Source organism: Dyella sp. (assembly GCF_036384435.1).
Taxonomy (GTDB): Bacteria; Pseudomonadota; Gammaproteobacteria; order Xanthomonadales; family Rhodanobacteraceae; genus GSA-30.
In genome coordinates, this window is the sequence record NZ_DASVMI010000158.1 from 55,202 (window position 1) to 112,872 (window position 57,671).

43 protein-coding genes and 1 pseudogene (2 of these 44 running past the window's edge) are annotated in these 57,671 nt (G+C 61.1%); 13 read left to right on the top strand and 31 right to left on the bottom strand.

The annotated features are described in order from the left end of the window. The 10 genes from VF436_RS15940 to VF436_RS15985 all read right to left on the bottom strand — a co-directional run. Positions 1-168 carry the beginning of a hypothetical protein gene (locus VF436_RS15940; protein ID WP_330905014.1) on the bottom strand. It extends 354 nt beyond the left edge of the window, so 168 of the gene's 522 nt are visible here — the first part of the coding sequence; its start codon is at positions 166-168; the stop codon falls past the left edge of the window. Positions 169-265: 97 nt separating this feature from the next. Then, complete coding sequence (locus tag VF436_RS15945; RefSeq protein WP_330905015.1) at positions 266-2,425, bottom strand: hypothetical protein; 2,160 nt, start codon at positions 2,423-2,425, stop codon at positions 266-268. Next, positions 2,422-3,534, bottom strand: a complete 1,113-nt coding sequence (locus VF436_RS15950; RefSeq protein WP_330905016.1) for a VWA domain-containing protein — start codon at positions 3,532-3,534, stop codon at positions 2,422-2,424. Before VF436_RS15950 ends, VF436_RS15945 begins: the two co-directional genes overlap by 4 nt. Further along, positions 3,531-6,017 carry a DUF5682 family protein gene (locus VF436_RS15955; RefSeq protein WP_330905017.1) on the bottom strand — a complete coding sequence of 829 codons (2,487 nt, stop codon included), beginning with the start codon at positions 6,015-6,017 and terminating at the stop codon, positions 3,531-3,533. Before VF436_RS15955 ends, VF436_RS15950 begins: the two co-directional genes overlap by 4 nt. Next, a complete protein-coding gene (locus tag VF436_RS15960; protein ID WP_330905018.1) occupies positions 5,992-7,092 on the bottom strand; it encodes an AAA family ATPase in 1,101 nt (366 codons plus the stop codon). The genes VF436_RS15955 and VF436_RS15960 overlap by 26 nt, the downstream gene beginning before the upstream one ends. Positions 7,093-7,104: 12 nt before the next feature. Next, on the bottom strand, positions 7,105-10,827 hold the full coding sequence (locus tag VF436_RS15965) for a DUF4132 domain-containing protein (protein ID WP_330905019.1): 3,723 nt from the start codon (positions 10,825-10,827) through the stop codon (positions 7,105-7,107). Between the two features lie 282 nt (positions 10,828-11,109). Beyond that, entirely contained in the window at positions 11,110-11,871 is a 762-nt protein-coding gene (locus VF436_RS15970; protein WP_330905020.1) for a hypothetical protein, read from the bottom strand. Positions 11,872-11,897: 26 nt separating this feature from the next. Continuing rightward, entirely contained in the window at positions 11,898-12,989 is a 1,092-nt protein-coding gene (locus VF436_RS15975) for a dipeptide epimerase (RefSeq protein ID WP_330905021.1), read from the bottom strand. Beyond that, on the bottom strand, positions 12,986-14,386 hold the full coding sequence (locus VF436_RS15980) for an SH3 domain-containing protein (protein WP_330905022.1): 1,401 nt from the start codon (positions 14,384-14,386) through the stop codon (positions 12,986-12,988). The genes VF436_RS15975 and VF436_RS15980 overlap by 4 nt, the downstream gene beginning before the upstream one ends. Then, positions 14,383-15,534, bottom strand: coding sequence for a DUF819 domain-containing protein (locus tag VF436_RS15985; RefSeq protein ID WP_330905023.1), 1,152 nt, complete (start codon positions 15,532-15,534; stop codon positions 14,383-14,385). The genes VF436_RS15980 and VF436_RS15985 overlap by 4 nt, the downstream gene beginning before the upstream one ends. 169 nt (positions 15,535-15,703) lie before the next feature. Here VF436_RS15985 and VF436_RS15990 point away from each other — a divergent pair, with 169 nt between their 5' ends. The 4 genes from VF436_RS15990 (at position 15,704) to VF436_RS16005 (ending at position 19,727) form a co-directional block, all read left to right on the top strand. After that, positions 15,704-16,729, top strand: coding sequence for an alpha/beta hydrolase (locus VF436_RS15990; protein ID WP_330905024.1), 1,026 nt, complete (start codon positions 15,704-15,706; stop codon positions 16,727-16,729). Between the two features lie 294 nt (positions 16,730-17,023). Further along, positions 17,024-17,644 (top strand): hypothetical protein, encoded by a 621-nt coding sequence (locus tag VF436_RS15995; RefSeq protein WP_330905025.1) that lies wholly within the window; start codon positions 17,024-17,026, stop codon positions 17,642-17,644. Between the two features lie 18 nt (positions 17,645-17,662). Continuing rightward, entirely contained in the window at positions 17,663-19,132 is a 1,470-nt protein-coding gene (locus VF436_RS16000; RefSeq protein WP_330905026.1) for a phospholipase effector Tle1 domain-containing protein, read from the top strand. Positions 19,133-19,157: 25 nt separating this feature from the next. Next, entirely contained in the window at positions 19,158-19,727 is a 570-nt protein-coding gene (locus VF436_RS16005; RefSeq protein WP_330905027.1) for a hypothetical protein, read from the top strand. Between the two features lie 294 nt (positions 19,728-20,021). Here the strand turns inward: VF436_RS16005 and VF436_RS16010 are convergent, their stop codons facing one another. The 6 genes from VF436_RS16010 to pdsR all read right to left on the bottom strand — a co-directional run bounded on the left by VF436_RS16010 (position 20,022) and on the right by pdsR (position 26,411). Continuing rightward, entirely contained in the window at positions 20,022-20,726 is a 705-nt protein-coding gene (locus tag VF436_RS16010; RefSeq protein WP_330905028.1) for a hypothetical protein, read from the bottom strand. A gap of 31 nt (positions 20,727-20,757) precedes the next feature. After that, the gene (trpE, locus tag VF436_RS16015) at positions 20,758-22,233 is read right to left on the bottom strand and encodes an anthranilate synthase component I (RefSeq protein ID WP_330905029.1); all 1,476 of its coding nucleotides are present in this window, start codon (positions 22,231-22,233) and stop codon (positions 20,758-20,760) included. A 92-nt stretch (positions 22,234-22,325) separates the two neighbouring features. Beyond that, the gene (locus VF436_RS16020) at positions 22,326-24,344 is read right to left on the bottom strand and encodes an ATP-binding protein (RefSeq protein ID WP_330905030.1); all 2,019 of its coding nucleotides are present in this window, start codon (positions 24,342-24,344) and stop codon (positions 22,326-22,328) included. Positions 24,345-24,395: 51 nt separating this feature from the next. Then, positions 24,396-24,935 (bottom strand): hypothetical protein, encoded by a 540-nt coding sequence (locus VF436_RS16025; RefSeq protein ID WP_330905031.1) that lies wholly within the window; start codon positions 24,933-24,935, stop codon positions 24,396-24,398. Between the two features lie 166 nt (positions 24,936-25,101). Further along, the gene (locus VF436_RS16030; RefSeq protein ID WP_330905079.1) at positions 25,102-25,722 is read right to left on the bottom strand and encodes a hypothetical protein; all 621 of its coding nucleotides are present in this window, start codon (positions 25,720-25,722) and stop codon (positions 25,102-25,104) included. Further along, the gene (pdsR, locus tag VF436_RS16035) at positions 25,722-26,411 is read right to left on the bottom strand and encodes a proteobacterial dedicated sortase system response regulator (RefSeq protein ID WP_330905032.1); all 690 of its coding nucleotides are present in this window, start codon (positions 26,409-26,411) and stop codon (positions 25,722-25,724) included. Before pdsR ends, VF436_RS16030 begins: the two co-directional genes overlap by 1 nt. 186 nt (positions 26,412-26,597) lie before the next feature. Here pdsR and VF436_RS16040 point away from each other — a divergent pair, with 186 nt between their 5' ends. After that, positions 26,598-26,720 (top strand): hypothetical protein, encoded by a 123-nt coding sequence (locus VF436_RS16040; protein ID WP_330905033.1) that lies wholly within the window; start codon positions 26,598-26,600, stop codon positions 26,718-26,720. Positions 26,721-27,200: 480 nt separating this feature from the next. On the opposite strand, the gene VF436_RS16045 is transcribed toward VF436_RS16040, so the two are convergent. The 3 genes and pseudogenes from VF436_RS16045 to VF436_RS21740 all read right to left on the bottom strand — a co-directional run. After that, positions 27,201-29,081 carry a S8 family peptidase gene (locus VF436_RS16045; protein WP_330905034.1) on the bottom strand — a complete coding sequence of 627 codons (1,881 nt, stop codon included), beginning with the start codon at positions 29,079-29,081 and terminating at the stop codon, positions 27,201-27,203. Positions 29,082-29,357: 276 nt separating this feature from the next. Continuing rightward, positions 29,358-32,864, bottom strand: a complete 3,507-nt coding sequence (locus VF436_RS16050) for a YadA-like family protein (protein WP_330905035.1) — start codon at positions 32,862-32,864, stop codon at positions 29,358-29,360. Between the two features lie 42 nt (positions 32,865-32,906). After that, positions 32,907-33,035: pseudogene (locus VF436_RS21740) on the bottom strand (ESPR domain-containing protein); the annotation flags it as partial. A 299-nt stretch (positions 33,036-33,334) separates the two neighbouring features. Between VF436_RS21740 and VF436_RS16055 the strand changes: the two are divergent. Continuing rightward, positions 33,335-34,672: a sensor histidine kinase gene (locus VF436_RS16055; protein WP_330905036.1), complete on the top strand. Its 1,338-nt coding sequence runs from the start codon at positions 33,335-33,337 to the stop codon at positions 34,670-34,672. 13 nt (positions 34,673-34,685) lie between these two features. Here the strand turns inward: VF436_RS16055 and VF436_RS16060 are convergent, their stop codons facing one another. From VF436_RS16060 to VF436_RS16070, 3 genes are all read right to left on the bottom strand, one after another. After that, a complete protein-coding gene (locus VF436_RS16060) occupies positions 34,686-35,480 on the bottom strand; it encodes a response regulator transcription factor (protein WP_330905037.1) in 795 nt (264 codons plus the stop codon). 113 nt (positions 35,481-35,593) lie between these two features. Further along, on the bottom strand, positions 35,594-37,999 hold the full coding sequence (locus tag VF436_RS16065; RefSeq protein WP_330905038.1) for an ATP-binding protein: 2,406 nt from the start codon (positions 37,997-37,999) through the stop codon (positions 35,594-35,596). After that, on the bottom strand, positions 37,996-38,670 hold the full coding sequence (locus tag VF436_RS16070) for a response regulator transcription factor (protein ID WP_330905039.1): 675 nt from the start codon (positions 38,668-38,670) through the stop codon (positions 37,996-37,998). The genes VF436_RS16065 and VF436_RS16070 overlap by 4 nt, the downstream gene beginning before the upstream one ends. 505 nt (positions 38,671-39,175) lie before the next feature. Between VF436_RS16070 and VF436_RS16075 the strand changes: the two genes are divergently transcribed. After that, the gene (locus VF436_RS16075) at positions 39,176-41,332 is read left to right on the top strand and encodes an ATP-binding protein (RefSeq protein ID WP_330905080.1); all 2,157 of its coding nucleotides are present in this window, start codon (positions 39,176-39,178) and stop codon (positions 41,330-41,332) included. A 25-nt stretch (positions 41,333-41,357) separates the two neighbouring features. Here VF436_RS16075 and VF436_RS16080 read toward each other — a convergent pair whose 3' ends face one another. Continuing rightward, on the bottom strand, positions 41,358-41,732 hold the full coding sequence (locus tag VF436_RS16080; RefSeq protein WP_330905040.1) for a YciI family protein: 375 nt from the start codon (positions 41,730-41,732) through the stop codon (positions 41,358-41,360). A gap of 167 nt (positions 41,733-41,899) precedes the next feature. Between VF436_RS16080 and VF436_RS16085 the strand changes: the two genes are divergently transcribed. Continuing rightward, positions 41,900-42,280 carry a hypothetical protein gene (locus VF436_RS16085; protein ID WP_330905041.1) on the top strand — a complete coding sequence of 127 codons (381 nt, stop codon included), beginning with the start codon at positions 41,900-41,902 and terminating at the stop codon, positions 42,278-42,280. Positions 42,281-42,662: 382 nt separating this feature from the next. On the opposite strand, the gene VF436_RS16090 is transcribed toward VF436_RS16085, so the two are convergent. From VF436_RS16090 to VF436_RS16100, 4 genes are all read right to left on the bottom strand, one after another. Beyond that, positions 42,663-43,037: a VOC family protein gene (locus VF436_RS16090; RefSeq protein ID WP_330905042.1), complete on the bottom strand. Its 375-nt coding sequence runs from the start codon at positions 43,035-43,037 to the stop codon at positions 42,663-42,665. A gap of 110 nt (positions 43,038-43,147) precedes the next feature. After that, positions 43,148-43,489 (bottom strand): RHS repeat-associated core domain-containing protein, encoded by a 342-nt coding sequence (locus VF436_RS21745; protein WP_414649873.1) that lies wholly within the window; start codon positions 43,487-43,489, stop codon positions 43,148-43,150. Positions 43,490-43,654: 165 nt separating this feature from the next. Next, complete coding sequence (locus VF436_RS16095) at positions 43,655-44,038, bottom strand: hypothetical protein (RefSeq protein ID WP_330905043.1); 384 nt, start codon at positions 44,036-44,038, stop codon at positions 43,655-43,657. Next, positions 44,035-47,337: a winged helix-turn-helix domain-containing protein gene (locus VF436_RS16100; protein ID WP_330905044.1), complete on the bottom strand. Its 3,303-nt coding sequence runs from the start codon at positions 47,335-47,337 to the stop codon at positions 44,035-44,037. Before VF436_RS16100 ends, VF436_RS16095 begins: the two co-directional genes overlap by 4 nt. A gap of 225 nt (positions 47,338-47,562) precedes the next feature. Between VF436_RS16100 and VF436_RS16105 the strand changes: the two genes are divergently transcribed. Both VF436_RS16105 and VF436_RS16110 read left to right on the top strand, forming a co-directional pair. Further along, on the top strand, positions 47,563-48,261 hold the full coding sequence (locus tag VF436_RS16105) for a sensor histidine kinase (RefSeq protein ID WP_330905045.1): 699 nt from the start codon (positions 47,563-47,565) through the stop codon (positions 48,259-48,261). Next, positions 48,258-48,902, top strand: coding sequence for a response regulator transcription factor (locus tag VF436_RS16110; RefSeq protein ID WP_330905046.1), 645 nt, complete (start codon positions 48,258-48,260; stop codon positions 48,900-48,902). Before VF436_RS16105 ends, VF436_RS16110 begins: the two co-directional genes overlap by 4 nt. Here the strand turns inward: VF436_RS16110 and VF436_RS16115 are convergent. Then, positions 48,888-49,409 (bottom strand): hypothetical protein, encoded by a 522-nt coding sequence (locus VF436_RS16115; RefSeq protein ID WP_330905047.1) that lies wholly within the window; start codon positions 49,407-49,409, stop codon positions 48,888-48,890. The two genes, VF436_RS16110 and VF436_RS16115, sit on opposite strands and share 15 nt — an antisense overlap. A gap of 49 nt (positions 49,410-49,458) precedes the next feature. On the opposite strand from VF436_RS16115, the gene VF436_RS16120 reads away from it, so the two are divergent. After that, complete coding sequence (locus tag VF436_RS16120) at positions 49,459-53,943, top strand: TcdA/TcdB catalytic glycosyltransferase domain-containing protein (protein ID WP_330905048.1); 4,485 nt, start codon at positions 49,459-49,461, stop codon at positions 53,941-53,943. A 411-nt stretch (positions 53,944-54,354) separates the two neighbouring features. Continuing rightward, the gene (locus VF436_RS16125) at positions 54,355-54,780 is read left to right on the top strand and encodes a hypothetical protein (protein ID WP_330905049.1); all 426 of its coding nucleotides are present in this window, start codon (positions 54,355-54,357) and stop codon (positions 54,778-54,780) included. A 233-nt stretch (positions 54,781-55,013) separates the two neighbouring features. Here VF436_RS16125 and VF436_RS16130 read toward each other — a convergent pair whose 3' ends face one another. The 3 genes from VF436_RS16130 to VF436_RS16140 all read right to left on the bottom strand — a co-directional run bounded on the left by VF436_RS16130 (position 55,014) and on the right by VF436_RS16140 (position 56,774). Beyond that, a complete protein-coding gene (locus VF436_RS16130) occupies positions 55,014-55,622 on the bottom strand; it encodes a DNA-3-methyladenine glycosylase (RefSeq protein WP_330905050.1) in 609 nt (202 codons plus the stop codon). Positions 55,623-55,916: 294 nt separating this feature from the next. After that, a complete protein-coding gene (locus tag VF436_RS16135; protein ID WP_330905051.1) occupies positions 55,917-56,171 on the bottom strand; it encodes a DUF2164 domain-containing protein in 255 nt (84 codons plus the stop codon). A gap of 105 nt (positions 56,172-56,276) precedes the next feature. Further along, positions 56,277-56,774, bottom strand: coding sequence for a hypothetical protein (locus VF436_RS16140; RefSeq protein WP_330905052.1), 498 nt, complete (start codon positions 56,772-56,774; stop codon positions 56,277-56,279). 245 nt (positions 56,775-57,019) lie between these two features. On the opposite strand from VF436_RS16140, the gene VF436_RS16145 reads away from it, so the two are divergent. Continuing rightward, a protein-coding gene (locus VF436_RS16145) for a PAS domain S-box protein (protein WP_330905053.1) crosses the window boundary here: on the top strand, positions 57,020-57,671 show its 5' portion. Its footprint extends 1,532 nt past the window's final position; only the first 652 of its 2,184 coding nucleotides appear in the window; its start codon is at positions 57,020-57,022; its stop codon lies off the right edge, out of view.

Sequence of the window (57,671 nt, forward strand, 5' to 3'; positions counted from 1 at the left end):
CACCGATTCGCAGGCGAACGCCATGCGCCCGACGTAGAAATTGAGCGTGCCGGCATATCCGGCTGCCGCGTTGTTGGCTTCGGTCATGGGCAACTTCGGCGCGTCGGCGGCATGCGCCATCGACACGGCCAGCAAACCACACAGCGACCAGGACAGGATACGGCGCATCAAGACTCTCCCTTTTATTGACGGATGCCGCGGCTCATGCCCGGCGAATGACTAGCCCGGCGCCAGGATGGCACCTCGTCGAAACGATAGCGCATCGTCATGCGCCGATGACCTCGTCGGTGCCTGCGCTGAGCATCCGCTCACATTGCATGGCAACGTAATTAGCCGCCAGCAAGCGTGCGGCCATATGCTGCACGTTCAGCCCCCCGAATACCGAGAAGCCTGCGCGGACGAGCTTTTCCTGCCACGCGTCGTACTCCTGGCCGATGCGAATCCTCGCATCGTCGCCGATGCCGCGCTCAGCCTGATGGCGCAACCATTGACGAAAGCCGCGCAAGCGTGCGGGAAACACCCCGATGGGCTCTGGCTCATTCACGACGGTATCGTCTACCGGCGCGTTGCGCAGTTTCTTCAACCAGGCCTCCAACTTGCCGGGCGCCGCGCCCGCGTCGAAATGCAAGGCATCGACAGGCGTGGCATCACCCACGGCGTGAGCCATCACCACGCTGAGCGGCTCGCCCGTCAGGCCCGATGCGCCATCACGCAAGCGCGCGACCAGGTAATCGCCAGGGTGCCAGGAGCCGTCAGCAAGTTGCTCGATACGAGCGATGGCATGCTCGTTGTACGTCGAATACGGCAGGGCGATGACCAGGACATCGCCCGCTTCGTCGAACACCGGCCAGGTCAGCTGCTGCCGTGTGGTATCGAAATGGGCAGCCCCTGCCCGCGCCGGTTGCAACACGGCCCAGTCATCCATCGGGCGCGCCTCGGCCAGCAGACTGCGGCGTCGCGACTGGCGCGCTTCACGCAGGGCGGCCCAATGCGTCCACGGTTGCAACTGGGCACGGAAATCCGTGGTGCTCATGGCTTTTACTACGGCGTGGGTGCTCTCGGCTGCCGAGACACGGCCGCCTGCATTGAGTTGCGCATGCGTCAGCAGGACTTGCCGCCCGGTCGCCTGCGCCGGCGCGCCCAGCCCGCTCCATGGTCCCACAGCCTTGTAGCGTGCGACGGGATTGAAGCCGCCCTGCGATTCCGGTCGCGCATCGCTACAGGAAACAAAACAACGATCGGCGGGCGACCAGAACAGCATGGTCAGGCCGACGTAACCCGACGCCGAACGCCATGCGCTCGCGCCCAGGCCCAGCAACTCCAGCGCGCCGGCCGATTCGTAGCGTGTGCGTGCGCGTCCCACCAGATGGCTGGGCGCACCACCGGGCCCCGCCGCGGCAAGTGCCTGCACCAGGCCATAGGTGAGACTGATCTCATCGAGCAGTACGTGTTCGTCGGCCTGGCCAGCACGTTCGAGCAGCAATTCCACGTGATCGGCCAGGCGCCGCAGCAGCAGCGCGAGACGATAGTACTCCGCACCCTGTGCCCACACCGCCAGCGTGGCGTAACGCTGCTGCATCGCTTCGGACAGGTGGGAAAGTCCAAGCGTGAGGCTCTCCTGCAACAACTGGCTAACCGCAGCGCGCAGGCGTTCACGCGAATCGGCAAGCGCCAGCGCACCGACGGTCGCGACGGCGTGATCCTTGCCCAGGTCCAGCGTTCCGGGGGCAGTTCGTCCCGGCGCATCAGGCTCGCGAATGGCCACCCCATGAGCGCGCTGGAACACCAGCACGGCGGCTACCTGGTACTTGGCCGCCTGCGCGGTCTGGGTATCCAGTACGAGGCTTTCCAGCGGCCCGCCCATGTATCGCAAGCTCATGCGCGGACGCAGTATGTCGATCACGACGTTGCGCTCACCACCCAGCCGTACATCACGTTCGCCGTCGAGGTCCTGCACGAACTGCCAGGCCCATCGATAGCCTGTCTTGCCCGCATGCTTGACCAGCTGCGCATGCGAGAACGCGAGCAAGGCATCGCGCAAGCCATCGACAGGCGATGCAGCCTCTCGCGCCGTTGAGCCATCGGCCGGCACCTCGTTCTCGCCCTGGTCCGACGCGCTGGCTGATGCAGCACCGTCGGCCTGCAGCAACTGGCGCAAGCCGATCGCCGCACCCAACAAGTGCTGGCATACACCGCTGGCCGGGCAGCCGCATTGCGCCTGCGCCGGGCCGCGCGCGTCGAAACGGATCTGCTGGCCGGCGAAGGCGACGGTCAAGACGTCCGCCGTTTCGTCGGCAATTTGCGGCGCGTGGGTTTCCAGGTCCTTGTAGGCGCGACGCAGCAAGCCGCGATTGGCGAGCGCTGCGAACGCGTCGTCGTCGAAGCGCGCCAACTGTGTCAACAAGGTGTCTCGCAGCACCGTCATGAAACCACCTTCACCAGCCACTGGGCCAGGCGCTGGGGCGTCAAGGCGGCGATCTCCATGCCACACGTGGCCAGGCGCTCGGCCATCTGGCGGTCATAGACCGGTGCGGCCTGTCCATCGAGCGACGCCAGGCCGATCAACTTCACGCGCGCCTCGGCTAGTTGCTTGACCGCACGCAGCAGTTCGCCAGGTGGAGCACCCTCACAGAAATCGGTAATCAATACCAGCACCGTGCGATGCGGGTTTTCCACTAGTTGCGCGCAATAACGCACGGCCTGGGCAATGTCGGTGCCCCCGCCAAGTTGCACGCGCATCAGCGTCTCCACCGGATCGTCGGCAAAGCCGGAGAGATCGACCACGTTGGTGTCGAAGACCACCAGCTTGACGCGAAATGCCGGCAATCCAGCCAGGATGCCGGCCATGACCGCGCTATGGATGACCGAGTCGGCCATGCTGCCGCTCTGGTCCACGCACAGGATGATGTCCCACGGCAGGCGACGGGTATTGCGTTCGAAGAACCGTACCTGCTCGATCACCAGCTTGCCGCGCTCGACATCGTAATGCTTGAGATTGCGCCGCACGGTGCCTATGGCATCGAAGTTCTTGGCCACCGCCATGGGCGAATGCCGAAAGCGGTTGAGCCGCCCCGACAATGTCTGGCGCACCTGGGATTCGAGCTTGCGCTTGAGTTCCTCGACCACGGTACGAATGATGCGCCTGGCCACCTCAAGCACTTCGCCCTTGAGATGGCTGCGCAACGACAACAGGCTGCGTAGAAGCTCCTGGTTGGGTTCGAGTCGCTCCAGCGTGCGCGGATCGGTAATCAGCTCGGTCATGCCGTAGCGATCGAGCGCATGCTTCTCGATGGTTTCCACGGTGTCCTGTGGAAACAGCTCACGCACCTCATTGAGCCAGGTGACCAGGGTCAACTGCGAGGCATCGAGCGAGCCCGGTGCTGGTCCGTCCTGACGCAATCCTCGGCCCTTGTATTCACGACCGTAGAGATAATCGAGCGCGCGATCCATGCGGGCGCCGTCACCGCCGCCTTGGGGCAATCGCTTGTCGGCGTATTTGCCCAGCACCAGGCGCCAGCGTTCCAAGGGAGTCATGGGCTCCACCATGTGTCGAGCCCATCGGCGGCCAGGACCTCGCGCAGCGTGGCTGACAATCGAAGATGGGCTTGCACCTGGGCTTCGTCCTGCGAGTGGTCGACCAATGATCCCAGGTCCTGCGCGCCATGCATGGCTGCAACGGTACCAGCAATGCGATCGGTTTCCTTGGGCGTCATGCTGGAAAAGGCCAATCGAAGCTCGGGCAGGTTGGTCACGAAGGCCGCCTCGTCCCAGCCATGCAACAGGCTGTCGAGCGAGGCCAGCACCGCAGGCTGCTGCCAGGCTGCCTCGCGCGCGGTACCCAGCATGCCGCGCAGATAACCCACGGCATCTTTCGGATCACGCAGTCCGCCCAGATGACCGGCGAGCGTGCGGCCAAGTGCGTCTTCATCCAGGCGGCCGGAAAGATAGAGCAGGCCCGCGCAGGCGCCGCGAATCACTGCTGCCGGATGCTCGCCATGCAGTTGCTCGATCATCTGCCAATAGAGCGAGGCGTCGAGTGCTTGACCGGCGTTGCTGACCAGCAGTTCGCGCAATTGAGCCAAGGCCTGGACCGTCGCACTGCCATCCCCCTGCACGCTGCGCAGGTTGATGCCCAAGTAAATGGCGCGCTCGTAAGTCGCCTGCAGCACCACCGGCAGCTCATCGGCGTCGCGGGCCTCCAACGGTTCGCGTGACTCCCACAACAAGCCAATGCTGCCTGCCGCGCGCGCGACCGATTCGAAGGAGGCATCGCCAGCAACCGCGATACGCAGCGTGTCGAGGGTGCGCGGAAGGTGATCGTGCAAACCCAGTACGCAAGCGTGGGCAAGCAGGCTTGCGGCGGCGCTGGCGTCCTTGGCTTGTCCATCGGCATGCAGCCGATCCAGGCGCGCGCCAAAGCGATGGGCCACCGCCAGCGGCACGGTCACGCCATAGACCGACGCCTCGACCAGCGCGGCCTCGATGGCCGACGAATACACATATTCCCATTGCTCCTGTAGCCGCTCCAACCCCAGGCCATTGACGAAATCCGGACCAGCCGTCCGCACGGCGAACGGGATGCCGAGAAATACCAGCCCATGCAGCAAACGGCTGGTAAGTCGATGGTCGGGGCGACGATAGATATCCAACGCAACACGCCTTGGCTCATTTTCGTCGATACGCAGACGCTGGCGGCGGGCGCGATATTCAAAATCCTTCACCAGCGGCGGCGTTGCCGCGCCTGGCGGCACCCTGCCGACAGCGACGCCACCGAAGCGCCGGTGCGCCACTTGCCTTACCAGCAAGCCCTCGGCATCGATATCGCCCTTGATGAAGCAACTGACGATGGCATCGAGCACATCATCACGCAGCGGCACGTCGCGTCCGCGCAACGAGGCCAGGCGCAGCATCTGCTCGTATGCCGCCGCGACACCCGGTACCGGCAACGCCACGTCGTGGCGTTCGCGCAACTCCTGTGCCACGTCGAAGAGGATCTGCAAGGCTGCCTCGCGACGGTAGCGCGGCGACGCCGGCTGACCTGTCCGGGACTGCTTCTGCAAGCCCTCCCAGATCATCTGGTGCCACCCTGGCGAGGTCATGCCAGCGGCATAGCCGTTGAGTCGATCCAGGCGGTCGAAGCTGTAACGGATCAACGCGGACATGGCATCGGTGACTTTTACCGCCGGCAGCGACGGCCGTTTGCCAGAACCTTCCAGCAATTGCGGCAGCACGACGGCGTGAAAACCACCGACAACCACCAGCACCGGCCCCTCCCCTGGCTCGCGCCGGGCAAGCGCTTCGCGCACGTGCCAGGCCATCTCGGCCTCACGTTGCAAGGTGCCATCGGCAACCAGTTCGGATTCGCGGCTGTCCAGTCGCGACAGTTGGCAATAGGCGGCGATGTCGGCGATATAGGCATCGGGCTCGCGCGCAGGCGCATCGGCCTCGAACAGATGCTCCCACAGCTCTTCGTGGTCGCGGCAACCCAGGTTTGTCGCCAGTTCCTGGAGATAGCGGCTACGCCTGTAGTGGCGCTCATCCAGCAACGAGGCCGATTCATCGTTCGACAGCGCCGCGTCCTGTTCGATGGCACTTTGCTGAGCGTAGTCAAGATCGATGAAGCGTGCAGGCACACCTGCGGCAACCGCGGCGCGTAAGGCGACCAGCTCGGGCGAATAGTCGCAGAAAGGGTAATACGCCGCACCACGGCGTTCGCCCGCTTCGCCCCTGACCGCATGCACGGCATAGGTGTAGACCGCCAGCGGCATGCGCGCATCGGCATGCGTGAGCATCGGCACGAGCGGAGTGAACGAGCCAGGCCCCTCGACCAGCACAACGCTGGGGCGATGGATCTGGAAGATCCGCTGCAACTGCCATGCGCAGCCAGGACTGTGATGCCGGACAGGAAAGATGATCCGTTCCGGCGATATCAGGCTCGCACCAAGCGCACGCAAGCTGCCGGCATCGACGGGCCATCGCCCGTGCAGAGCCTCAGCGCTCAAGCTCGCGTCGCGCATCGAGCATCCGCTTCCATGGCTCATGACGCTGTGCACGCTGTTTCACTACCACATCGAAGTAATGGCGCAGCTTGCTGCCGTCATCGGGGTTGTCTTTGAGCACGGTACCGATCAGCTGACGCGCGACATGCTCGCCGCCGACGCTGCCATCGCCGAAATAGTGCGCATCCAGGCAAGCGGCATAGCCCACGGCCACCGCCTCGGCAGCGGACATCACGGCGGTCGGCTTTTCTACCACGATGCCTTCGCTGGTGGCACCGTGGCGCAGATCGTGGAACGCCGTCACCAGCAAATCGATGACGTCCGGGCGCAAATCCACATCCACGCGCGCCTGTTGAAGCAAGGCTTCGGTCTGTTCGCGCACCAGTTGGGTTTCCAGCTTGCGATCGGCGATCGGGCGTACCGTCTCGAAGTTGAAGCGCCGCTTGAGCGCGCTGGACATTTCATGCACACCGCGATCGCGCAGATTGGCGGTCGCCAGCACGTTGAAACCGCGGGCAGCGAATATCACCGCATCGTCGCCGGTCAGCTCCGGCACATGCAGCACCTTGTCCGACAGCAAGCTGATCAGGCCATCCTGAATTTCTGGCTGTACGCGCGTAATTTCCTCGAACCGGCACAACACGCCGGCGCTCATGGCCTCGTACATCGGGCCGCGTACGAGGGCGCGCGGCGACGGGCCTTCAGCCAGCAGCAGGGCGTAATTCCAGGAGTACTTGATCTGGTCTTCGGTGGTACCAGCCGTCCCCTGGATAGTGCAGGTCGAATGACCGGAAATGGCCGCCGAAAGCAGTTCGGACAACATGGACTTGGCCGTACCCGGTTCGCCGACCAGCAGCAAGCCTCGATTGCTCATCAATGTCACGATGCAGCGATCGATCAGTGCGTCGTCGCCGTAGAACTTGCGGCGCACATCGCGCTTGTCATCCCCCAGGATGAAGCTGCGCACGGCACGTGGCGACAGGCGCCAGCCCTCCGGGCGTGGACCATTGTCACCCTCGGCCAGGCGCGCCAGTTCGGCCGCGTGCACCTGCTCGGCAGGTGCTCGCAGAATCACTTTCGAAACATCGCTCATGGGCGCTCTCTATCAGTATTGGCTTTTCTTCTGCCAGTCCGGATCGAAACCGGTACCGTCAGCGGCCAGCAGGCGCATGTCGTTGTAGCATTCGGACAACAGTACCAATGGTACGCGCGATAGCACCAGTTCGTTGCGTTGCCAGTGGTTCTGGCCATTGGGCACGAATGTCAGCCGCACCAAGGCTATCTTGCGGTTTTCCTCCGGCAGCGGGCCGCCGGTGAAATCGATCACCGCCGTCATGCCAAGCGTGGGAAAGCGCTTTTCGTAGGTATAGAACCAGCCACCGTCTTCGGCCGCGCCACGGGTATAGCCCAGCTTGGTGGCCCGGCCGCGCAGGGCGAAGCTTTCCAGCATGTAGCCTTCGAAATCCTTGATCTCGTTGCGCGTCAGTTGCTCGGCCGAGGGGCGATAGATGCCCTTGCCGATCTGCTGGAACAAAGGCACCACTTCATAATCGGCCAGGTGCTGCTGCCACTGTTCGACCAGTGCCTGATCCAGGATCGAGTCGTGCGCCAGACGCACGCGTGCTTCGGCGGGCAGGTTCACTTCGTTATCCTGGCTATCGGTCAGCGTGCCATCGTCCAGCGGGCGGAACGTGGCGACGACCTTGCCATCCTCGACCTGCGCCCAGACCAGGCGCTGCATGAGGCGACGCACGATCGGGTGTCGATTGAGATACTCGTTCCAGTCCTCGAACGACCAGTCGCGCTCGGTGCACAGGGCTTCGTACAGGCGATCGGTCTGCAGGTCGACGATAGACTTGATTTCCTTTTTCGCACCCGAGAATGCTTTCTTCGATTCCTTGGCGCGGTCGGCATCGTCGTCCTGGCGAGGCGCAGGCAGCGAGGTGATCTTCTTGCCGTCGGGATTGAACAGATCGACCTTGAAGTCCGCGACCAGGCGCGCAATGAACGTGCGCTCGCCATAGCTCAATTCCATGGTGCCGGTTTCATCGAAGCCGGCCGTGGGAATCGTGCGATCGGCCAACTCGGGCATGGTCCAGTTCTTGCGCTCGGCCAGCGCCTGGGCCTGGCGCGTCGCCTCCTCCTGGAAGCTCTTGGTGCGAAAACGGTTACCGATCGAAAGCATCAACTGCGTGGCAGTGGGATGTTCGATCCATGCCAGCATGCCGATCAATGCCTTGCCCTGCGAGGCGCGCGATCCGTAGTAGGCCTTCAAGTAGCGCGCCACCGGCTCGGCCGCACCGGCTCCGGCGCAGGCCGCCGCTATGGCGAGCACGCCCTTGCTACCCGTCGCCGAGCCTTGAGGCTGGCGCAGGCAACCGGGCAAATAGTGCGCCACCAGTTCTTCGACGGATTTACCGAACATCGGATCGTTCTGGTAGTACTGCGGCGAGCGTTGCATCCAGCTGGACACGTTGGTGGCATGTACCGTGGCGCGACGCATCGCTTCATCAGCGGGAATCGGCCGAACATCCTCGCGCAACCAGTTGTCCAGCACGAACTGCCCGAGGCGTTCACGGTCGCCTGGCTCGAACATGGCGCAGTACTTGCGCAACACCGCGTTGGGCTCGGACGACTTCTGCTTGACCGCCTGTATCACCAACCAGCGCAATACGTCCACGGGTACGGTGTCACCCGTATCGCTCCAGCGCACGAGTGGCATCGCATCGAAGGGAAACCATTCGATATCCTTGGGCAACGCCTTGGTGGATTGCTTCTTCGCTTCGGCCGCCAGCTTGGCCCGATCCAGGTAGCGCTCTACCGGACGCCCCATGGCTTGCAAGGCATCGAGCATCGCGCCCTTGGGTACATCGTGCTTTTCCCTGGCGACAGCTTCTTCCAGCGCCGGAATTGCTGGCTCATGCGACAGGCGCCCCAGCCATTGCGCGGCAACGGCACGTATCTCGGATTTGCCGTCGGCCAGGGCCGCGATGATACGCGCCTCCTTGCCAGGATGGTTGGCCAATGCTTCCTGTGCGGCCATGCGCTCGCTCCGGGTCACGCCCAGCGCCAGGTCAAACAAGGCATTGATCAGGATCGGCGGCGGCGCCGGAAGGCTACCGACCGCACGGAAGATCGCGGCACGGCTGGTGGAGTAATCCTTGGCCTGCCCCAGTGACTCGATCAGCAATGGCAATTGCGATGCCATGTACGGCCAGACTTTTTCGTTGTCCCACTGCGCCGCCAGTTGCGACCACGCATTGCAATACGCCTTGAAGGGCAAACCCGCGCTGTAGCCCGCCTGCTCCAGCATCACGGACAACTCGATCAGCGTGACGCCGCGCTCGGCGCGATCGAGCGCATTGAACACCGAAGCGGCCATGCCGCTCAGGGCACCTTGGCGATCGACCAGCATGCCGAAGAACGCCAGCACCTTGAACATCAACTGGGGAGTGGCATAGGCCCAGCCAGCCAGGCGATTGATCGCGGGCATGACATGGCGGTAAGCCACGTTTTCCTGTCTTGGCGCGGAAATGCGCGGATCGGCACCGCCAACATAGTCCTTGAGCTGGCGCAGCAGGTCGGGCGAGTACGGAACATCCTGGTGCAGCTTGTAATTGTGGCCAGCAGCGACAGCGGCGGCATGGCTTTCGCGCATCTTTACGTTCATGCGCTCGACGGAGGTATTGAGCTCGCTCCACATGCGGTCGAGCTGCGCCAGAACTTCTGGCGTGAGCGTGCCGCTCCAATCGATTTGCGGCACCTCATATTCGTAACGCACCTTGGCCGAATCGGAAACAGCCTGTTTGACCAGCTCCCATTCGCGCACCAGGGCCTGTACCGACATGGCCTTGTCCGCCTGCGCGGTATCGCGCGCAAAAGCTCGCAGCGCATCGTCGCCCTGCTGCTCACCCATCTGCCACACCATGCGCAGGGCGTATTGGCGCGTCTCCGGATCACCTTCCACCGCCAGTCGCCGCAATGGGGAGGCGGCCTCCGTCGACACACAAAGCACCAGCGGTTCGGCCGCGGCACGCACCTGCTTGCTGCTGGAGGTCACCATGGTTGCCAGTTCGTTCGCAAACGGCGCCAACTCCGCGGCAGAAAGCGGCTTGAGCATCTCGATGACGTGCAGGCGTTGTGGCACGGCAGCCGGGAACAACCAGTGCCTGACCGCATCGGCATGCCGCGCGACCCAGGCCCCGTAATCGGCCACGTCCGTGACCATCAACGCCCGCTGACGCAAGCCATAGTACGAATCGACCGCCGTGGTGAATGCGCTCTGCAACAACGCATGGCCGGGCTGCCCAGCCTCGACGAGCAGGCTCTCCAGGAGAGCCGCGTGCCACCCTGTGGCGCGAGGGCGCTCGCTGGACCAGCTATCGATGCTGCTGCCGGAGCTATTGACCAGCAGTGCCTCGGCCCAATGCGAGCCATCGGGTAGTCCAAGGCGAAACTGGCGACGCTGGGTGCCTGCCGAGGCTTCCAGCACGCGCCCCAGACGCAACAACATGGTGATCGGCGCGGCATCGAGCTGGCTATATATGCGCCGGGCGTCGTCAATACCGTTACGGGCATGATGATGCCCGATGATCTTCAGGAACTTACCGATCTTTTCCTGGCTGCCCGCTTCGCCGAGAACCGACACCGGCTCACCCTCGCGCACATAGCGGAGCATGTCGGCGGCAAAGCCGTGGCGTACTTCCTGGCTGGGCAGGCTGTCCATGCCGGAGAGCCATGTCTTGAGTTGTGCCAGCCAGGCCTCATCGCCCTCGGAGGGTCCGTTCCCACTAGCCCGACCCAGGGCTTTCTCGATCCACTTCAGCACACCAACCCCTGCTGCTGTATCCATTCCCCGTGTAAGGATATACCGGTTGCGTGGCGAAATTGTTTTGGTTTTTGTGAAAGAACGCGGACCAGAAGTCCCGCGTACACGGCGTGCACGCGGCCCTCGCCGGCGACCTGACCTTGATGGAGCCATAAGCCATCGACATTCGGCCCGATGCCCCACCGCAACAGCGAACTCGCTGGAAGGCTTTTCGAGCTCGCCCTGGATCACAACAGGCTTCGCACGCGTCGCCCACCGACATATGCGCCGCGCCCATGTCGACTATGGATCGACGGGTGCCTGGTTTGCTTCGGGTGAGGGAAGTTTCCAGGCCTGCCAGCGTGCCGTGTATTCATGTTGCGGCAGCAGTACGAAGATGGGGTGGTCTTCGGGGCGCAACCAGGCGAGCAGCCGCTCCATGACGGCGCTGTCCATGGCGGTGCAACCAGCAGTAGGAGTATCGGGCGTCTTCCAGATATGCGCGAAAATGCAACTACCTGATCCGGCACGCCCTTGGACGTTGTGCTCGATTACGAAGCCCAGCCGATAGCGCTGATCCCCATCGGCAAGCAGGTCGCGGCGCATCGGCTCGCTGGAGCCTGCCACGATGGCCGGATCGGCATCTCGCGTGTCCACGATGCGGTTATAGAGCGGCGACGTAGGCACGTCGATGCAGTAGTCATCCACTTGCATGGCTCGATAGTCGAGCGCGGTTACGGCGTGATCGGCATAGCCGAAAGCCTGCCCGATGCGAAACACACCCGCGGTGGCGCGACCATCGCCCTCCTGCTTTAAAGGCCCTTCGTGCGGAATCTCATTGAGCCCCTGGCCCCACGCACTGCCTGAGCGACCCACGACCACGGCTTGCGCAGACTCCCGGCGCTGCCATGTGCCATGGACACGCTCGTATGTGCTCAAGCTGCCATGATCGGCATCCCAGTCCGGCACCGTGACCAGAATGAGCTGACTGGACGATTCCCAGCCCGGCACGGGTCGCACCGGCTGGCTGCACGCGACCAGCAGTGACACGACAACGGCGAACATCCATCGACCAGGTGCTCGGAGATGATTCAAAACCATTGCAGACGCTCCACATGGTCGATGCCGAGTCCGGGTGACCGGGACAGATCAATATGAGGGCCGTGGAACCGGACACCCCCACGCACGGGATCGATGGCGCACAACTGAGGCCCATCGAGATCGATGAGGCGAATGGTGTCCGGCCGCGCCGCCGCCACATGCGCCGCCGCAGCCACGCTGATGCCGCTTTCAAGCATGCATCCCATCATGCACGGCACGCCATGGTCGGCAGCAATGTCGGCGATGCGCAGGGCGCGTGCTATTCCGCCCGCCTTCATCAACTTGATGTTGACGATATCGGCCGCCTTTTCGCGCAGCAGGCGTTGTACGTCCTCAGGCCCGAACACGCTTTCATCGGCCATGACCGGCGTCTGCACGCGTTCAATGACATAGCGCATGCCATCGAGATCATAAGCCGGCACGGGCTGCTCGATCAGTTCCGGCACGATGCCCGCACGCTCAAGCGCATGCAGCACATCGACCGTGTGCCGGGCAGTCCAGCCTTGATTGGCATCGAGCCGCAAGCTGGCCCTGCCCTTTGCCGTCTCATGGATGGCCTGCACGCGCTCCACATCCAGCTCAAGCTCGCGGCCCAGCTTGATCTTCAATGCCGTGAAGCCGCGCGCGAGCGCATCACGCGTGTCGGCAACCATTTTGTCGATCGCGCCCACACTGATGGTGAGGTCGGTCATGAGCGAAGTAGTGCTGCCACCCAGGAGTTCATGCAAGGGCACACCGTGCATCTGCGCATGCAGATCATAGAGTGCCATCTCAACGGCGGCCTTGGCGCTGCTGTTGCGCGCCATGGCATGCTGCACCATGCGCGACAGGCTGTCGATGTCGTCAATACTGCGTCCCATGATCGCAGGGGCGATATAACCGTTGATCGCCTCCATCAGCGATGCATGCGTTTCGCCTGTGATGGCTGCCGTGGGCGGCGCCTCGCCATAGCCCCAATGACCGCTGTCGACCTGCACCTGAACGACGATGTCCTCCAGTTGCTCGACCGTGCGTAACGCAGTGCGAAAGGGCGTGCGCAAAGGCAATCGCAACATGGCCAGGCGAATGCCGATAATGTTCATGGCGCGGCACGCATACGCACGACATCGGTCATGCGATCCACGTACGGCGTGCCGTCGTCGGACAACAAGGGCAGGAAAGCAGTTACCGATACGCCATTGAGGGCGACGCGACGCACCTGCCCGCCAGCATCGCGATAACTGGCGCCCGCGGTATCGTGGATCACATACGGCTTCCCGTTGATCCGGCCGATGATCATCATGACGTGACCCGGTATATAGATCAGGTCGCCTACATCCAGCGAATCGATGGCGCGCAGGCGGGCCTCATGCGAATCGGCTGCCGTGAACGCCTGCACATGCAACGCAGGGCTACTGCCCTGGTCGCCGGTATTGCGCGGCAACTGCACACCCATGCTGCGGTAGACCTCGGAGACGAAGCCGCTGCAATCGCGAGCATCATAATCATGGCCCCAGCCGTATCGCTCGCCAAGGAACTTGAACGCCTGGTCGATGACGTGGACAGGCGTAAGAGACAGGTAGTCCGGTGCGGTATCCTCGTTGCGCGGCAGCAAGGCATCGGCAAACCGGACACGCCCCTGCGCATCTCGCACCGGAAGTCGAAGCACATGGCTGGTGTAGCTGGCCTGGCCGTTCACCATGGATGGCGGCCTGGGATCCAGAGGCAGCCGGATACCCATATCAAGGCCCAGGCGCGATAGCGCGGGCTGCTCTGGCGTGAACACCGTATGCGCCACCGCTGCCGTGATGACTCGTGCATCGCTGGCGCGCCCATAGCCAAGCACTTCGTCAGCGCTGCCTTCGGCGATATCGGCCTTGTGCACCCACGCGGCATAACGCGCACTCAGCACGAACAGCCATTGTCCATCGCCACTGGTGTGGACGATGACAACCGGTGTCCCGGGAAATTCGGCAGTCTCCTGGAAGCGATCAATATCCGTATCGCCCTGCCGACGAAATACACGCTCATCCGTGGGAAAACTGCGCAGCGATGCGCGATGCACGACTAGGCCGTAGCGCGTGACCTGGCTGGTCGGTATCCGATCCAGTGCCAGGCTGGTCATCCATGCATCGCGATGCGCCTCGTCGATAACGCGGCCCTGCCGGTCATACAACGGGCCTGTCGGACGGACCGAGCGTTGTTCGATCCACTGGCGTACCTGCACACCATCGAGGATCGCCGGCATGCGCGAGAGATCGTGCATGGTTCGATCCTGAGCAAACAACCGGCGATTCTGCTCGGCGATGGCGCTGGCATCCATCATGAGTTGGTCCGGTCGCTCAAGTCGGCGCACCCAGAACTGGGCAGATAGCCGCTCCGGATGCGCGGCCATGTCGTCAACAGGAGATAGCGCGGAAGCCTGCGCAAACGCTTGTAGCGCGTAAGCCAGCGCCCAGGCTGCCAGCCCGCTTCGCCAAGCCAAACGGGAGATCTTCATGCGATTGCCAACATCTGTAGCACTTTTGCCACGAGCAGACCGAAACCGGTACCCAGGATATAACCGAGCAAGGCCAGCAATACACCGACTGGCACCAGCGCGCGCGAATAGGTCGCCGCCAGTACCGGCGTGGCCGCCACGCCACCGATATGCGCGAGTGAGGAAATGCCGCACAAGTACAAGTCGAAGTGAAAGATGCGAGCAAACAAAGCCAGCAATACGGCGTGCACGACAATGATGCAAGCCCCAGCCAAAAGATAGATCGGTGCATCACGCAGGCCGCTGAAATTGCTCTGCGAGGCCAGAACGGCCACGACGACAGCTAGCAAGGCGCTGGATATGGCATTGGCTCCCGCATAGCGCGAAAGCGGGGTCTGGCCTGCCAGCAGGCCCGCCGCCGTGGCCAGCAGGATGGTCCAGGTCGAGGAAGAGACCATGCCTGAGGTGGGAAGAAGGCCAGCCAGCCACGCGGAACCGACAGCCACGGCCAGCGCCACGCCCAGCCACAGCAACACCGCATCGGTGGTGGCCGGCGCATGGCTGCGTGCGGGCGCCACGGCCATGTCGGCACTGGAGCACGCACGCGTCCACCGATTGAAGGCTGTCGCAAAACGGGCCGCACCAAACAGCACAGCCACCCATGCCGAGTAGCACAAGGCATCGGTGAGCAGGGAAAAGGTAAGCAGGCTATCGGGCATGCCGATGGCCTGCTTGACAGCGATCATGTTTGCCGTGCCTCCCATCCAGCTCCCCGACAGGGCGGCCAGCGGCTGCCATGCCATGCCCGGCAAGGCATGGCGCAATATCAGGAACACCAGCACGAACGCCGCGAACAGGCTCACCGAGGTGCTTGCGAATACCGCCAGCACACGCGGCCCCAGGGCCAGGATGGCACGCAGGTCACAATGGATCATCAAAAGGAACAGCAGCGCCGGTACCAGTTCGCCGACGATGATGGTTTGCGCTGCGCGAATCGGCTCGTTGACCTGCCACACGCCCACCACCGCCATGGCCGTCACCAGCAGGTAGGTGAGTACGATGGGGGGAAACACCTGGAAAATGCGCCATCCGAATTGACGCTCCAGCGCCGGGAACATGCCCGCCGCCAGCAGCATCAAGGCCAGGTAGGGCCACACGGTCTGGATCACTGCAACCTCGCTGTATCGGATGCCTGTGCCATTGAAGCGCAAAAGCACATGGCTGCCCACTGTCTACCTCGCCGATCAATGCCCCAAGGTCATAACTGCCTTACGCAAGCGCGCGACGACGACTGGCTATACTCGGGGTGTTTTCGTGCACGAATTCGAAGGAATGCCCATGCTTGTCCGCTTGAGCCTTGCCTTGGCGGCGGTCTTCGCCCCGGTCACCATATATGCCGACGATGCACCCAGCACCGTGGCGCTAGGCGCCAGGCTGGAGCATTACGACTATCCCTATCCCGTGCACTGGATCGAGTTGCCGAGCCAGGGACAGGCGTTGCAGATGGCCTACATGGACCTGACGCCGCAACACGCCAATGGCCAATCGATCGTGCTGCTGCATGGCAAGAACTTCTGCGCACCTTATTGGACGGCCACCGCCGAACGCCTGCGCGACGAGGGGTATCGCGTGATCGTTCCCGACCAGGTCGGCTTCTGCAAATCCTCCAAGCCTGCTGGCTATCAGTACAGCTTTGCGCAGCTTGCCGCCAACACGCACGCGCTGCTGACCGGCCTGGGCATCGACAAGGTCATCGTGATCGCCCATTCCATGGGCGGCATGGTCGGTTCACGCTATACGTTGATGTACCCCAATGCCGTGCAGCGATTGATCCTGGTTGATCCGATCGGTCTGGAAGACTGGCAGGCCAAGGGCGTGCCATGGCGCAGCGTGGACGCCTGGTATCAAAACGAGCTTAAAACCAGCTACGCCACGATCAAGGCGTATCAGCTCAAGAGCTACTACCACGGCCATTGGAAACCCCAGTACGACCGCTGGGCGCTGTTGCAGGCGGGCATGTACGAAGGCGATGGCCGCCAGGCGGCAGCATGGGCCGGCGCGCTGACCTACGACATGATCTATAGCCAGCCGGTCATTCATGAGTTCCCGAATATCCGGGTGCCTACGGTGTTGATCATCGGACAGGCCGATCGCACCGCGCTGGGACGTGACATCGCGCCACCCGCGGTTGCCGCGAGCCTGGGCAATTATCCGCAGTTGGGCAAGGAGGCGGCAGCGGCGATCCCGCATGCGCGGCTGATCCCGCTCGATGGACTGGGGCATGCCCCCATGATCGAAGCGCCAGAGCGCTTTCATGAGGCACTGGATGACGCCTTGGCAATGCCGCCGGGCAAAGGCGGCTGAGCGGCCAGCAGGCTTCGCCTGAATATGGCTTGAAAAGTAACGCCGTGTTTCAAACATCAGGTAAAGCCTGATTATTCGACTGGCGCACTCGCCGCCACTTGGACACCATTTGCGGAATAGATCACATCATAAACGCCAAATCCAAAGCGTTACTGGTTTTGAAACCATAACCGGCTATGATCTTCGATCACGCGCACTCCTTCGACCCATGGACGGAAAATCAGGGATTGCGTGCCGGGGGCGTCGCTGACTTCCCCTGAAAACCTTCATTTCGATCAACCAGGAGAGGGCCTGGTGCAAAAGTCGCTCAAACCCGCCGCGGCCGTTGCCCTGGGCATCGCCATTTTCCTTTCTACAGGATGTGTTTTTGCCATGACGCCTGAGACCAGCCAGAACATACAGCCGCCCGCGCCTACCGAAAGTGCCCCGCTGCATTTCAAGCGGCATAATTTCCAGGCGTTTTGCTATAACACGGTCGGCTGCCACATCATTTACGATCGGCAGAATTTTTCTCCCGTCACCAATGACGACGATCCGGACCATGTGTCGCCCCCGCCCCCGGAAGGCGATTACAAGAAGAACTGGCTCGGACAGGCTTCGATCGATATTCCCAATTTCCCCGGCCCGGCCGAGGTGAAGTGGAAGTCCCTCGATGGCAAGGAGCACGAAGCAAAGATCGATATCGCCAGCATCTTCAAGGATGAACTGGTGTGGCACAACGTGCCCAAGAACGACATGGCCGACTTCCACTCCGGTCCGGTAGCCGGCACGCCCGACATCTTCGTCGAAGTCAACGACAAGACAGTGAACGTGTATATCACCATGTTCATTCCGACGAAGCAGGAACAGATTCCAGGCAACAAATACAGCTCGTTCCGCAACGACATCGTCCTGGCATGGACGCACACGTACTAATCGCTTGGGGAGCATGACATGACGGAAACGCACAAGCCCGGTACTGACGGCCACCTCGAGGATGGCGTTTCGTACTACCCAGCCAGCCAGGCGCAGATGCAGACCTATGCGACCGCACAGGCGCAACTGGCCAACTTCCAGGCACCCATCCTGTACAAGTCCGAGGATCCGCATTCGCGGCTCTATATCGCCTCGTTCGACGGTACCGGCAACGACGCCAACAAGGATCCCGAGCACCGTACCAACGTGTCCCGGCTGTCCGACCAGGTCAAGCAGAACAACGACCCGCACGTCAAATCCGATTACCTGGCTGGCCCAGGTACGCAGGACGGCTACTTTCGCTCGGCATACGACGGCGCCACCGGTTCCACCTATGGGCCGCGCACCGAGGAAATGTACAAGCGCTTTACTGAACAGGCTGCGCGCTGGAAAGCCGAAGACCCCGACGCCAAGATCTCCGTGTTGTCCACGGGTTTCAGCCGAGGCGCCGAGCAGGCTGCCGGCTTCACGCGTCTGGTGGAAGAGCGCGGCATCCAGGATCCGACAGGGGCGCAGTACAAGTACAACGCCGACGGTTTGGTCGAGAGCGTCAAATACACCAAGCCGCCGCTCCAGGCGCCAGGTGGTATCGCGCAGGCCGAAGCGCTCTATGATCCGGTTAATACCGGCACACCCGAGCGCAACGACCGTCGTCCACCGCCATCGGTGATCTCGGGTTTCCAGATCACCGCCGATGATGAGCGCCGTCGCCTGTTCAAGACCGACCAGATCATCAAGACCACCGATGATGGTCGTTTCCTCAACGTCAACGTGGCCGGTGCGCATTCGGACATCGGCGGCAGCTATCACCGCGATGGCCTCTCGATCCGCAATGGCAACATGATGATCGATTATGCCAATGCGCTGAGCGATAAGCCGTTCCTGCGCAAAACCAACGAACCGCAGGATCAGGGGCTGAATGTGGTTCACCGCTCCGAGGAAGGCATGATCCTCTACCGGTGGGACAAGAAGGTCGATCGCACGCAGCCCGAGGGACAGAACGCGATCATCGTGCCCAAGCAGGACAAGGCACAATACGCACCAGATCAGCAGCGCAGCGCCGAACCGGTCAACCAGCAGCTGAGTGCGCAATTCACGCGCCAACCGGTGAATATCGGGTTGCAGCCGAACCAGCAGCAGGCATCCCCCCAGACGCTGCACGTAGCCCCCAACCAGCCGATCCCGGCACCTGGCAACCAGTCGTCGGTCAGCAACGATTTCGATCGACTCGCCGCCGCAGCCGCCACGCGCAACGATGCCGCATCCCGCCAGGTGGCGCAGAATTATGCGCAGTCGCCTGAGGGCCAAGCCCTGCTTGCCCAGGGGCAGCAAGCCAACCAGCAACGTAACCAGACGCAGCAACAGCAGCAGGCTGCGCCTGAACAACAGCAGCAACAACAGCAACAGCAATCTCAACAGCAGTTGCCGAACCCCAACCTGCGACGTTAACGCGACAAGTAAAGAAACCACGGTTATGACCACGGAAGACGATATCAAGGCCATGGCCGTCAAGCTGGCGATGCTGGTTGACAGCTTTGAAACCCGCGGCGACGCGGTCGTGCAGCAAAACCTGCAGGCCGCACATACCATCACACGCTCAGCGGAGGATGCTGCGCATGTTGCCCGGCAGATGACTCACCAGGCTGTCGAGGAGTTTCGCGAGATCGCGAGCGAAACTCTCGGCAAGAGCCTGCGTGAGCCGCTGTCGCATGCCGACAACACCTTGCAGGCGAGCATGCAGGGCATTCGCGACGCCGTGCACGACCTGGAGCGGCGAGTGCAATCGACCGCATGGTCGCATTCGGTGATGGCGTGGAAGGTATTCATTGCCTGCACGCTCGCATCAGCGGCCGTGGTGGGTGCCGCGATCTACTTCGGCATGCAGGCACGCACCCAGACCATACGAGCAGACTGGGCGACCCAGATCAATGCTGCCATCGCCGACGGCAACCTGGCTCCATGTGCAGGCGGCGGCATCTGCGCACGGGTGGACGCCAAGCATTGGGTGCGACTGGATCAGCCTGCGGCCGATACACATAAATAATCTCGCGCCTCTGAGCCCGGAGGAGCGACTTCAGTGGCGATGCAAGGGGTGACGAGACCGCGGCTTGGAGATCTCAAAACCCCAATCTGCGACTGAATCGCAGATTGCTTCGCGACTGAAGTCGCCCCTGACAGGCATGCGAAGGTCTCAAGCGCAGCGCATGGAACTGGCGCGACGTTCATCCGTGGCACGCCGAGTCCGCCTCTCCGCCCCCACCAGAACAGGGTCTCGTAGTGCTGGGGCGTTGCAGGAACCACGGGGAATGGATGCTTTCCAATCCCCACGTTGCGGGGCCTATCGCTGCGGGGCTGGGCCGAAAGCCAGCACTTTGCTGGTATAGGTTTCCTGTACGAAGCTGAAGGGCTTGTTGCCCTGCGTGTACAGCACCGCGCGGTGTTGTAGCAGGTGATCGGGAATGGTAAGGAAGCGATGGGTATGTGGCGGTAGTGATGCGCCTTCTTCCCATCCTTTGGGCAAGGGCGACCACAACAGATCGGCAGACTGCGTCTGACGACGGAAATGCAACGATTGCACCACGATGCCAAACGGCGTGTCAGTGGTGTCAAGTTGCCTGTTCATGTCCTCGGTCAGGCGCGACGGCACATACCAATTATCCGCGTCCGACAGGACGTAATCGCCACAGGCCAATTGCACCTGGCGATAACGCACCGGCTCTTCAGGACTGATCTGCAATTGATCGCGCACGCCTTCAGGAAGCGGCTTGTCCTGTCCGGTCACGCGGTGCGCGACGATCTTCGCGTCTCGCGCCAGACCATGATCGCCACACCAACGTTCAAGGGTCAGCGTGGCACTTGGGTGGCTGAGCAGATCGGCGTTGAGTGTTTCCAGCAATGCCAGCACCTGGGTGCGACCCATTCGTGTATCGGGCCACTCGGGCACGACAGGGCCAGCACCATGACTATGATCGTATCCATGGGTACTGGCAGCAGCCACGGTCAACACCACCGCAGCAAGCGAACGCCAAAGGTTCGAGCGCATGACAACTCCTTTTTGCTCGCGAACAAGGGGGTCACAGGCCTTTCGCCGCCTGGGCCACTGCGCGGAACAACGCCCTTCCCTTGTTCATGGTTTCCTCCCATTCCGCCGATGGGTCCGAGTCATACACGATGCCGGCTCCTGCCTGCACGTGCAAGCGGCCATTCTGGATGACCGCCGTACGGATGGCGATTGCCGTGTCTGCATCGCCCCACCAGCCAATCCAGCCGATTGCTCCTGCATAGATATTGCGCTTGTACGGCTCCAGTTCCTGGATGATCTCCAGTGCACGGATCTTCGGCGCGCCGCTGACCGTGCCGGCGGGAAAGGTCGCCTTGAGCACGTCCATGTAGCTCATGCCGCTGGCGAACTGGCCCTGCACTTCCGACACGATATGCATGACGTGCGAATAACGCTCGATCACGAACGACTCGGTGACCTCCACACTGCCGGTCTCGCTGATGCGGCCGATATCATTACGGCCCAGGTCGATCAGCATCACGTGCTCGGCACGCTCTTTCGGATCGGCCAGCAAATCTGCTTCAAGTGCCTGGTCTTCGGCCTCGTTGGCACCGCGCTTGCGCGTACCGGCAATCGGGCGCACCACGACCTTGCCGTCCTTGAGCCGCGCCAGGATCTCCGGCGAGGAACCAACGATCTGCGTATCTCCCAGGTCGACGAAATACATATACGGCGAGGGATTCATGGCGCGCAGCGCACGGTACACATCGACCGGGCGCGCATGGAAACCGACGCTCAAGCGCTGCGAGGGCACGACCTGAAAGACATCGCCGGAACGGATGTATTCCTTGGCTCGCTCGACCATTGCCTCGAACGCTTCGCGCGTGAAGGAGGATTTGAAGTCACCTTCATCGAGCGCCACCGATTGGGTCAGCTGAGGATAAGCCGAGCCGCCCTGGCGCAACCGATAGACCAGCGCGTCCAGGCGGCGCTGTGCCTGGGCATAAGCCTGTGGCTGGGAAGGATCGGCATGCACAATCAGGTACAAGCGCCCCTTGAGGCTATCGAAAACCGCCAGTTCCTCGGCCAGCATCAGCAGCACATCGGGCGTGCCCAGCTCATCGGGGCGATCCCACTGCGCCAGGCGCGGTTCGATGTAACCAATGGTCTCGAAGCCGAAATAGCCCACCAGGCCACCCGTGAACGTCGGCAGTTGCGGAAGGCGCGGGACGTCATATTGCTTGCGTAACTGCTCGATCTCAGCCAGAGGATCCTCAAGGTGGCGGCGTTCGATCACCTCACCGGAGTCTTCCACTTCCAGCTCATGCCCGCGCAGGCGATAGACGCGACGCGCCGGCAGGCCGATCATCGAATAGCGTCCCCAGGTGGCACCGCCCTCGACCGATTCGAACAGGAACGTGTACGGGCCATCGGCCAGCTTCATGTAAACCGATAGCGGGGTATCGAGGTCGGAAAACACCTCGCGCACCAACGGGATGCGGGTATGGCCCTGCGCCACCAGCGCGTTGAACTCGTCTCGGGAGATCACGTGTCAAAAATCCGGAACAGACGGTGAAAGCAGCCATTGTAGGCCTACTGAGCTCCTTTCCGCGCGGGACCGTTTCAAACCTGCCCGGTCGCTTACAACCTGGCGCGCGGCATTCCGTGCAACCGCAAGGTAAACGCCACCCCGGCCCCGTCGTCGAGATTGCGCGCCTCGGCGCTGCCGCCATGCCGTTCGGCCACCAGCCGCACCACGTAAAGACCCAGGCCCAGATGGGGCGCGCCGCCAGGCGTGGCCTTGTCGCGCAGGCTCACGAGCGAATCGAACAATCGACCCTGCATGGCCGCCGGTAGCGGCGGCCCCTGGTTGGCCAGTTCGATTTCCGCACCGTGCTGCCTGCCATCCATCCAGGGACGCAGGGAAAGTTGCAACCAGCCATCCTCGGGCGTGAACGACAAGGCATTATCGAATAGCTTGTCCAGTGCCTGCGCGATCAGCTCAGGCGCGCAATGCAGGTGCAGCGGTGCAGCGGGAAGCTCCCAACGCACGGCACGCGTACCCGCCAGCGGGCGGTATGCCTCGGCGCAACCACGTACCACTTCGGCCAGGTCGACGTCTTCCGGTTCGGCTGCGGCGATGGCTCGCTCCATGCGGCTGGCCTCGCTCATCGCGCGCACCAGGGCGCCAAGGCGCGCCACCCCGTCGCGCGCTCGCGCCATATAAGGTTGTGCTTCAGGTGGCATCGCCGATCGCTCCTGCAAGGCGTGCTCAAGGTTATCCAGGGAGGATTTGACGATCGCCAGCGGCGTATTGAGCTCATGCGACAGCTTGGACGCCAACGTGCGCAGATAGTCGGTGTATCCACCCACCACTTCAAAGAGGTTCTCGAAGCTGCGGGCCAGATCGCCGATTTCGTCTTCCGAGTCGGCCATCGGGAAGCGACCATCCAGCCGCCCATCGTTGACCTTGGCCCGCTCGGCCGCATCGCGCAGGCGCCCCAGCCGTAAACTCAGGCGAGTAGCGAAAGCCAGCAGAATGGTGCCCGCCACCAGCAACACGCCAAAACTGGTGAGCAACAGGCCAAACAACGCGCGATTGGCCAGCAACGGCACCGCGCGACTGGACTGCTCAAGCAACAAGACGCCATCGACACGCCCCTCGGACTGGATCGGTACGGCCGCTGCCAATACGACGCTGCCACGCGCTTCGCCCTGGCGCCACACACTGGCGGGATCGCCCTGGGCCGCCTCTTGCACCTCGTGCAGATCCAGACGTGGCGCATCCTCGGCCCACAAATTGGCATCATCCAACCGGTTGGCCAACAGCGCTCGATAGATCAGCGATGCAAACCAGCCTGGCTGCTCCTGCGCACTGTTGGCGCCGGCCAGATGACCGCTCTGCGCCAGCAGCCAACCTTGCGGAGCAAGCACGCGCGCACGCACACCGCGCGGCAGCAGCTGCGCCAGTTCGCCGGAGAGTCGAGGGGAATAACTCAGGAGCGATCGCGTATCGGCCGCCATGGCTTCGGAGTCGCCCGCGGCGACATCGAACACGCCCAGGCCAAGCTGGTCGAGCGAGCGCGGCAAGCGCAATTCGACGCGGTAGCCGCTGCCGTCTTCCTGCCATTGGGCATTGATCTCATCGGGCAACCCCGGCACGCGTGGATCGGCCGATGACGCCACCACCGGTCCCGGCGCCGAACTGGCGATCACATAGCGACGCTGCTGGCCCTGCCTGCCCAGAATCAGCACGAGGTGATCGGCCGAAAGCACGTTGGGATCACCGCTGTCAGCACGCGTGCGCCGCGCACTGCGCACGTCCGCGTACAGATAGAGCCAACTGTCATCGGCAGCAAGCAACAGCTTGCCACGACGTCCCAACGGCTGGCTCCAGGGCGTCAGGGGTGCCCAATCGTCGCCGTAGCCGTCCACGGTGATCGGCGTCTGAACGCGTTGTACATACCAGGCACGTTTGCTGCTGCCTGGCATTTGCCCACCGATGACCAGACTGCGGGCGATGGCACCGCCGGACGCGACCAGCGCCTGCGCCTGCCCGTCGCGTAACAGTTCCTCCATCTGCCGCACGTATAACCAGCCCGCAATGGGCAGTGCCAGCGTGCACAGCGCGACGAGCAACAGTTTCTGGCGAAGCGTCATGCGTGGCTAACGATCATGCGATACATGGAGGAACCGTCGACGAAGAAAAGATCAGGGCTTGTAAACACTGCTCGCAACGACCTTCTCGAACGCCTGCAAGTCACGGTTTTGGCGACCGGCATCCGGACCATCGATCATCGCCCATTGAAGATAGACACTCGACGCCGCGCCCGGATCGCAGAACGCGGACACCTCGATGCCTGCCTCGGTCTCGAACTTGATGGCCTTGCAGCTCATGGTCTTGTTATCGACGTGATAAGGCGCTGACTTGTCCTTGGGGGCATTGGCCAGATGATCCTTGCGGTAGTCGGCCAGGGCGGCATCGAGCGTCGGCTGCTCACGCGGCAGCACAATGAGACGCAGCACCTGGTCGGGCTCGCCATCGCTGACGTCTCCCAGCACGATCGCTCCGCTGACGCTGATGTCGTGGGCAAACCCTGGCTGCGAAGTCCAGCCCTTGGGCGCCGTGACCTGCACCGCCCAGGCCTTGCCGGCATCTGTCTTGCCCTTGATGAGCGACTGTGCGAACGACATCGGCGCGGCGCACAACGCCGAGACGCCCATGGCAGCCAGGAACAGTTTCCGCTTCATGCATTTCTCCTTGGTGATAGGTCGATGGGTGGAGGGACGGCGCAGAGCTGGATGTCGTCTGCACCCTCAGGTGTACGACAACACCATGCTGCATGACAACTTCAGACGAGCGGTCGGACTTGCGCCCTCACGACTCGCCCCTACCACCCGTCTCAACGCGGCAGCATCAATGTCGAGCGCCACCCTTGGCACTGCCATGGTTGTCACGACTATCCTTGTATTTCATGTAGAAAGACTGCTCGACCACCTTGCGAAACAGCGCCAGCACCTGGTCGCGATCGCCGCCTGGCGTAGACAACGTCATCGACCAGCTCAGCCGGATGCCGGTGGTCTTGCCGGGGTCGCAGAACACCACCACGTCATCGACATGATCGGAGCCGTGGTACAGACCACCGCTGCATGACACACCGCTTTGTGGATTGGCCTTGATCGGGAATGGTTCGACCTTGGCGGCTGGATCACGCTCAAGATACTTTTTGCGATCGGCATCCCATTCGGCCTGGAGCGTTGGTAGCTTGCGCGGCCAGACATTGAGCACCATCACGCGATCGGGTTCTCCGGTCCAGTCGCCCCGGTAGATCACCAGGTTAACGCCAATGGCACGCGCGTACTGACAGCAATCGGCAGTCCAGCCGGCCGGAGCAATGGTGTTGATAGCCCAACCCGGTACATCGCCGTCAGGCTTGCCATAGACCATGACGCCGGTCTCGTCCGCGGCGGGCTTATCCGTGGCCTGCACGGCCCATGCGCAGGCCACAAGCGCCAGCACCCCGGCCAGAGGACGCATCACGGACGCCACCGGTAACCCACGCCATGCACTGTCTCGATAGCATCGAACTCCGGGGCGACCGCGTTGAATTTCTTGCGGATACGTTTGATGTGCGAGGTGATGGTGGCGTCGTCCACCACCAGCTCGGCCTCGCGCATCAACTGGTCGCGATTCTTTACATGCCCCGGGAAGCGCACCAGTGTATGTACCATCCAGAATTCGGTCACCGTCAACGGAATTTCCGCGCCGTTCCAGGTCACGCGCATGCGTTCGGATTCGAGCTTGAGCGGACCGTGCTCGATCACCGTTTCACTCGAAGCAGGTGTTTTCAGTGATTCGATGCGGCGGAACAAGGCAGCGATGCGCGCGGCCAGCTGGTGCAGGCTGGTGTCCTTGCTCAGATAATCGTCGGCGCCCAGGCGCAAGCCCGAGATCACATCGAAATCGGAGTCGCGCGCAGTCAGGAAAATGATCGGCAGCGTGGCCGAGCGTGCCCGCAACTCACGACAGAGATCGAAACCGCCTTCGGGCTCGTCGCCCAGGCCGATGTCGATGATGACCAGTTCTGGCAATCGCATCGCAAACGCCGTGGAGGCTTCGTGGCGCGAACCGTAGCCGCGCGTGTCATAGCCGAATCGGTTGAGCGCCTCGACGTAGTTGGCGCGGATGAGAGGTTCGTCTTCGACGATCGCGATGTGGCGGCCCATGAGGGTCTGGGTTCCTTAGAAGGTGTGGCGAGGGCGCAGGGTGCTATGAGGCCAGCCCCCACGCAAGCGCGAGAGACCGGCTGCCATGATTTTGTCAGATGTGGTCGCCCACTTGCCCGTTTTGCGTCGCATCACTCGCCCCGTATAGCGCTTTCATGGAGCCGTACCCACTGCGGAGGCCAGCCCATGACCCCTACCGAATCCAACGACCGCCAGCCCAATGGCGACCTGCATGGCTTCGAGCCACTGCGTGTCACGCTGGCCATGGGTGCCCTGCTGTTGGGCTTGCTTGTCCTGGGCCTGCACTGATGGATACAGCGCAACCCTTGGAGTGTGCCTAAGGGCCAGGGATGGCCACATGGATGACCGTGGAAGCTGGGCCCATGGCCGGCGCACAAGGACGAGCGCCGGCCGGAGGCAATGAGCTCGACCCCGACTGGCACCCGCTCTAACACGTTAGAACTACGTTAAGCCCTCCCGACCGATGTTCCCTCGTGGCTCTTGCAGCCTCACTTTGAGTTCCAGCCCCGCGTCCCCGGGGCTTTTTTTTGGCTGAAGTAATTTTTCGGGGAACCTTTCCAGGGAGGCTTCTGTCGAAGTATTCGGAACGGTTCCGCTCCTCGCCGTGGAAAGCCATCCAGCGCCCCCTCCCCATCGATCGGACGCAGGAAGGGGCAGCACCGATCCAGACATCTTCATGGTCTCCTCGCGCGTCTTCTCATGACGACGCCTTATCCCGGCGCCCCACCCCTGCGGCGCCGGGATTTTTCTATGTGCCCGCCGCCGTGCTCAGGGCGTATACGTGGCGATGATCAGCATCCCCCTGAATTCGGTCTTCGCCCGAGCCCGGATGTAATACCTTGCGTTCTCAGGCTGCGCGATGACCACCGCTTCGTTATTGCCTGCCTTGTCCGACACGTACCGGGCATCACTGCCATCATCGGCTGGCACCTTGTCCACATCGACGTAGAGCGTGACATCGCCCAGTCCCCCCAGTGTGCGGATATTGAGATTCCTGGCGCCGGCGGGCACATCAATCGCGTACAAATTGCTATCACCCTCATAGGCGAACTGTTCACGCAACAACACACCAGGCGTCAACAGGATGAAGGGCTCCGGGTCGGGTTCGCCCGGGTCGTTGCCCAAAGCCAGGTTTACCGCCGCTCCCGCATCGAGAATGCCGGCACCGATCGGCCGATCGATCGATACAGGAAAGCGACGAGCACTGCGGGTCAACATCGATGCGATCTCCTGCGGCGTGGGCTTGGCCAGTCCAGCTTCTTTCGCGGCGCTGACCATCAACGCCACGGTGCCGGCCACGTGGGGCGAGGCCTGGGAGGTTCCAGCCATGCCGCCATAGACCGAATTCGCCGGCACGGTCTCTCCATCGTTGATCGCCTGCCAGACAAAACCTTCTTTAACGGGCATGCCCCCCTGACCATCACCGGGATACACGCCGCCACCTGGCGCGGATAATGTGATACCCGAACCATAATTGGAGTAGAAAGTTCGGCGCCCTGTCACGCCATTGGCCGCCACCGCAATCACGCCCGGGCAATTGGCGGGCGAGAACAGCGATACATCCATATTGCTGTTGCCAGCGGCCACCACAACGGTCGTACCGCGTGCAATAGCCGCCGTGATAGCCCGGCCCATCGACGAATCGGCACTGCATGTCCCCTGGCCACCCAGGCTCATGTTGATGACCTGGGCTGGATGAGGATTGTCCGCGACGCCATCGACATGGCCGCCTGATGCCCAGACGATGGCATCGGCAATATCGGCAGTGGTGCCGCCACAATGCCCGAGCACACGCACGGGTAGCACCTTGGACCTGTGCGCCACACCCGCCATACCCAGGCCGTTGTCGGTCAGTTCGGCCACGGTGCCCGATACGTGCGTGCCATGCCATGAACTGTTGGCCGGAGGATTGAAGGCATCGACGCAACCACCATTGCTAGCCAGGTATTTATCGCCTGTGGTCCAGTCGCCGGTATCCCAACCGCCCGCGACACGGCCATCGATATCGCGCCCCGAAATAAGCGCATGGCTGATAAAATCATAACCGGCATCCCCGAGCGATGTATCGAGATCTGGATGCCGGGTGATGCCGGTGTCCAGTACGGCCACTACCACGCCATGCCCATCGGCAAGCGGCCATGCACGATCAATACGCGCGCCCCCGGCTGTGCTTTGGAGGTGCCACTGATAGTCTGCATGGAGGGGATCGTCTGGCGTAAACGCCTGCCAATCCGATAGCGCTACCGAACCTGCCGGAGTACGAATATCGCGTACCGCATGCATGCGAAGATCAGGCTCGATATATAACACCGCCGGATCATCACCCATGCGCGCCATCAGTGCATTGGCCTGCGCCGCATCGAGCTTTTGCGATGTGCGTAGCCACAACGCCCCGGTGGCGAGCTTGCGTTGCGCAGTAATGCGCAAAGGTTTGTCTGACGAGGCCACCACTGCATTGAGGCCGCGCATGGCAGCATCCACGGTGCCGGCTCGATAGGTCACGATGAATGCATCATAGGTGTCCCCGGACTGCGTGTTGATACTGGATATGTGCGCGGCGGCTTGAGTACCGCCGGCTGCCTGCGTGGTCGGCATGGCGAGCAAGAGCGCCGTTGCCAGCGAGGCTCGACGCAGAGAAAAGAAGATCATGGATTACTCCTTGGATAAGGCGATAGCTGATGGCAGCGGCTCGTCTTCATTGCCGTGAGCGGCTTCAGGAAATCTCGAAAAAGCCTCACCCATGGGTCGCGCAGACCGATGACTACATGTGCTGCCACGGCACTGCGCTTATTGCTTATTCGAGTCCCTGAAGCCACTCCACGGCAGGCTTTGTCACGCACGCTCAAGCGAGCGCTTGGCCATCAGGATAAAAACGGGACACATTTGTATTTCGTGCAATGGTTACCAGCACGCAAGCACGCAGCGTCACCAGCCGAAGCTGATGCCCAGCGTGCCGCTGGATTCGCCGCCGCCGGCGATGGAACCTCCTACGAGTACAGCGCCATTACCAGGAATGCGGCGGGCATAGCCCACGGATAAAGCACCCTGGCCGCGATAACCACCTACTGCCGCGCTCACGCGATTGTCGGTACCGGGAGCGGCGGCGATCGCGCCGGCCATGCCTGCCAGCGCAGATCCCATGGCACCCACGCGATTGAGTCGTGTATTGAGCCCGCTCAAGCGCGTGTTCACGTCAGTCTTGAAGGCATCGAAATCCGAGCTGCTGACCAGACCTGCGGTTCTCTGGTCGGTATATGACTTGGCCTGTTCGAGCGTTTGTGCCGTGGCGGCATCGGCATATTGTTGCGCCGTAACCAGCGCCTCCTGCACCTGGCCGACATTGGCCGCATCCGTCGTGGCTGTACCTGCGGCGACATTGCCCACAACCGCCGGGGCAGCCTTGCCAGGTTGATCGGCAACAGGGACAGCCTCGGCACGTGTAGCTTCCGTCATCATCTGGCTAGCGATCGTCTCGGCAGCCGTTGCTTTCACCGACCGTGAGGAACCTCCACTCTCCAGCACCCCTACACGATAATCCAGCTCTCCCAACTTGCCATCGACCGCACTGAACGCATCGCCCACGTTGTAATAAACGCCCCCTTGAATGCTGTACATAGGCGACAACAGGCCCGCTGCCGTCATCGAGGCGCCACCGCCAAACATCTGTGCCAGATGATCACCCATGTCGAACAACTGGCTGCCGTTGATGGCTTCGGTGCTGCTGGCCATCACCTTGCCGTCGGCCACACGGGCGATAACCGTGCCATCCGCACCCGCCAGGGTGATCCGCTGCTGATCGTCACCATCATATTTGACCGCGCGCGCGACACCCTCGCCGACCCCATTGATCGCATCGTCAAGCTGCTTGAGATTGACTGCGTCGGTATCTTGCGTGCCAGCCGCCACATGGGTGATCTGGCGCTCAAATCTGGCATTGCCTACAGACACTGAGTTTGCTCGGTCCGCTACCGACATGGAGCCAAGCGACACGGAGTTTTCGGCCCAGGCAAAGGAGAAATGGCCAAGTGCAACGCTGTCTTTCGCCATCGCTACGGCATAAGAGCCCAATGCCACGGTGTACGGCGCTGCAGTCAGCGCCGAACGGCCGATGGCAAGCGCATCCTCGCCTCCTCCGGCCATGGAATCCGTGCCGATCGCTATGTTATTCAGGCTCCATGCCAAGGCTCCCTTGCCCAATGAAATCGAGGATGTGCCGAGGGAAAAAGCGTCACCAATGGCGATGGAATCGGCGGCATCGGCCAGTGCACCAGGCCCCACCGCAATCGAGTTGGGGCCCTTGGCGAAACTACGCACACCCAAGGCTGTGCTTTGTTCACCATAGGCCCGGGACTGTGAACCTATCGCGGTCGCACCCTCGAACGTTGCCAAGCTATTGCTGCCCACGGCCGTGGTCAACGCACCGACGGCACCGCTTCCATAGCCCAGTGCCGCGCTGGCCGATCCGAGCGCGGTGGCGCCCGAACCGTAAGCTGCCGAATTGTCATCCATCGCATAGCTACCGGCACCCACGGCCGTCGCGTACGTGCCATCCGCCTGCGCATCGTCAAAGCCCGTCGGCGCGCCGTTAGCCTTGAAATAACGCATGGCTTGCGTGGTGTGCTGCTGCAACTGGCCCACGTTCACGGCGTCGGTCTGTTCCGTGCCGGCTGCCACATTGGTGATTTGCCGAGAAAGGGCCTCATGTTCGTGCCCATAACCGTCTGTCCACGGCGCCGATGCCCCGACTGACACCGCAAGAGGGCGATCAGCATGCGATCCCGCCCCTAGCGCCACTGACTTGTCCGCACCGTAATCCACCTGGCTGCCCTGACCCAGCGCCGTACCTTCGCTGTTGAAGCTCAAGGCTTTGGCACCGACTACCGTACTGCCAAATGCCCATTCGGCCACATAAGAACCTGCACCGATGGCGGTGGACTGGAACGCCCGTGAACTTGCATTGGAGCCAACGGCGGTTGCTTCACTTGCCTGGAAACCAGAGCTGCCAGCACCCGCCCCGACGGCGGTTGAATTACTGCCGAGCACGGACGCTCCCGAACCTACCGCGGCATTGTTATAGCCTCCGCGCGTGGATGACGCGCCGCCCAGTGCCATCGAAAACAACCCATCGGCAGTGGCGTTCCACCCCAACGCAACGTTGCCCAGGCCATCCAGCACAGACGCGTTCTCGCCAATGGCCACACCACGAATCGACGCGGCGTTGGCCGCAAGTCCCAAGGCGATACTGCCCCAATGGTTAGATTGGGCCCGGGTACCGATAGCGATTGCGTTGTACTTCGAAGCCATGGCGTCGTCACCGATAGCCATGGTCTGCTCGGCCGTTGCCTGGGCATGACGCCCGATAGCAATGGAGCCCTCTGTTTGCGCCTTCGCCCCATGGCCGTGGGCAATCGAGGAGATGCCCAACGAGAGACTGCCCGCGCCCTGCGCCAGACTGAAATCACCCGCCGCAATGCTGTAGGCACCCGTAGCGATACTGGCCTCACCCACACTTTGCGCACGAAAACCGGCTGCCAGACTGCCTGGGCCGTAAGCGATTGCATTGCCGCCGACAGCAGTCGATCCTGTGCCCGATGCCCTGCTCAACGCGCCCAATGCGGTGGCGGCCTGGTCGGCCTCGGCGCTCGCATGCGTACCCACCGCAGTATTCCCAAGACCTTGCGAGAATGCGCTTTGCCCCACGGCGACCGACGCATCGCCCATGGCCGCCGCATCCTGGCCAAAAGCCGAACTGCCGATTCCAGCGGCGACACTTTCCGCGCCCATCGCCGTGGCGGCATTGGCACTGGCGCGTGCGTTGCGTCCTGCCGCGACCGCGCCATCGCCATGCGCGACTGCATCGTCGCTGCCATCATGCTTACCCTCGGCCTTCAAGTAATGTCGCGCGTCGGCCATCGCGTCCGACACCTCATCAAGCTGCCGCTTGTTGACCGCATCGGTTGCCTGGCTGCCATCGGCAACGTGGACGATCTGCCGCTCTGCGCCCTTGGCGCCTACAGACACCGCATCAGCACGATCACCCACGGCATTGGCACCAAGCGCGACACTATTGACCGCCATGGCTCGTGCACGTGAACCTAGCGCAGTACCGCCATTGGCAGCCTCCATGACGCGAGCATCGTATCCTACCGCAGTGCCGGCATTGGCACGTGCCTGGGCGTTGGAACCCAGCGCGGTGCCAGTCGCCTGCAAGGCCTGAGCATTGGCGCCTAGCGCCGTGGTATTGGTCTCCGCAGCGTTGGCATGGCTACCTACCGCCGTTGAACTTGTCTTGAGCGCCTTGGCCCGGGCACCCAGCGCCGTGGCAGCATCAGCCGTCGCCAGCGCACCATCGCCCACCGCCGTAGCGTCTCGCGCAGGATGGGCAGCGACATCCGCCACCAAGGCTTGCTCGACCACGAGAGCGCGCGTCATATTCGCCGCTTGCGCAACACAAGCAGTCGATCCCAAAGCAAGTAACGACAAACTCAGGGCAGCCCGCACACGCCGCAACGATGGTCCTTTGACGCCTGGCTTGGCCAGTTCCGATGCAACGACCCATTGTCCGATCGATTGCTTCCAGATCCTGCTGTAAATCCTGTTCATTTCCGATCACTCCCCGATTGCCATAATCCATAAGCAGATGCGGCACGACCGTCGTCGCGATCAGTCGTGCCCTCACCTCGATCTTCCATGGCCGATCGTGTGAGCCGACGAGCTCTCTGAATATCTCGTCGTGGGCTAAACATGCCGGTGTCGCTGACACTAAGTCACGCACGCTTTCCAACAATTTTCGGCCAATCTCACGCAATCTCACCCTTGCTCACGCATGGCAGTGCTTGCCCTGACATACGAGGAATGCGACAAATGGCAGCACTGAGGAGCAACACACACAGGATGCGCGGATGATTCATCGTATCTGGGCGTCCATTCGCCACCGGTTCGGCCATACGCTCACCACCGATACGCCGGACACGTGCCGCACACGGATGCGATGGCTTGCGTGGCTGGCGGGGATAGCGTTTCCGCTGGACTGGGCTTATCGCCTATGGATCACCTGTTTGCAGCATGAAGAATCACATCATGCGCATCTGGTCATTTACACGGGGGCAGTATTGGCTTCGTGGGCAGCCGTGTGGTTGATGCAGCGTGGCTACACAAAAGGCTCGGCGCTATTGCTTGCAGCAGCCATGGTGTCCCTGGCCTCGATCACGGCTCTGACACATGGGCTTTCAGCGATGCATGACAATCATCCAAGCCTGATGCTGGGTCAAGCCTATGTCGGCATGGCTTTGGGCCGACGAGCATCATGGGCGACATGCGCGGCGTGGATGGTCACCCTTGCCGCAGGCTTATTTACCGAAGCCATGCGGCTTTCCCATATGGGCCTACCCTGGACACCCGCGTTTGCGCATGCACCCTCCGCTGCACTGGGCTCCCTGGTCGCGACCATCGTCATCAACTATTGCACAACCCTTACGCAGCCCTCGGGCGGCGCGGCCCATGCTCCTATGGAGGTGGCACCATCGCCAGAAAAGTCACTCCAGGAACTGCACGTCCGAAAAATGGAAACACTGGGCCGTATGACTAGCGGCGTAGCCCATGACTTCCAGAACGTCATCAGTGTGATCCTGGGATTTACCGGTCGCCGGGAACGCTTTGCCGATACAGGCTCAGCAGCGTTGCTCGATGCATTGGCGAGTGTGGAGGTGGCCGCCAGACGTGGCCTCACGATCAGCCGCAAGCTGCTCGCCTTTGGCCGCCATGAGGTCACACTGCACGAAACCTTCGATGCTATCCATGCCCTTCGCGAACTGGAGCCCATGTTGCGCCAGATGCTCGGTGCGCGCATTCGTATCCACGGGCCCCATGCATCCGTTCGTCGCGCCTACATATGCATGGATCGCAGCCAATTCGAATTGGCTGTGCTCAATATCGCCGCCAATACGCGTGACGCGGTCGCCGGACAAGGAGATTTCGGCATGGCGATCGAAACCGACACCCAGGCCAGGCTCGCTGTGATCGAGTTGAGTGACAACGGGCCGGGCATGAGCGAAGAGGTCCGCACGCGCATCTTCGAACCCTTCTACACCACCAAATCACCCCATGCAGGCACTGGCCTTGGCCTAAGCGCGGTGCACGAATGGATCACTCGGGCAGGTGGCTCTGTCGAGGCAAGCAGTTGTATCGGCCAGGGCACTGTCGTGATCATTCGGCTTCCGCTGCGAAGCGCAACACCGTGATAGCCGCAAGGAATCAACCCGTGGCCCTGGCCTCAACTGCACCTCGCGCAAAAACATAACCCATACCGCGAGCCGTCAAGAGCGGAAATGTCTCTCGACTCTGTTCGGCAACCTTGCGGCGCAATCGGTAGATCAGCATCTCCAGACGATGAGGATCGAAGTCGTAGACATCGCTCGACAGTTCGGCAATCAAACATTCTCGCCTGACCGGGGCTCCTTGCGCAGCAATCAACCGCCGCATGACACATCGCTCGGGCACTGATAGCGCAATCACTACACCGCATGGAGAAAGTAGGCACCAGCCATCCGTTTCCAGGCACCAGCTTGATGACACCCGATTCGATGACAACGAGGGTGGTAAAACCTTACCGCATTGAGCCTCGGCACGGATGCGGCGCATGAGGCTATGCAGACTGGCCGCCAGCACCTCGATGTCCACCGGCTTTGAGAAAAACATGTCAGCGCCTTCGGTCATGGCATGGATCCTGTCGTCCCGCTGCTGACTGGCGGAAAGTATGACGATACCGATGGAAGACATGGCGCGAAGATGCCTGGTTACCGTCAGACCATCCTCATCCGGGACGCCGATATCCAGCAATGCGATATCAAAGCGGTTCGTCAACATGAGTCGATACAACTCCGCTGCCTTGCCACAACCGGCCGCCTCGAAGCCATGATCGACCAAGCCGGGCAGAAGCAGGCGATCCCGCAGCAGTACATCGTCTTCCAGCACGACGACTCGTAACGGACACGAGTGCAACCGGCGGGGATCTCCAAGATGATTCATATCCATTCGACCATCAGCCATTTGAGCTACCGGGAAGCTGCCAACTCCCGGCCAACGCAACGACTATAGCAAGGCCAACTAGTTCTTCCTTAGGCTTTGCTGCGATATGCGTGTCGAAACAACACGACAGGTATTTACTCGGATGAACCTTTCACGGCAAGCCAGGACGCAATGGCCTGCTGCAAAGCATCCCATTCGCCTTGCAGCGAATCCAGCGATTGACCACCACGGGCCGCCATCTCGATGGCCTGGGCGTGTTCGGCCAGCACCGAGGCTCCCACCATCATGCCAGCTCCTTTGAGGCGATGAGCATGATGAATGACACGCTCGCGATCACCATCAGCGAGCGATGAATCGAGTGCTGCTTCGTCTTCTTCCACGGATTGACGATAGAGCGCGTGAAGATCCACGACTTGCAATGGATCTTTCGGTGGCGAGGGAGTCGAGGATTTACCCACCGAAGGCGCCGTACCCAGCCACAACCCCAGCATGCCACGAAGCTCGTCGATGCGCAGGGGCTTTTTGAGCACGCCATCCATGCCTGCCGCCACACAACGTTCCAGATGCGCCGCATCCGTCGCCGCGGAGATCGCAATGATGGGTACACGAGCCAATCCCAGTTCGGCTTCGCGCGCACGCACGCGGCGCGTCGCTTCGTAGCCGTCCATTTCCGGCATATGACAATCCATGAGCACGAGTTCGATCGTATCGTCCTGAGTCAGCGCCTGGAGAGCCGCCTTGCCGTCGGCAGCCAAGACGCTTTGCAGGCCCAGTGCATGCATCTGTTCGGACAGGATGAACCGATTCTGCGGATGATCCTCAACGATCAGCACCTTGCCGCTAGCCACTGGTCGCGCGTGCTCAGCCAGAGGCGGGGCGTCACGGAGGGTTGCCTCGGACGGTGGTGCAGTCAGCCGTACAGGAAGGATAAAGCGCACCGTGGTGCCCTTGCCCTCTTCACTATGCAGCTCGATCGTTCCGCCCATGAGCGTGACCAGTTCACGGCAGATAGTCAGGCCAAGGCCCGTGCCCCCATACTTGCGTGTCGTACTGGTGTCGGCCTGATGATAGGCGTCGAAAATCCGCTTCTGCTGTTGCTTGTCAATACCAATACCGGTATCGGCCACGCTCACCGTCAGGAAGCCTGCACCCTGGCCGGCGTTATCGATGTTCACGTCCACGTCGATGTGGCCTTCATACGTGAACTTGACGGCATTGCCCAGCAGGTTCATCAGCACCTGCCTCAGGCGTGTCGGGTCAACGGTGACGTAATGGTGACCGGGATTTTCCATACGCACATGAATGGGAATCGCTTTGTCCTGCGCTTTGACCCGGGCCACCTCGACGGCTTTCTGCACTTGATGACCGATATCGACCGGCACCAGTTCCAACTGCAGTCGGTGCGCGTCGAGCTTGGATAAATCCAGGACATCATCTAGCAGGGCCAGCAGCGCCTCGGCAGCCGTGGCCGCGGTATGTGCCAACTTGCGATCCCGCTCGCGTCCCAGGGACTGCTGCAACATTTCGATCGACGCCAGAATGGCGTTCATGGGAGTGCGTATCTCATGGCTCATCACCGCGAGAAAGCGCGATTTGGCCGATTCGCTGGCCTGGGCTCTGCGCTGTGCCACCCTGGCGCGCCAGGCAAACCAGGCCAGTAGCGTAACGCCAAGCACAAGCAGCAGTAATTCGGTGCGCCGATAGTAAAGCAACGATTCGAGGCTGGGCTTGCCATAGTCGACCGAACTGGCCCAGCGCTCATAGATCACGTCCGTATCGTGCGCGGAAAGTGCGCCCAGCGATTTGGTGATGATCGACAACAACAACGCGTCTTCCTTGCGCACGGCCATGGCATTGACCAGGGGCATGTCCGCCATCAGCCCCGAGACCCCCAGGCGTCCGGTATATTGTCGCCTCAGCAAGGGCAGCAAAGCCGCCTCGCTGCCCACCATGGCGTATGCATCTCCCCGTAAGACCAGTTCCAGGCCCTGATCCATCCTTGCCGTGTGGACGGGCGTGATATCAGGAAAGCGTTGGTGGAACTCCTGTTCCACCGCGCTGCCCGCGCGAATGACCACCTTCTTGCCATCCATCTGCGTGGGATTAAGCACCACGGGCTGATCGGCGCGCGTGACGATGATCAAGGGTGAGGAGAAGTATGGACTGGTAAATGCCAGCTGGTCGCCGACGACGCGATTCATGCGTAGCGGCGTGGCATTGGGGAAAAGGTCGATTTTGTGATCGAGAAAGTACTGCTGGGCCTGATCCCAGTTCTCGGTCGGTACCAGCTCGAAACGCAGTCCGGACTGGCGAGCCACCGCATTGAGGAAATCGGCAACCAGCCCTCGGTACTGTCCGCCCTGGGCATACTCGACGGGCGCGGTGCGTGTGTCGGCCGCGAATCGCACCACCGGGTGCTCACGGATCCACTGCTGCTCTTCGGGGGTAAAAACCGCTGTGGCGTGACAGATCAGCGGCAGGCATAGCCAAGCCACCATGCCGGGCAGCCACGGCCAGCGGCGATATCTCCCAAAGGTCACTTGCCTTCCAGCAAATGGCGGATCTTGAAAAGCTCGTTATCGGTGCGGACACCGAGCTTTCGAAATGCAGCACTCTTCTGGGCACTGATGGTGGTGATGCTGCGCGAGAATTTGACGGCAATCTGGCTGACCGACATGCCATCCATATAGCAGCGCAATACCTCGCGCTCTCGCGGCGACAGCTTGGCGTCCTCAGTCAGCGCCCGCTCGCCGGTGGACAATTCCGAGGACCGGCCACCGGCTTCCATTTCGCTTGCCATCTCGTTGCTGAGGTATGTCCTGCCGGCCGCGACCGCCCGGATGGCCCTGGCCAGTTCCTTGTGCCCCTGCGCCTTGCCAACGAACCCCTTGGCTCCAGCTTTCATCGCCAGGGCCACCGTGGCTGCGTTGTAATGCGCCGACACAACCAGGATCTTCTCGTTGGGGAAGCGAACTCGCAAGGCCCGTATCAGATTGATGCCGTCGACCTCGGCCGGTCCCAGCGAGTAATCGATCACCAGCACGTCGGCGTGCTCGACTTGGAGCGCGGCGAACAACTCCTGGCTGGTCGTGAAGCTACCAGCAACTTCGAAGTGCATCTCCTGGGTCAGCAATAGCTCCAGGCCCCGGCGAACGACATCATGGTCATCCAACAGCATCAATCGCAAAGGCGTCATCAACGTACCGGACACGGAACCTCCCCACTGTTACCAGTGCAAACCCATCGAGCCGACGTCTCGACAACGCCCACGCCGCCAGGCAGGCAAGCGGCATGGATGCGACTCGTCCTGAGGGCCGTCGCCAGCATGCGCACGGGACCTGCCCCGCACCCAAATTGAACCCTTCCAAATACCGGGGGGCCTTCCGCGCCATCCGTACGGCATTGGACAACAAGCTTACTGACTTGCATCTGATTAAACCTTAACAAATTCATGACCCGCAAAGCGGGAAGCGATAAAAATATTTTTCGTACGAGTACTAGATACAAGCACGGACAGCGACTGGATACTTCTTCACCGGATTGAGCCCGGGAAGGGCTTACACCGAGCAAGCATAGGGCCCGGTAGACCTCGGCCGATACCTCTCCCTCCCCGCAAGGTCAGCATCCATGGCGCAGGTAGGTCGTCGGGCACTCCTCTCGACGCGTCCACGCCGGGACCTCATGCAAAGCCCCATCTGGAGACCGCCGTGAACCGCATGTTCGCCAGCCTGCTAATCCTGCTGCTCGTCATGGCCCCGGCTACCGCCGGGACCCCATCGCCGTTGTTCGATGCACAAGAGCAACAATGGATCAGGGACCATCCCGTGGTCGAGTTTGCCGGCTATCCCGACTGGCTGCCGTTCGAGACCGTCGAACGGGGACAGGTATCCGGGCTGGCGTTGGACTACCTGAGTGCCATTTCACGTGTCAGCGGCCTGACTTTCCGCCCGGTGCTCGAACCCGACCTGGCGGGGGCGCGGTCGGCACTCTCACTGCACAAGCTCGATCTGCTGCCCACCGTTGTCGCGGACAACGCTGGCGTGGATGCCGCCCATGGTCCATCCGATAGCATCAGTGCGCCATATTTCGTTGGCACCGCCGTAATCATTACTCGGGAGTCGATGCCCAACATCTACGATCTGAGCCGGCTGCAAGGCCATCGTGTGGCGGTGCGCGAACACGGCGTGATGTTCCGAGTGCTATCACAACGCTACCCGAAGATCACCCTGCTACCGATGGCCTCGCCGGAACAGGAGCTTCGGGCCGTGTCCGACGGATTGGCCGACGCGGCGGTCGATATCGATGCCTTGCTGATGCCTCTGTGGAGGCGCGGCTATTTCTCCAACCTGCACGTTTCAGGCATGGTCAACGATGCACTGCTGAACGTGCGCATGCGCGTACGCGATGACGAGCCGCTGTTGAAGTCCATCATCGACAAATCATTGGCATCGCTCTCAGCCAGTCAGACAGACGCCATGATGGAACGATGGATGACCGACTCGGATTTCGGCGCCCCGTCCTGGCGTGTGCTGTTGCGCTTCCACACCGTAGCGTTCGTGACGCTGGCAGCGGGACTGGCGCTACTGCTGATGCTCTACGTTTTCGCGCGACGCGACCGGCAACGAGCGATGCGTAGCGAACAGGAGAAGGCGCTGTTCCTGGCCACCATGAGCCATGAAATCCGCTTGCCCGTAAGCGCCATCTTTTCCGGCATTGAATTGCTTCGCACCACATCGCTCGATGAAGACCAGCAGCGTATCGTCAATACGACCGCCGCGTCCGCCGACGCCTTGCTGCACTTGGTCGACGACATACTGGACCTGTCACGCCTGGAAGCCAACGGCCTCACGCTCATGCCCGGCCCGGTGGACCTGCGCAAGATCACCGACGACGTCGTCAATGTCGTGCTGCACAAGGCGCAGGAGAAAATGATTCCCATACACGTCGACCTTTTCCTGGGCGGTGCGCCGACGATCTATGCCGATGCCATACGGCTGGAGCAAGTGTTGATCAACCTGCTGTCGAATGCGATCAAGTTCACAGAACGCGGGGCGATCACACTGGAAATGACGCTCCATCGCGGCCAAGGCCCCGAACTGCCGGCGCAATTGTCAGTACGAGTCAAGGACACGGGGATCGGCATCGCCGCCAACCGGCGCAACCGGCTGTTTCAGGCCTACGAACAGGCAGATAACTCCATCCAGCGCCGTTATGGGGGCGCCGGGCTTGGCTTGAACATCTGCCGGCAACTGGTAGAGCTCATGGGCGGCGTGATCGACCTCGATAGCGAAGTCGGTGTGGGCACCACCGTGGCATTCACACTGCCTGTCACCATATTGGACATGATTGACCCGGCAACGCCCGGGCAAGAGCCGGTTCCTGCCAAGCTCACTGTCGAGCCGATCGAAGCATCGCGCCGACCATCCATCCTGCTGGTGGAAGACCATCCAGCAAACCGATTTGTCATTGAGCAGCAGTTGCGTAGCCTGGATTGCCGGGTGACCGCTGCTGACTCCGGACAGATGGCCCTGGGCATGATCGCACGTGAATCATTCGATCTCATCTTGCTCGATTGCAACCTGCCCGATATCGGCGGATATGAACTGGCCAGGCGCATACGTGGCGAAGAAGGTCGTCAGCGCCATACCCCGATCGTCGCGATTTCAGCCAATACCAATGCCGTGCACAAGATGAGCTGCATCGAGTCAGGCATGGATGGCGTGCTGGCCAAGCCTCTTCAATTGGCCATGCTGCGCGCGGAAATCGCCCTATGGTGTGATTTCGAGTCCGTTGCTTGCCAATCGGAGGATCTGCCGCCCTCATGGCCCAATGAACTCTACGGTGACACGGAACGAATGCGCCAGGCCCAGTAACCAGACGCACAAGAACGGAATCTGCTCAGGCGCCGACGCGCTTGCGCACTCCGGCGATGTCGCGCACGGGACGAATCTCGATGCAGCCGGTGCGACTCCAGGGAAACTCTGACGCGATCTTCACAGCCTCGTCGAGGTTGTTCGCCTCGATCAGATTGAAGCCCGCCAGATACTCCTTGGTTTCGGCAAACGGGCCATCCAACACAGTCATCTTGTCGCCTCTCATTCGCAAAGACCTTGCCTGGGAAGGTGCCTCAAGCTGCTGCGAATCCAGCAAAAAACCCTGCGTTTTGAGCTCATCGGCATGTTCGAGACAACCACGCATCATGCTGTTGAACTCACTCTCCGGTAGCGCATCGAGCAAGCTTTCATCGCTGTAGATCATGACCAGAAACTTCATCGCGAACCTCCGAATCCCGATAGTTGGTACGTCACAAAACGGCGCTCCATCGATTAATGGTGGATAACTTGGAGACGCCAAGACTAGCTTGTCAAGTGAACGGGTGGCATTATCGCCATGCCAAACGCTGCACGGTGCAGCGATGGCTCACTGACATGGGGATAACCATGGCCACGGCAAAGAAAGCTACTGCAAAGAAAGCCGCCAAGAAGGCGACACGTAAATCTACGGCCAAGAAGGCCGCAGCGAAGAAGGCAGTCAGAAAGACCGTGAGGAAGGCAGCCGCCAAGAAAACCGTGCGAAAGACTGCACGCAAGGCCGCCAAGAAGACTGTAAGGAAAGCTGTAAAGAAGGCTGTGAAGAAAACCGCCCGGAAGGCAACGCGCAAGACGACGGCCCGCAAGGCCGCTACCAAGCGCCCGGCAGCCAGGAAGGCAGCCAAGAAAGCAACCAAGAGGTCCACTGCCAAGAAGACCACTGCCACGAAGCGTCCCGCCGCAAAGCGTGCCGCCAAGAAGGCAACTCGCAAGACCGCTCGTAGCCGCTGAGCCTCGCGGTACGACATGCAACACCTGGCAGCGGATGCCGCCCGGCCCCGCCGGTCGGCACCCGCTGCCACTTCATCTGCTTTTGACTGCAAGAGCGATTGCCCAAGCCCTGCAGACGCGTTTTCAGTCGCGGAAAGCAATCTACGACGTAGTTCCAGGTTGACGCCCTGAACCCTTTACATCGCGACTTCGCCGCGTCTGGCATCGCTCGATAGCAAGCGACTCCAGGGACCTCTAAAGCCCTATCATCAACATCGTCATTCCGGTGAAGGTCCGAATCCGCCGCCAGTAGTTCCATCAATCCGATGGCACTTACGTCCTGGCTCACGGCGTTTCATGCCCTAAAGCTCCTAGCCACGACTGAAGTCGCTCCGGCAGGCTGCTACATGCTGTGGAGATGCAGGATGTTGTTGTCTGGGTCATTGATCCATACGAGCTTCTTGTCACCAGCCCAATGCACGCCATCGCGCCATTCCAGCCCCAACTGCGGGTAATGCTCGAAGTGCACGTCCTTGCTGCGCAGGTCGTCGACGATGGCGTCGATCTGCTCCCCACAAGCCCACACCACGGCATTGCCCCGGTTGCTACCGGCCTCATCGGAACGGTAGACCACCAACGCCGTGGCGCCTGTGCGGAACACCAGCACCTCGCCATGGTCATCCTGTAACGGCAGGCCCAGCACGCTCTCGTAGAAGTGGCGCGCACGCCCGATGTCGCTGACCGCGACAATCGGCAAAGCATCGATATCACCCAACATGATCGCACCCGTGATTTGGCTATCTGTGCGCCGAAATTGCACCTGCCGCAGACATAGCGACGTGAAAATGAAGTCAGCACGCGGTGCCGCTCAAGGCGCCCACAAAGCACCTATCCCGTAAGGTCGACATTCTTTACAGGATTGTCATTAGCGTAAGCTGATCTATTGAATTCAAAAGTAAATCCAGCCTGCAATGGCTCAGGATCACCGCTTAGGAACCGCTCCACCACCGGATCATAATAACGCGCCTGCGAGTAGCTCAAGCCGCTGTCTGTATCCCCAGATACCCGACGCCCCACGCTGTTCGGTGCATTTCCAGGCGATCGTAATGCGTACGGACGATAGTCATAGGAAGCAACGACACCGTCGCTAGAATCCGCCTCAGCAAGCACGGCCTCCTTGCGGATGGGAATATATGTAGATATCTCTTCTACCTGCCAACGCAGGTCCACTCGACACAAAACCCAAAGCAAGCAAAATCATTCTTTTCATGGACACCTTGAAGGCGAAAAAACAATTTTAAATACATCTAATATCTTACATATTCCTGGCTTTAGAACTAACAAGAGACAGGTCGCGATATAGAAACATCGCGACCTGCACCTGACCCAGGACGATCAGACCGGCGGCGGATCGTTGGTGACCTGCGGATCGCAGCCAATCGTCCGACCGGAAGCCTTTTCACGGGCGCGCACAGAAACCACGGTGACCTGCTTGCGGATGTTCTGGTGCAAGATCGTCATGCGATCGCTGGAAGACTTGTCGTCGAGCTTGACAACCTGGCCGGTCAAGTCAGAAGTGTAGACATCCAACAGCTCGAATTTGTCCGGATCGATCAGGTCATACTCGATCTCGGTACCGCATTCGGTGACATGGACCACTTCGGGTTTGAACAGATAATTGAACCCGTCACGCATGGTCGCACCCGGGAAGCTGTCTTCCTGGATGACCAATGCCACTTTAAAGGTTGCGGCGTCGTTGCCTTTGTGATCTTTGCTCATTGAACCTTCTGCCTTGATGGGATGGATGATAGATAGGATTCAAACATCGGCGGGCGATAACCTGACTGGTCGAGCCGTTGCAGGTATGGCGCCGCCTCATTGTTGCGCCCGAGCAGCACGGACGCGCGCACAAACGGGTCAAGCAGACGTGGATCATGACTTTCGGCCACACGCGGGCCCAATTGCTCAATGACATTGAGCCAATGGCGCGTCATGGCGTTGCGATCTCCCTGCGCCGCGGCAGCTTCCCCCGAAGTGATCTCCAGTATAGCGTTCAACGCCATGCCACCTGCCGTCTTGGCGGCACGGCCCTGCACGGCAAGGTCTGTCCATGCAGCATCGAGCAACCCACGTGCGGCCACTGCGTCGCCACCGCGCAACGCGATGACGGCGCGATCATTGCGCACCAAGGCAAGCAAGGCATGCCAGTCGGCCATGGTCTGGTCGCGCGCCAGCAAAGCATGCAACCCCGACTCGGCTTCGGACAAGCGACGCTGCGCAAGCGCCGTATCACCCATGGCATACGCCAGCCAGCCTTGTTGCAACCGGGCATAGGCCAGGTCGCGCTGCCAGTTGCGGTTGTCCGGCACCTGATCGACCAGGGCCGCGAAACTAGCCACCGCCTTGGCGTAATCGGGTGCAGCGGCGGCATATTGCCCCAGATCGGCTTCGGCCTTGGCCACACGCAAGTTGGACAATGCTTCGCGATAGCGCCACAGATTCGACGGGTCACCTTTTTCGCGAGCGGCAAGCACCGCCTCCCGCTCGTGCACGAAGGCATCCAACGCCTGATGCAATTCACCACGCTGCAATTGCACCGAGGCCAGCCAGCTCATCGTATCGGCAAGCTCCAGACGCGTCTTTCGATCATCGCTGACCGCGCCGAGCACTCGCTGTTTCCACTGCGCCGATTGTTCGAAGCGTTTGGCCGCCTCGTCCAGTTGATCGCCCTGGACGGCAAACGTACCCAAATTGTTGTTGGCGTAGGAGAGCTCAAGCCACGCATCGGGGGATGCCGGCTCCAAGGCCATGCGCTGTTGGGCATCGGTAAGGTATTGGGTCCATGCGACCCGGGCGTCTTCTCGCTGGCCTCGCTTGGAAGCGATCTGCCCTCGCCAGTAGTCGATCTTGCCCTGTTCGGCATACGCCTCGGCGAGTGTCGGCTCGCGCACGACCAAGTCATGCACGCGATGACGCGCCGACGTGAAAGCAGCCAGCGCCGATTCCAGGTCACCTCGCGCAAATCGAATTTCCCCCACCTCGCGCATGGCGGTCACTTTGCGCAATACCGCATCGGGATCATCGCTCTGACCGTCATTGTCGAGCACGGCCATGGCACGTCCGGTCACCGCGTCAAGCAGGTCCAGGCGTCCCAGTTCGTCCAGTCGCTCATGCAGATCACCGAGCATGAAATCGAGCAGGCCCTCGGCATCGGCCCGGCGATGCTCGGCGCGCTGCTCGGCCCGGCGCGCCGCCAATGTCGCCAGAAACAGGAAGAACGCCAGCGCCAGGATGATGCATGACACCACCGCACGCGCCGTGGCGCCAAGCCGGGCACGGCGCAGGCTCGCCGCCACGAAACGTTGCTCGGCCGCATCGAGCGAAGGCTTGGTATTGCGGTGCATGGAACGCGCGTCGGCCAGCAGCAAGCCCGGCGGAATCAGATGCTCCTGCCGCTGCCCTTCCTCCTTCCAGCGGCGAGCCATTTCTGTAATACGCGCGCGCGATCGCAACATGGCCCGATGCGCAGCCACCCAGTCGAGAATGCGCGGCCAATGTCGTAGCAAGGCTTCGTGGGCCACCGTGAAACACGGTTCGTCGGCGTCGAGCATGCTTACCATCAGGTGCGCATCCACCAGTCGACGCACTACATCGTGCTGTCCGGCATCCTCCAGATCACACCAGCGCACGCTACGGGCGGTAATGCCGTCGCCGTCGCTGGCCACACTGATCAATCTGCGCAACACCGTATCGAATGCCGCGGTGGCGCCCGAATCAAGCTGCGAGAAAACCTGCTCAGCCCGACGCGCCAGCGCGCCCTCGAGCCCCCCGAGCTCCCGATAGGCGGCGAACGTGAGCTCGCCCTTGGGCCCGCGCGTCTCGTAAAGCGCCTGCAAGGTGTATTGCAGCAACGGCAGGCTGCCCGCATGGTGCGCAGCAGCATCCAGCAGCACATCGTCGAGCTGGCGCTCGGTCTGCGCATCTCGCTCGAACGACAAGCCGGCAGCGATCGCCGGCAGGCGGATCATCTGGGCGATCTCACCCTCCGTGGGCGCCGCCACATCATAAAGACAACCATCACGCTTGAGCGCAAGCAAGCCAGGCACCGCCATCAGGCTCGGGTAGAAATCGTTGCGGCACAACACCAGCACAGCCACCCGGCCGCAACGGGCCAAGGCCGACAACACCTCCACGAAGGCCGCCAGATCCGCGATGGGTAACTGCGGCGAGGTGGTCAGCGCCTCCAGGGTCTCGATCACCAGCACCAGCAGCGCACCCGACGGTTGATCGCGCATGGCATGCTCGATGCGCTTAAGCACGCTATCGATGTCGGTCCTGAGCGAACTGGCGAGAGCCTCGCGCTCGGTCTCCAGGAAAATGGGCCGACCGGCCACCTCCCAACGGGTCAATGCCAGCGCCAGGGCCTCCAGTGGCAACATGCCGTGGGGGCGTGCCGCCACACTCGACCAACTGGTAGCCCGAACGCCGTCGCTACCCGCCTCACGCAGTAGTGCCGGTACTACGCCGGCGTGGATCAACGAGGACTTGCCGCTGCCACTGGGGCCCGTGACCAGGGCGAAGGCGCAGCCGGCGGCCTGCTGGGCACGCAGGGCAGCCAGCAGTTCGGCAATGGCCCGGGCCCGTCCGAAAAACAGCGGTGCGTGGCCGGCATCAAAATGAAGCAGGCCTCGATAGGGCGACCCACCCGTCCAGGTATGCCGAGCCGGCTGGCCGCGCTGGCGCTCATCGGCAAAGGCCACCTCGGCGATCACCTGGTAGCCGCGCTTGCGCACGGTCGCTATATAACGTGGAACACGGGCATCGTCCCCCAGCGCCTTGCGCAACAGGGCAATCGTCTTGTGCACCGGGTTATCGCCATAGAACGTGCCACGCCAACAATCGACCAGTAACTTGTCGGCGCTGACCACCCCGCCACCACTGGCGGCCAGGTAAGCCAGCACGTCCATCAGCTTAGGCTCGAGCGTGATTCGCTCCTCGCCTCGCTCGATCGATCGTTGCGCAGGACGCACGATCCAATCACCAAAAGTGAAGTATGGCGCCTCGCCGCTTTCGGACATCCGCGTACCGATCCCTGTGATTCCCCGGGGCGCAGTGTCGACGCGCGCATGGTGCAACGTCAAACCGTAGCGTCGGAATTTGCCGGGCGCTTGGCGTTTTTCCACCTCCCGAGCACCACTTCAACCCCATGATTTTATGCAGAAAGATAAACCGTAAGGTTTTCGGAAGGACCCACCCCGGGTATCACCGCGAAGGTGCTGTCACCTCGACACGGATGAACCGCCATGCATCGCACGTCGCCTCGACCCGGTCGCCCCTCAGTGGGCAGGATCTCCACCCTGGGCAAGCATTCGCCCCGTGACTCTGTCTCGACCGAACGCAATCCGCTGGCCCTGCGACTCCATGACGAGGTCGGCCAATGGCTGGCGCTGGCCCTGCTACAGGTCAATGGCATTCCCGCTACCGACCCCGAAGTCCAGCGCACCCTCGACCCGTTGCGGGCAAGCCTGGACCGGGCGATGCAGGCCATCCGCGATCTGCTTCAAGGCGAGGAAACATCTGCGTCGCCCTGTTCCCTGCTGGCCGCCATCGAGCAAAGTCTGGCCGACTGCCCCTGGGCGGAGTTTCCCCTGGAGTCCCGGCTCTACCCGATGTTGTCCGACCTGCCGGCCGCGGCCGCTCCGCTGGCCCCGCGCGCCATTCGCGAACTGGTCGGTAACGCCCATCGCCATGCCTGCGCCACCCAGATCGGGCTGCGTGCATGGCAACAAGGCGAAAGCTTGTTCGTTCATGTCGAAGACGACGGCATCGGCTTCAACGAGTCGGACAACGGCCCTAACTTTGGCCTGCGCAGCTTGCGGCGGCAGGTCACCGAGGCCAACGGGCAACTGGCGTTCTTTGCCCGGCCGGGCGGCGGGACCCTGGTCACGCTGGAACTGCCGTTGCAACCCCAGGTCCATGCCAGCGGGGAGCAGGTCGCATGAATGCTTTCCGAGTGCTTCTGGCTGACGACCATGCCCTGCTACGCGAAGGCATCCATGCCCTCATCGCCCGCAATGCTTCCTTCGAGGTGATTGCCCACGCCGCCGACGGCCGCGACTGCGTGCGCCTGGCTCTGCGCGAAAATCCTGACCTGGTGATCTTCGACCACTCGATGCCCGGCCTCAACGGCGTCGAAGCGGCGCGACGCATCGCGGCACGCTCCACACGCACGCGCCTGCTCTGTCTTTCGATGCACGAAGAGCCAGCCAGGGTGCACGCCGCCTTCGATGCCGGTGCTCACGGTTATGTACTAAAGCGTTGCGCTTTCGGTGAACTGATCGAAGGCATGGAGACCGTGATGAAAGGACGCCACTACGCCAGCCGGGATATCGCCCATCTGCTCGCCGAACGCAACCAGATTCGTGCCGCCGCCCCGGAAGCTCCCCTAAGCAGCCGCGAGCGTGAGATTGCGCAACTATTCGCCGAAGGGTATGCCACCCGCGATATCGCCGAACGACTGTGCGTGAGCGTCAAGACCGTCGGCACGCACCGCGAGCACATCATGGCCAAGCTCGGCATCCATGGCATTGCAGACCTGACACGCTACGCGTTGCGGGAGGGGCTGACCTCACTTGAGGGATAGGCCTTCAGACCATGAATCGTGACCTGACAAAAGCATATACAGTCCTACATACATGAACGCCGACCGTAACAAAATCAGCCGATAGCCACGTTTACAGGGCTGCACTCGATATACGAAAGCACGACGGCATGCTTTAAATACGAGACCTGTTGTCCCTAACAGCAGGCCGTCAGTGAAACTCGTAAACAGCCACCAAACTACATATTCCGTCAACACCAAGCACCCGGAGCAGGAGATCGACGACGCAGGAAAAACATCCGGCGGCGATAAGCCCCGGCAGATAGAGATATCCCCACTCGTCTCACCCAGAACGTGGTCAGGTAAATCCGCTGCAAGCATCGGACAAGACCACTTGTCCTTGCCCGGCCAAATGCCGACGCAAAGTCTCACCGCAAAGACCATCGTCCCCAGGGCCCTTTTCAAACCCGCGCGAGGCCAGTCAACCGGTTCAGCGAACACTTCTGCGCCATCATCGGCGGCCATGCCGATAGCAGTCCCGGCAAACATACATTTCACCTGGATGGGAGGCGGCCTCGGAGCCCCCCAGGCGGAATACATGGGCATCTGGAAACAGGCAAGCTCGCCCGAACAACAGTTCAACCTGTGGTACGACAGTGACAGCATGTTGGCGCACAAGACCATGGAGTTGCTCAACAACGCTGCCGATCATTATGTCCAGACCCACTACAGCTATCTGGCCGATTCAGAGAAATCCAGGGTCCTGGCATCCTACGCCGTCACGCTTAAACGGGAACTGCAAGACGCCATCCAGGAGGCAAGGTCACGAGGTGGCACCGGAGACGACGGCAGGATTCAGTGGCTTACCGAGCACCTCGGGCAAAAAACGAGCGACCTGCAAGCACTGAAAGCGCATAACCTGCAGACTCTGAGCGCGTTCTCGGAAACAAGACATGTCACGCTCCGTGACATCAGGACGGAGTTGACCCAGCACAGCCTTTTCAAGGCCGTGGACTGGGAGATGAGCTATCGCGGGAGTCTGGCAGGCTCATCGGACATGATCCGCTTGATGGCTCTGGACAAGATGGGCGGCCGCTACGCCGATGTGGATTTACTGCCTCCGCTGAACATACCAGGCATCGATATGGCGGCCATGCAACCCGACGAGAAATTCGGCGTGCTACAGATCATATTGAATGCCAACCCCGGCTGGATGCCTCACAGAGACATCTGCGACCCGGCGAGGTCGAAATACATTGACAAGGTGACACCAGCCAATCTGGCAGCGATCGACCTTTGGCTCACATCCAGGCCTGACATATCAGCGACATTCAAGGTGGACGACCATCTCCTCAGCAGTCCTTCGGGCATGCGCTTTGGACCTGTCAACGGGGCCGCATCAAACGCCTTCCTGGCCTCCCACAGCGACTCGCCCCTGTTATCGCTCATGGCAAGCGACATTTCCAAAGCCTACGACAGGATCATGGCATTCGATGAATACGCAAGGCTCAACGATGTCGATGCCTCTCATGTCGACAGTGCCTTCCAATTCATCACCAAGCGAATCGAAGCCACCGGAAACGTCGCCGATTTCTCCTATACGCTTGGCCTGAGTGAATATTTCACGGATGGCTATGTCAGCGACTCGGCAAGCACCCAGAAAACGACAGGGCCCAGCCTGATCGTGCGAACCAACGCGCGTTTGAAGCAACCTGGCGGCCAAGTACAAGCCAATGACGCCCCCGCGCAGCCTTCTCAGGGTATCGAGAGTTTCTTTCACTCCGAAACCGAAGAGGAAATCAAAAGCTCCTGGAAGAAAAAATCGAGCAATGAACCCATCTGGAAAGCATCCCCTGCCATCTATACCGGCCCGGCTCAACACGCTTCAAGCCCGGCATCCACGCACATCGTGGATATACTGAGCGGCATAGCCAGCCGAAGATACCTTACAGCCGGCGACCTTTCGTTAGCGAACAGGATCGAACTTGCCCAATGGTTTCCGGCCTCCGACGACATGTCCACATGGAGCCAGGCAAAAAGGGCAGCCAACGATACCGCCAGCATGACCCAGATCCGGGAGCAATACGCGACCTTGCGCCAGCACGGCATCGACGGTCATGCACCGGGACGACTGTCCATGCGCGATCGCCTTAAGTCACTTCAGGCACGCGAGGCATCCCTGACTTATCTGAAAGCCAATCTCCCAGCCGAGGCGAGCTTTCACCCCAACCTTCGCGCTCCCGTGATCGGCGAAGAATCGCGTCGCGCCCATATTGGCCTGTTCGCCGCAGAAGCCATTCTCGGCTACGACATGCCCAACTTTTCCAGCCGTGCCGATGAAGGCCTTGAAGGCCTGCTAGCAAACCTCAAGAATGATGCGCAACACCAAGCATTGCTCCACTTAGGGCGCGAGGTGCAAGTAAATCAGAAGCAGCCAGTTTCCAACGCGGCCGACATCCTTGCCGTCCTTGACATGTCAGCCAACCAGGTCATCCACATAGGCTCCGGAGATTCCCTGCTGTCGGTGTCCATGCGTGAATCGCGCGATGGACAGCGCTTTTACGGCTTTTGCGATCCAACCATTGGCACCGTCTCGGATATTGCCGATCCAGGGGTTTTCACAAAACTGCTCGATCAACATATCGACACAAGCTTCAGGAAAGCCAACCAATCGATTCATGTAGTCAAGATGATGGTGACCGATCAGGCCACCAAAGACCTGGTCCAAAGCAATCTATCCGCCATGACCCAGCCGTCCCAGCGAGAACTGCTAAAGGCCTATGATCGACGCCACGGCCCGTTGAATCTTGGCGATCTTGCCGTCTCCAGGCTGGAATTGCATGACCATGGCGCGATCATCGATGGCCATATCATTAGCGTGGAAGGGCTTCATCGCGCCGGCGACCAATGGAAGGACCTGCTGCAGTTCAGCGGCGCCACCGTCGTCAACAGTCAGCTGAATGGTCATCCTTCTTCGCGAATTACCGATATTTTGCTGGGATTATCCGATGCACGCGAAAGGAATCCTTCGCCCATAAACCTGGGCAGTCTTTCCATCGACCGAACCACGCTTTACAACATGAATGCACTTGTCGATGGTAAACCGGTGCGCTTTGATACTCGCCTTTCGGCCAAACTCGCCAATCGCATCACGCTGGATCCCCTATCAGTACAGCAAGGTATTCAACGCATGGGCGCTGACGAATTTGCCCACGTCGTGGCACGCATTGCCGAAAGCAGGACCTCCGGCAAAGCCCTGTTTGTGGAAGGCCGCGCTGCTTGTGGGGGAGCCAGATCGCACTGCTCCTTATCGCGCATCGATACGGGGCGGTTGAATGCCTTGGCCTCGACTCTCGCAGACCTCTCCTCACGATCTCACGGCACGAGCGATCAAGCCAACCTTCTCAAATACACACTTTCGGATGGACGATTCATAACGCACACGGGAAACGGATTGCTCGCTCTCAGCCTGGTGTCACAAATACGCAGCCTCATACGCAACGTCGAGGAAGGCAACACAAGCGCAATCGCACTTGACAGTGCAGGCCTAGCCACCGAGATCACCGGAGAATTACTGGAGATCAGCAGCGCCGCGATCGCCGAAGCCATCAAATCGACCTCCTTCCTGAGCAAGTTCAATACGCTGCGGGTCGGCGGGCTGACGCGCGGCATCGGTATTGTGGGCAACTTGCTCAGCTTGCCGGCGGAAATAGGCCAGGCGGTGATCTCGTTTCAACAGGCCGCCAGTTCCGAGGGGCAACAAGCGACTGATCACGCGGTTTCCGGCAGCATCGCGACAGCGTCGGCCGCAACCAGCATGGCCACCGTGGCTGCCATGGCGGCCGGCATCCGAGGCGCCGGCCCGATTGGATTTGCCGTCGCAGCAGCTCTTCAATCTGCTTCGGGTCTCTACTCGACCATCCGTACCATGAATGAGATCCGCAAGTGGGCGCCGTTGAACGCGTCGGACGAGTTCAATGAGATCCAGAAACAATTTTGGGGCTCGTTTATCGGTGGGGTATCCATCAGCGACCACATCCTCGACAGGATCAAGGTCAACAAGGAAACCTCTATCGGTGAGCTCGTGCTCAAGATCAATCTATCCAGAATTCTGCAGCATTCACGAGGGAAATTTGGCCTTGGCATCCATGGAAGCCTGACCTCGAATGCGGCAGGCCACGTGGTCGATGCAGATGACGAGATCGATCCGAACGGATTGAATCACCATAAAAACATCGTAAAGCAAAAGTCTGGCGACATGTCGAACGTACTGTGGGTGACCGGCGGCGGTAACGATCGCATCCGGGGGTACAAGGAGAGAAACAATTACTTCGTGCTTGGCGATGGATCGAAGACCGTCACGGGCGGCGAAAGGGAGAATCATTTTCTCAATATCGGATCGGGGTCCTATCGATTTTCCAGCCTTGGGAGCAAAAATTTTTATCAATTAACCGGCAAAAATAGCTTGGTCGTCATCGAAAATGGTGGCGCCGTATCCAACGAGCTTTCGCTTGATGACGCATTATCTAATTTGCGCGTGTCCAGCATCGGCGCGGATCTACTGATCCGGCATGGGGTCGAAGGCGAAAATTACATCATTCTCAGAAATGTCTATGAGCGCAAAGCCGGACACTGGGTACCCAAGCAAGGCACCAGGCTCAGCTTGCTCACGAAAGACGGGTTTGTTGTTTCACCGGAACTGCCGGCCAGACGCCCCTTGGAAGATCGAGCACCAGCAACGCTGGTCGTGCTTTCCCTGCCTCGTGCCGAGCCAAAGCCTGAACTCCCCGGGCCACCCAGTTTTGCGCTCGATAACCTGGCCAATGCGCTCAGCCGTGGATTGGATGAATTACGGAAGGTGGCCGTATCCATGGGTATCCTTGCGGGTGAGAACATCCCATCCGGCTGGCCCGAACATGACACGTCGCCGCCGAGTGGCCCAGAAGCTTTCGTTACGCCTGATTCACCCTATTACCGATATAGGCACAAACTGACCATGGATAGATTGAAGCCGCAGGATGCCGGCCAGATGCTGGGCTTGGATGGACAGATCGTTTCGATGATCCGTAAGCTTCTTTCCTGATGCGCTGATTCGCATTTCGGGGATGTGCGAGTGCGGCGTTGCCCCGTAACGGCTTACGTAGAGACTTCAGGAGCAATTTCAGGATTTGCCCTATATCGGCTACTTTCCGCGCCGACGATAGTGACCCAGCACCGGATATGCCGTGGCCCCTACGGGCCACGGCACCACGCATCACAGGCTTCCCGATTTCCCATGAGGACTAATTAAGGTTGTCCGCATAGGTAACGCCGCATATAAACATGGCTGGCACGATACACGCCGCCCAGCCCGAGCATCAACGCACTGCCAGGAAGAACGGCTTCATAGATACCTACATCGATCAAGCCAGGGCCACCTTCCCATGGTTCGGCCAATACCTGGCGTTTACTTTTAATCTCTTCTGGCTGGGCGAACCTTGAGGATATGTGTCGCGTGTCGGCCTTTGCATTGAGTCACCTGATCACCGCGTTACAGCAAGCCATCATCGATGCCCAAAGGGACATCGAGAGAATTCGTGATGCACCACCCATTGGCGAGAACGCCATCGCGACTGCGCATATCTTGCAAGTACAGATCCCCTCAAGCGACGCGTCGCTGGCGCTGCCCTTGCGGATCATGAGCGATCGGTGGATGCCATCCCTGGGATCCATGAGCGTGGACTTCGAATGTCAGTTGCATTACGGAAAACGGAGCGAAGACCCACGTTCGCCGCTGATGGTGTCGCTGGGCCCGCATAGAATGAACTGGCTATTCCGCCGAGCCACCCATCGCGTGCGACTGAGCTTTACCGCGAAGGACGATTGGCGTCCAAGATTGGAAATCGATGGGCAACCGATACCCGCCCACCCGCCCTTGTAGGAGCGATTTCAGTCGCGAAGCAATCTGCGATCCAGTCGCAGATTGGGGCTTTTAAAGCTCCAAGACGCGACCTCGTTGCGTCTTGCATTGCGACTGAAGTCGCGCCTGCAAGCACGGCGGGGCGATGATGAAGGTCGCACCAGTTCCATACGTCGCGCTTGAGGTCTTCGCATGCCGGGGGGAAGCCGATGGCATCTGGACCTGAAGTCGCTTGCGCCAAGCAAGGCTGGCGGTCACGCGCCCCGCGATACGAAGGCGTTGCCAGGCACGATCCAGCGCCAGGGCAGCTCTCTGGCACGACTGATTCCAATGCGCGGGAGCCCTCGATTGTGTGGCGGCGGCGGCACGCCATCATCATAGATGCCTACCGGGGAGGTAGCATCCAGCACGTCCATGCCCGTATCGGCGCCAGTCAAGCCCAAAGCCTGTGTCAGGCGCCCCGGCCCACGACACAGGTCACGATCGACGATGCGCGGACCGCGCGCCTGCCGCATGGCATCAAGATTGGCGATCGGCTCCAAAGCGCGCAGCAGTACCGCCGAACCCACGCCCACAGGAGCACAGACAATATTGCTGCACCAGTGCATGCCATAGGAAAAGTACACATACAGATGCCCTGGCTCTGCGAACATCACCCGGGTACGCGGCGTCACGCCACGAAAACTATGCGCCGCCTCGTCACGGGCACCCTCATAGGCCTCGACCTCGACGATACGTCCAACTCGTCCATCGGCCGTGGCAATGATCTTGTTCAACAGCAGGGGCGCGACCTGGGAGGCCTCGCCCTTAAAGAAGCCACGCGAAAGCAATCGACCGAATACACGTTTGGCGCGACGCGGCATGGCGATGGCACACGCGAAAGAAAGATCAATCGTACCAAACCTTCATTTGCGCGACGGCGACGCCTTGAATGCGGTCCGGCACGCCTCAGCGGTGCGCCATGGAACAACTCACGAAGGCCGTTTCGACGTTAACCGGCACTGATCTGGATCTGGCCACACCGGCGTGCCACACACTCAGCAAGGCCATGTCGCATTGGGGAATACACATACCCATGCCCGCTCCGTCACCACCAGGCGACCACACGGCGCGGACGTTCCCGGCCGTGATCGATCATCCGCCGGACCTGAACGGCTCTAGCGCTGAAACTCAGTGGGCTGCTCCAACTGGTAGATGGCATCCTGGATATCATCCAACCGTGCGGCCAGCAGAGCCTGGGCATCATAGAGCCCGCGATTGTAGAAATAGGCGCCAGTTTCTTTGGCGAAGAAATCAAGCAGGAACTCGGCGTCGAAACTGCCGATTTTCTGCCCCAGCTCTTCGGCGAAGTACAGCTGAATCTTCTTCACGATCACGCCGCGCTCTTCGCTGCTGAATGCAATACCTTCCACGTCGTGCCTCTTCCTTTCAGGAGTGTCCAGGGCCTTTGCCCATCGGAGGGCAAGTACCATGAAAGCACGACATCGTCACGGGGGAAACGTCCCGCTAACGGGAACTCAGGTCAGTGAGATGGTGTTGCGATCATCCTGGCCCACGAGCAACACCTTACCTTTGCGCTTGACCAATTGATCGATGCGCTTGCCATCGATATGCATGCGCCCGACTACCACGCGGTAACTGACCTCGATGGTCGCGCCTCGATGGTCGGATGTATAGGTCACGCTGTCCTGATGGCTTTTGTACTGCACGCTCAAAGGCGTATGCGCTGCGTCGGCAACGCTACGCAGTCGCTCGGCGGCATTGCGAGCGCTTTCGCAATACTTGGCCTTGTCCATGGTTTCGCGCACGGCCTGGCCGTTGACCAGGGACACGCCGCTCCCCTGAAAATCATCAGCAACCAGCGCACAGGCGGTAGTTGCGTCCAGTTCAACCGTGGACTTGGTGTCCATCGCATAGAATTCGGCTATGGACGCATCGCCCAACTGAAGCGAATGCCAATACATCCAGCCTACCAGTGCGGCGATGACCGCGACTGCCAGCACGAAAATCCGCACGCTTTATTCCCCCTGGGACTTCATGTCCCGCGCGAATGCTTGCGCAGTGTCCGGGGCCGAGTCAATACTTCCCAGCGCCGTAGGGCAAATCTGATATCGCTGCTGTTTCCTGCCATGGATCACAATTTGATCACCGCAGGCCCACAGTTCGGACGTGGTTAACGGATCGCGTACGTCTCAAGCGCCATCATGCTTTGCCGATACATTTTCTTGAAACCGGCAACAGTAACGCAGAGGACCTTGCCGTGCTCGCACCGCTCGCCCTCAACCCGCAACAGGAATCACGCCGTCTCCAGGCCTTGCACGATCTGGATGTACTGGACACGCCTGCGGAATCCCTGTTCGACGATCTGGTTTTGCTTGCCAGCGAAGCCTGCAAAAAGCCTATCGCGCTGATTTCGCTGGTCGATGCCAGGCGCCAGTGGTTCAAGGCTCATTGCGGCATGGCGTCTCGAGAGACTCCACGTGCCTGGGCATTCTGCGCCCATGCGCTGGATCGCTCGACCATCCTTGAAATTCCTGATGCACTGGCAGATCCACGCTTTGCCCAAAGCCCGCTGGTGTCAGGGGCCCCGCATATTCGCTTTTATGCCGGCGCGCCGCTGATCGGACAGGGAGGCCTGGTCTACGGCACGCTGTGCGTCATCGATCAAAAGCCCGCCACACTCAGCACTGGCCAACGTGGCGCGCTGGAACGACTGGCCCGGCAGGCCGTCGTGCTGCTGGAGGCCCGGCGCGACCGCCTGGCGGCCGAGGCCAAGGTACAGACCTTGGCCCATCTGCTCGATGCGGTACCCGATGGCATCCTGTCCTGTGGTCCGGATGGCAAGCTGCGAGAATTCAACCATGCGGCGCGTTTCTGGCACGGCGTAGATGCAAGCAAGATCCCGGTAGACA

Coding starts and splice junctions, on each gene's coding strand:
- VF436_RS15945 (WP_330905015.1), bottom strand. CDS start 2,425: ATGACGGTGCTGCGAGACACCTTGTTGACACAGTTGGCGCGCTTCGAC.
- VF436_RS15950 (WP_330905016.1), bottom strand. CDS start 3,534: ATGACTCCCTTGGAACGCTGGCGCCTGGTGCTGGGCAAATACGCCGAC.
- VF436_RS15955 (WP_330905017.1), bottom strand. CDS start 6,017: ATGCGCGACGCGAGCTTGAGCGCTGAGGCTCTGCACGGGCGATGGCCC.
- VF436_RS15960 (WP_330905018.1), bottom strand. CDS start 7,092: ATGAGCGATGTTTCGAAAGTGATTCTGCGAGCACCTGCCGAGCAGGTG.
- VF436_RS15970 (WP_330905020.1), bottom strand. CDS start 11,871: ATGTTCGCCGTTGTCGTGTCACTGCTGGTCGCGTGCAGCCAGCCGGTG.
- VF436_RS15975 (WP_330905021.1), bottom strand. CDS start 12,989: ATGAACATTATCGGCATTCGCCTGGCCATGTTGCGATTGCCTTTGCGC.
- VF436_RS15980 (WP_330905022.1), bottom strand. CDS start 14,386: ATGAAGATCTCCCGTTTGGCTTGGCGAAGCGGGCTGGCAGCCTGGGCG.
- VF436_RS15990 (WP_330905024.1), top strand. CDS start 15,704: ATGCTTGTCCGCTTGAGCCTTGCCTTGGCGGCGGTCTTCGCCCCGGTC.
- VF436_RS16000 (WP_330905026.1), top strand. CDS start 17,663: ATGACGGAAACGCACAAGCCCGGTACTGACGGCCACCTCGAGGATGGC.
- VF436_RS16005 (WP_330905027.1), top strand. CDS start 19,158: ATGACCACGGAAGACGATATCAAGGCCATGGCCGTCAAGCTGGCGATG.
- VF436_RS16010 (WP_330905028.1), bottom strand. CDS start 20,726: ATGCGCTCGAACCTTTGGCGTTCGCTTGCTGCGGTGGTGTTGACCGTG.
- VF436_RS16020 (WP_330905030.1), bottom strand. CDS start 24,344: ATGACGCTTCGCCAGAAACTGTTGCTCGTCGCGCTGTGCACGCTGGCA.
- VF436_RS16025 (WP_330905031.1), bottom strand. CDS start 24,935: ATGAAGCGGAAACTGTTCCTGGCTGCCATGGGCGTCTCGGCGTTGTGC.
- VF436_RS16030 (WP_330905079.1), bottom strand. CDS start 25,722: ATGCGTCCTCTGGCCGGGGTGCTGGCGCTTGTGGCCTGCGCATGGGCC.
- pdsR (WP_330905032.1), bottom strand. CDS start 26,411: ATGGGCCGCCACATCGCGATCGTCGAAGACGAACCTCTCATCCGCGCC.
- VF436_RS16040 (WP_330905033.1), top strand. CDS start 26,598: ATGACCCCTACCGAATCCAACGACCGCCAGCCCAATGGCGACCTGCAT.
- VF436_RS16045 (WP_330905034.1), bottom strand. CDS start 29,081: ATGATCTTCTTTTCTCTGCGTCGAGCCTCGCTGGCAACGGCGCTCTTG.
- VF436_RS16050 (WP_330905035.1), bottom strand. CDS start 32,864: ATGACGCGCGCTCTCGTGGTCGAGCAAGCCTTGGTGGCGGATGTCGCT.
- VF436_RS16055 (WP_330905036.1), top strand. CDS start 33,335: ATGATTCATCGTATCTGGGCGTCCATTCGCCACCGGTTCGGCCATACG.
- VF436_RS16060 (WP_330905037.1), bottom strand. CDS start 35,480: ATGGCTGATGGTCGAATGGATATGAATCATCTTGGAGATCCCCGCCGG.
- VF436_RS16075 (WP_330905080.1), top strand. CDS start 39,176: ATGTTCGCCAGCCTGCTAATCCTGCTGCTCGTCATGGCCCCGGCTACC.
- VF436_RS16080 (WP_330905040.1), bottom strand. CDS start 41,732: ATGAAGTTTCTGGTCATGATCTACAGCGATGAAAGCTTGCTCGATGCG.
- VF436_RS16085 (WP_330905041.1), top strand. CDS start 41,900: ATGGCCACGGCAAAGAAAGCTACTGCAAAGAAAGCCGCCAAGAAGGCG.
- VF436_RS16090 (WP_330905042.1), bottom strand. CDS start 43,037: ATGTTGGGTGATATCGATGCTTTGCCGATTGTCGCGGTCAGCGACATC.
- VF436_RS16095 (WP_330905043.1), bottom strand. CDS start 44,038: ATGAGCAAAGATCACAAAGGCAACGACGCCGCAACCTTTAAAGTGGCA.
- VF436_RS16100 (WP_330905044.1), bottom strand. CDS start 47,337: ATGTCCGAAAGCGGCGAGGCGCCATACTTCACTTTTGGTGATTGGATC.
- VF436_RS16105 (WP_330905045.1), top strand. CDS start 47,563: ATGCATCGCACGTCGCCTCGACCCGGTCGCCCCTCAGTGGGCAGGATC.
- VF436_RS16110 (WP_330905046.1), top strand. CDS start 48,258: ATGAATGCTTTCCGAGTGCTTCTGGCTGACGACCATGCCCTGCTACGC.
- VF436_RS16115 (WP_330905047.1), bottom strand. CDS start 49,409: ATGTTTGCCGGGACTGCTATCGGCATGGCCGCCGATGATGGCGCAGAA.
- VF436_RS16120 (WP_330905048.1), top strand. CDS start 49,459: ATGGGCATCTGGAAACAGGCAAGCTCGCCCGAACAACAGTTCAACCTG.
- VF436_RS16130 (WP_330905050.1), bottom strand. CDS start 55,622: ATGCCGCGTCGCGCCAAACGTGTATTCGGTCGATTGCTTTCGCGTGGC.